Source organism: Niastella sp. OAS944 (assembly GCA_024809215.1).
Classification (GTDB): domain Bacteria; phylum Bacteroidota; class Bacteroidia; order Chitinophagales; family Chitinophagaceae; genus Niastella.
Genome location: JANUBW010000002.1, coordinates 634,388 through 692,058, shown reverse-complemented (window position 1 = coordinate 692,058; position 57,671 = coordinate 634,388). Strand labels below are relative to the sequence as shown.

The 57,671-nt window shown below is 43.6% G+C and carries 43 protein-coding genes (2 of these 43 running past the window's edge); 23 read left to right on the top strand and 20 right to left on the bottom strand.

The window, feature by feature from the left end; translation table 11 throughout:
- The 9 genes from GGD38_RS13400 to GGD38_RS13360 form a co-directional block, all read left to right on the top strand.
- On the top strand, positions 1 to 1,434 hold the 3' portion of the coding sequence (locus GGD38_RS13400) for a S41 family peptidase (protein WP_375300329.1). 810 nt of this gene lie to the left of the window's left edge; 1,434 of the gene's 2,244 nt are visible here — the last part of the coding sequence; its start codon lies beyond the left edge, outside the window; the stop codon is at positions 1,432 to 1,434.
- Positions 1,435 to 1,678: 244 nt separating this feature from the next.
- Positions 1,679 to 2,275 carry an RNA polymerase sigma-70 factor gene (locus tag GGD38_RS13395; protein WP_375300330.1) on the top strand — a complete coding sequence of 199 codons (597 nt, stop codon included), beginning with the start codon at positions 1,679 to 1,681 and terminating at the stop codon, positions 2,273 to 2,275.
- Between the two features lie 88 nt (positions 2,276 to 2,363).
- Positions 2,364 to 3,635, top strand: coding sequence for a FecR family protein (locus GGD38_RS13390; protein WP_375300331.1), 1,272 nt, complete (start codon positions 2,364 to 2,366; stop codon positions 3,633 to 3,635).
- A 199-nt stretch (positions 3,636 to 3,834) separates the two neighbouring features.
- Complete coding sequence (locus GGD38_RS13385) at positions 3,835 to 7,356, top strand: SusC/RagA family TonB-linked outer membrane protein (RefSeq protein ID WP_375300332.1); 3,522 nt, start codon at positions 3,835 to 3,837, stop codon at positions 7,354 to 7,356.
- Between the two features lie 11 nt (positions 7,357 to 7,367).
- A complete protein-coding gene (locus GGD38_RS13380; RefSeq protein ID WP_375300333.1) occupies positions 7,368 to 8,885 on the top strand; it encodes a RagB/SusD family nutrient uptake outer membrane protein in 1,518 nt (505 codons plus the stop codon).
- A gap of 11 nt (positions 8,886 to 8,896) precedes the next feature.
- Positions 8,897 to 9,724, top strand: coding sequence for a DUF4843 domain-containing protein (locus GGD38_RS13375; protein ID WP_375300334.1), 828 nt, complete (start codon positions 8,897 to 8,899; stop codon positions 9,722 to 9,724).
- Positions 9,725 to 9,745: 21 nt separating this feature from the next.
- Positions 9,746 to 11,224, top strand: a complete 1,479-nt coding sequence (locus GGD38_RS13370; RefSeq protein ID WP_375300335.1) for a PKD-like family lipoprotein — start codon at positions 9,746 to 9,748, stop codon at positions 11,222 to 11,224.
- Positions 11,225 to 11,277: 53 nt separating this feature from the next.
- Positions 11,278 to 12,147, top strand: coding sequence for a peroxiredoxin family protein (locus GGD38_RS13365; RefSeq protein ID WP_375300336.1), 870 nt, complete (start codon positions 11,278 to 11,280; stop codon positions 12,145 to 12,147).
- Between the two features lie 8 nt (positions 12,148 to 12,155).
- Positions 12,156 to 14,681 (top strand): zinc-dependent metalloprotease, encoded by a 2,526-nt coding sequence (locus tag GGD38_RS13360; RefSeq protein ID WP_375300337.1) that lies wholly within the window; start codon positions 12,156 to 12,158, stop codon positions 14,679 to 14,681.
- A 254-nt stretch (positions 14,682 to 14,935) separates the two neighbouring features.
- Here GGD38_RS13360 and GGD38_RS13355 read toward each other — a convergent pair whose 3' ends face one another.
- A complete protein-coding gene (locus GGD38_RS13355) occupies positions 14,936 to 15,718 on the bottom strand; it encodes a carboxypeptidase-like regulatory domain-containing protein (RefSeq protein ID WP_375300338.1) in 783 nt (260 codons plus the stop codon).
- A 208-nt stretch (positions 15,719 to 15,926) separates the two neighbouring features.
- Between GGD38_RS13355 and GGD38_RS13350 the strand changes: the two genes are divergently transcribed.
- Both GGD38_RS13350 and GGD38_RS13345 read left to right on the top strand, forming a co-directional pair.
- Positions 15,927 to 16,691 carry a hypothetical protein gene (locus tag GGD38_RS13350; RefSeq protein ID WP_375300339.1) on the top strand — a complete coding sequence of 255 codons (765 nt, stop codon included), beginning with the start codon at positions 15,927 to 15,929 and terminating at the stop codon, positions 16,689 to 16,691.
- A 94-nt stretch (positions 16,692 to 16,785) separates the two neighbouring features.
- Complete coding sequence (locus tag GGD38_RS13345) at positions 16,786 to 18,246, top strand: glycoside hydrolase family 130 protein (protein ID WP_375300340.1); 1,461 nt, start codon at positions 16,786 to 16,788, stop codon at positions 18,244 to 18,246.
- 8 nt (positions 18,247 to 18,254) lie between these two features.
- Here the strand turns inward: GGD38_RS13345 and GGD38_RS13340 are convergent, their stop codons facing one another.
- The 3 genes from GGD38_RS13340 to GGD38_RS13330 are packed head-to-tail and all read right to left on the bottom strand — an operon-like array spanning position 18,255 to position 21,575.
- Positions 18,255 to 19,274, bottom strand: coding sequence for a glycosyltransferase family 4 protein (locus GGD38_RS13340; protein ID WP_375300341.1), 1,020 nt, complete (start codon positions 19,272 to 19,274; stop codon positions 18,255 to 18,257).
- Position 19,275: 1 nt separating this feature from the next.
- Positions 19,276 to 20,355 (bottom strand): glycosyltransferase, encoded by a 1,080-nt coding sequence (locus GGD38_RS13335; protein WP_375300342.1) that lies wholly within the window; start codon positions 20,353 to 20,355, stop codon positions 19,276 to 19,278.
- Between the two features lie 17 nt (positions 20,356 to 20,372).
- Positions 20,373 to 21,575 carry a glycosyltransferase gene (locus GGD38_RS13330; protein WP_375300343.1) on the bottom strand — a complete coding sequence of 401 codons (1,203 nt, stop codon included), beginning with the start codon at positions 21,573 to 21,575 and terminating at the stop codon, positions 20,373 to 20,375.
- A gap of 375 nt (positions 21,576 to 21,950) precedes the next feature.
- Between GGD38_RS13330 and GGD38_RS13325 the strand changes: the two genes are divergently transcribed.
- On the top strand, positions 21,951 to 22,199 hold the full coding sequence (locus GGD38_RS13325) for an RNA recognition motif domain-containing protein (RefSeq protein WP_375300344.1): 249 nt from the start codon (positions 21,951 to 21,953) through the stop codon (positions 22,197 to 22,199).
- A 59-nt stretch (positions 22,200 to 22,258) separates the two neighbouring features.
- Here GGD38_RS13325 and GGD38_RS13320 read toward each other — a convergent pair whose 3' ends face one another.
- A complete protein-coding gene (locus GGD38_RS13320) occupies positions 22,259 to 23,320 on the bottom strand; it encodes an AI-2E family transporter (RefSeq protein ID WP_375300345.1) in 1,062 nt (353 codons plus the stop codon).
- Positions 23,321 to 23,427: 107 nt separating this feature from the next.
- Between GGD38_RS13320 and GGD38_RS13315 the strand changes: the two genes are divergently transcribed.
- A complete protein-coding gene (locus tag GGD38_RS13315) occupies positions 23,428 to 24,261 on the top strand; it encodes an alpha/beta hydrolase (RefSeq protein WP_375300346.1) in 834 nt (277 codons plus the stop codon).
- A gap of 1 nt (position 24,262) precedes the next feature.
- Here the strand turns inward: GGD38_RS13315 and GGD38_RS13310 are convergent, their stop codons facing one another.
- Entirely contained in the window at positions 24,263 to 24,826 is a 564-nt protein-coding gene (locus GGD38_RS13310) for a putative glycolipid-binding domain-containing protein (protein WP_375300347.1), read from the bottom strand.
- 178 nt (positions 24,827 to 25,004) lie between these two features.
- On the opposite strand from GGD38_RS13310, the gene GGD38_RS13305 reads away from it, so the two are divergent.
- The 3 genes from GGD38_RS13305 (at position 25,005) to GGD38_RS13295 (ending at position 29,071) form a co-directional block, all read left to right on the top strand.
- Positions 25,005 to 27,401 (top strand): ABC transporter permease, encoded by a 2,397-nt coding sequence (locus GGD38_RS13305; protein WP_375300348.1) that lies wholly within the window; start codon positions 25,005 to 25,007, stop codon positions 27,399 to 27,401.
- A gap of 41 nt (positions 27,402 to 27,442) precedes the next feature.
- A complete protein-coding gene (locus tag GGD38_RS13300; protein WP_375300349.1) occupies positions 27,443 to 28,333 on the top strand; it encodes a hypothetical protein in 891 nt (296 codons plus the stop codon).
- A 123-nt stretch (positions 28,334 to 28,456) separates the two neighbouring features.
- A complete protein-coding gene (locus GGD38_RS13295) occupies positions 28,457 to 29,071 on the top strand; it encodes a hypothetical protein (RefSeq protein ID WP_375300350.1) in 615 nt (204 codons plus the stop codon).
- A gap of 685 nt (positions 29,072 to 29,756) precedes the next feature.
- On the opposite strand, the gene GGD38_RS13290 is transcribed toward GGD38_RS13295, so the two are convergent.
- A complete protein-coding gene (locus GGD38_RS13290; protein ID WP_375300351.1) occupies positions 29,757 to 30,641 on the bottom strand; it encodes a diacylglycerol/lipid kinase family protein in 885 nt (294 codons plus the stop codon).
- Between the two features lie 26 nt (positions 30,642 to 30,667).
- Here GGD38_RS13290 and GGD38_RS13285 point away from each other — a divergent pair, with 26 nt between their 5' ends.
- Positions 30,668 to 31,624 carry an App1 family protein gene (locus tag GGD38_RS13285; RefSeq protein ID WP_375300352.1) on the top strand — a complete coding sequence of 319 codons (957 nt, stop codon included), beginning with the start codon at positions 30,668 to 30,670 and terminating at the stop codon, positions 31,622 to 31,624.
- 6 nt (positions 31,625 to 31,630) lie between these two features.
- On the opposite strand, the gene GGD38_RS13280 is transcribed toward GGD38_RS13285, so the two are convergent.
- The gene (locus tag GGD38_RS13280; protein ID WP_375300353.1) at positions 31,631 to 32,935 is read right to left on the bottom strand and encodes a RagB/SusD family nutrient uptake outer membrane protein; all 1,305 of its coding nucleotides are present in this window, start codon (positions 32,933 to 32,935) and stop codon (positions 31,631 to 31,633) included.
- A 136-nt stretch (positions 32,936 to 33,071) separates the two neighbouring features.
- Positions 33,072 to 36,023, bottom strand: a complete 2,952-nt coding sequence (locus tag GGD38_RS13275; protein WP_375300354.1) for a SusC/RagA family TonB-linked outer membrane protein — start codon at positions 36,021 to 36,023, stop codon at positions 33,072 to 33,074.
- 341 nt (positions 36,024 to 36,364) lie between these two features.
- Between GGD38_RS13275 and GGD38_RS13270 the strand changes: the two genes are divergently transcribed.
- From GGD38_RS13270 to GGD38_RS13260, 3 genes are all read left to right on the top strand, one after another.
- Positions 36,365 to 40,576 carry a tetratricopeptide repeat protein gene (locus tag GGD38_RS13270; RefSeq protein WP_375300355.1) on the top strand — a complete coding sequence of 1,404 codons (4,212 nt, stop codon included), beginning with the start codon at positions 36,365 to 36,367 and terminating at the stop codon, positions 40,574 to 40,576.
- A gap of 156 nt (positions 40,577 to 40,732) precedes the next feature.
- Positions 40,733 to 41,473 carry a glycoside hydrolase family 11 protein gene (locus tag GGD38_RS13265; RefSeq protein ID WP_375300356.1) on the top strand — a complete coding sequence of 247 codons (741 nt, stop codon included), beginning with the start codon at positions 40,733 to 40,735 and terminating at the stop codon, positions 41,471 to 41,473.
- A gap of 195 nt (positions 41,474 to 41,668) precedes the next feature.
- On the top strand, positions 41,669 to 42,490 hold the full coding sequence (locus tag GGD38_RS13260) for a formylglycine-generating enzyme family protein (protein WP_375300357.1): 822 nt from the start codon (positions 41,669 to 41,671) through the stop codon (positions 42,488 to 42,490).
- On the opposite strand, the gene GGD38_RS13255 is transcribed toward GGD38_RS13260, so the two are convergent.
- The 5 genes from GGD38_RS13255 to GGD38_RS13235 form a co-directional block, all read right to left on the bottom strand.
- On the bottom strand, positions 42,491 to 43,870 hold the full coding sequence (locus GGD38_RS13255) for an STN domain-containing protein (RefSeq protein ID WP_375300358.1): 1,380 nt from the start codon (positions 43,868 to 43,870) through the stop codon (positions 42,491 to 42,493).
- The gene (locus GGD38_RS13250; RefSeq protein WP_375300359.1) at positions 43,857 to 44,420 is read right to left on the bottom strand and encodes a DUF4974 domain-containing protein; all 564 of its coding nucleotides are present in this window, start codon (positions 44,418 to 44,420) and stop codon (positions 43,857 to 43,859) included. Before GGD38_RS13250 ends, GGD38_RS13255 begins: the two co-directional genes overlap by 14 nt.
- A complete protein-coding gene (locus GGD38_RS13245) occupies positions 44,413 to 44,946 on the bottom strand; it encodes an RNA polymerase sigma factor (protein ID WP_375300360.1) in 534 nt (177 codons plus the stop codon). Before GGD38_RS13245 ends, GGD38_RS13250 begins: the two co-directional genes overlap by 8 nt.
- 80 nt (positions 44,947 to 45,026) lie before the next feature.
- Positions 45,027 to 45,842 carry a hypothetical protein gene (locus tag GGD38_RS13240; protein ID WP_375300361.1) on the bottom strand — a complete coding sequence of 272 codons (816 nt, stop codon included), beginning with the start codon at positions 45,840 to 45,842 and terminating at the stop codon, positions 45,027 to 45,029.
- Positions 45,843 to 45,997: 155 nt separating this feature from the next.
- Positions 45,998 to 47,845 carry a hypothetical protein gene (locus GGD38_RS13235; protein ID WP_375300362.1) on the bottom strand — a complete coding sequence of 616 codons (1,848 nt, stop codon included), beginning with the start codon at positions 47,843 to 47,845 and terminating at the stop codon, positions 45,998 to 46,000.
- 277 nt (positions 47,846 to 48,122) lie between these two features.
- Here GGD38_RS13235 and GGD38_RS13230 point away from each other — a divergent pair, with 277 nt between their 5' ends.
- Positions 48,123 to 48,575, top strand: coding sequence for a hypothetical protein (locus tag GGD38_RS13230; protein WP_375300363.1), 453 nt, complete (start codon positions 48,123 to 48,125; stop codon positions 48,573 to 48,575).
- A 44-nt stretch (positions 48,576 to 48,619) separates the two neighbouring features.
- Here the strand turns inward: GGD38_RS13230 and GGD38_RS13225 are convergent, their stop codons facing one another.
- The gene (locus tag GGD38_RS13225; RefSeq protein ID WP_375300364.1) at positions 48,620 to 49,606 is read right to left on the bottom strand and encodes a hypothetical protein; all 987 of its coding nucleotides are present in this window, start codon (positions 49,604 to 49,606) and stop codon (positions 48,620 to 48,622) included.
- A 169-nt stretch (positions 49,607 to 49,775) separates the two neighbouring features.
- Positions 49,776 to 50,060 (bottom strand): hypothetical protein, encoded by a 285-nt coding sequence (locus tag GGD38_RS13220; protein WP_375300365.1) that lies wholly within the window; start codon positions 50,058 to 50,060, stop codon positions 49,776 to 49,778.
- A gap of 328 nt (positions 50,061 to 50,388) precedes the next feature.
- Between GGD38_RS13220 and GGD38_RS13215 the strand changes: the two genes are divergently transcribed.
- Positions 50,389 to 51,231, top strand: coding sequence for a class I SAM-dependent methyltransferase (locus tag GGD38_RS13215; RefSeq protein WP_375300366.1), 843 nt, complete (start codon positions 50,389 to 50,391; stop codon positions 51,229 to 51,231).
- A 144-nt stretch (positions 51,232 to 51,375) separates the two neighbouring features.
- On the opposite strand, the gene GGD38_RS13210 is transcribed toward GGD38_RS13215, so the two are convergent.
- The 4 genes from GGD38_RS13210 to GGD38_RS13195 form a co-directional block, all read right to left on the bottom strand.
- Positions 51,376 to 51,945 carry a hypothetical protein gene (locus GGD38_RS13210; protein WP_375303831.1) on the bottom strand — a complete coding sequence of 190 codons (570 nt, stop codon included), beginning with the start codon at positions 51,943 to 51,945 and terminating at the stop codon, positions 51,376 to 51,378.
- Positions 51,946 to 52,066: 121 nt separating this feature from the next.
- Positions 52,067 to 52,204: a hypothetical protein gene (locus GGD38_RS13205; RefSeq protein ID WP_375300368.1), complete on the bottom strand. Its 138-nt coding sequence runs from the start codon at positions 52,202 to 52,204 to the stop codon at positions 52,067 to 52,069.
- Positions 52,205 to 52,295: 91 nt separating this feature from the next.
- Positions 52,296 to 53,402, bottom strand: a complete 1,107-nt coding sequence (locus GGD38_RS13200) for a glycoside hydrolase family 130 protein (RefSeq protein ID WP_375300369.1) — start codon at positions 53,400 to 53,402, stop codon at positions 52,296 to 52,298.
- A gap of 148 nt (positions 53,403 to 53,550) precedes the next feature.
- The gene (locus GGD38_RS13195; RefSeq protein ID WP_375300370.1) at positions 53,551 to 55,671 is read right to left on the bottom strand and encodes a hypothetical protein; all 2,121 of its coding nucleotides are present in this window, start codon (positions 55,669 to 55,671) and stop codon (positions 53,551 to 53,553) included.
- A gap of 773 nt (positions 55,672 to 56,444) precedes the next feature.
- Here GGD38_RS13195 and GGD38_RS13190 point away from each other — a divergent pair.
- Positions 56,445 to 57,671, top strand: the 5' portion of a protein-coding gene (locus tag GGD38_RS13190) for a hypothetical protein (protein ID WP_375300371.1). 975 nt of this gene lie beyond the right edge of the window; the window shows 1,227 of its 2,202 coding nt (coding positions 1-1,227); its start codon is at positions 56,445 to 56,447; its stop codon lies off the right edge, out of view.

Genomic DNA, 57,671 nt, shown 5'->3' with positions numbered 1-57,671 from the left:
CTCCTTGCCTGGATAAATCAACTGGGCGCCACAGATACAGTTACACAAAAACAAAAAGAAACGGCTGAGGCAAAGATAGTTCCCGATCTGAAATGGATGGAGGATGGTAAAACATTAGGCCAACAGTTATCGGCGCGTTTAACAGGTTTGCAAAACCTGCAACGTGAAGGCCCGGCCTATTACATAGGTATGGTAGACAATATAGGTAATCCCGAATTTAAAAATGAAAAAGCCTATAATCCTATACGCTACCCCGACGCCGGTTTTCGATTACTGGCATTATACCGTTACTGGAATATCATTCAGTATTTCTTTCCTTATAAACACCTTATAGAAGAAGATTGGAAAAAGGTATTGGCTGAATTTATTCCAGCCTTTGTAAATGCATCTAATGAGCAGGAATATGCCCTGGCGCTTTTGTCACTGATAACAAGAGTGAACGATACCCATGCCAATATCTATGGCTCTTCGCCGGCCCTGGAAAAATTTAAGGGCATCTATTATGCGCCTGTTCAGGTAGCATTTATTGAAAACAAAGCGGTGGTAACCCGTTACCTGATGGAGGTGGAAGGGCGCTCAACAGGTTTGGAAAAGGGCGATATAATTACCGCTGTAAATGGCGTAAGCGTGGAAGATCTTATTAAATCACGGCTGGCCATAACACCCGCTTCCAATTATGCTACCAAATTAAGGAACATAGCCAATGACCTGTTAAGAGGGGCCGACAGTACAATGAGCCTTACGTACCAACGTGGAAAAGCAACCGGCACCGTTAAGATAAGCTGCTACCCGCGGCAACAGGTGCATGCTAATTATGAAATAAAAGATACCTGTTTCAAATACGTAACACCCGATATCGCTTATATGTATTTGGGCACTATTAAGAAAAATTATTTCGCTAATGTGATGCCCGGCTTTTTAAAAACAAAAGGTCTTATCATTGATCTTCGTTGCTACCCATCAGATTGGGTGGTGTTTATACTGGGCGGTTACCTTATGCCTACAACCACTCCATTTGTTAATTTTACCACCGGCAGTATGGCCAACCCGGGTTATTTTTATTTCAACACAAATTTAAATATAAGTGAAAAAGAGAACCCCGATTATTATAAAGGAAAAGTGGTGATACTGGTAAATGAACAAACCCAAAGCCAGGCAGAGTATTCAGCTATGGCATACAGGGCGGCGCCGGGGGCTAAAGTAATAGGCAGCACCACAGCCGGTGCCGATGGTAATATTTCGTGGTTTAGTTTACCCGGCGGCATTTCAACCTGCATCAGTGGTATTGGTGTTTATTATCCCGATAAGCGCGAAACGCAACGAGTGGGCATAGTGCCGGATATAACCGTTCATCCAACTATTAAAGGATTTACCGCCGGGCGCGATGAAGTGCTGGAAAAAGCGATCGAGATTATAAATAAGAGTTCCAAATAAAAATATCAATTTGAAATATAAACGGCTGATCATATTTAGTGTGGTCTTTTTTCAAATTAGCGTACGGCCATTATAAAACTGTAGGTGATCTTGTTTTACATAAAGACTATGAAGACACAACCGGTCATATTCTTTGGATCACTAAAAATGATTTTCCCCTTTAATAGTATAAAGTGAACTCAACTCTTTTTATTTTTAACCTTCTTAGTTGGTAAGAAGGGTATGCGTAATTTATAGTAAAGAGTTGGAAAATAGAGCATTACATAGTGATAAGCTGATCTTTGAGCGTATAGCCCAGGGCGATGCGCAGGCATTTGCAGCGTTTTACGAAGCATATGCCGTTAAACTGGCTGTGTATGTTGCCCGTTTTTTGGGCTCCGAATTATGGGCTGAAGAAATTGTGCAGGATACATTTTTAAAACTGTGGTCAATACGCGAAACAGTAGGGGAGATAGATAATCCGCCGGCCTTTGTTTATCGCATGATCGCTAACCGCGCCAAAGACCATCTCAAACGCCGCGAACACGAAATTAAGTTGCAGCAATACATGGTGCAAAACTTTCAGCAGGCCAATACCAATACCACACAAGATCAGTTGGATTATGAGCACGGTGAAAAATTGGTTCGCCAGGCCATTCAACAATTACCTGCACAACGGGCCCTGATCTACAAAATGCGCCACGAACAGGGGCTCAGCTATGAAGAGATCGCTGCCGAACTTAACATCAGCAAGCACACCGTGCGCAATATGCTAAACCTGGCGCTAAACGACATCAGGTCATATTTAGCAGACCACGGCGACTTTACCGGCGTGCTTGTTCTTCTCCTTTTCTTAAAATAATTTTTAAATAATTATTAAATCGTTTGGTACTTCCCTTTCTGCCAATCGTCATTAAAGGCGAATGGGTGTACCCACGCTCATTTTAACTATGGCTGCAAATAGTGAACATATAATTAGTTTACTGGAGAAGTATTCTGCCAAACAGGCTACAAAGGCTGAAATTGATCAGTTGTTTACCCTGTTGCGTTCGGGCAATTACGATGAAAGTATTGTATCATATATAGAGGACCAGTTAAAAACTTTTGAGCCCGATAATGCGGATGATATTGCCTTTTGGCAAAACAGGCTGCAGGGTGGCGCGCAAAGGATCACCGGCACAGTTACCGAATTACATGTTGAGCCGCGCCCCGCACACCGCGTGCACTTCCTGCGTAAATGGGGCTGGGCCGCTGCAGCTGTTGTTATTGGGCTTAGTATTGGCGTTTATTTCTGGAAAGCAAATATTAAAGAACCTGCGCCACCCACTGTTGCCGTAAATTCAACCGTTGTACCCTATGGTAAAAACGGGGCGGTGCTTGCGCTGTCCGATGGAAAATTTGTAGATCTTGATAGTCTTCAAAATGGTTTCGTTGCTGATCAAAGCGGTACCCACGTATCATTAAAAGACGGCGCATTGGCATATGACGCATCAGGTGCAGTTAACGGCAAAATTATTTATAACAGTGTTTATACACCTTATGGCCGTCAGTGCCAGATAACGTTGCCCGATGATACCAAAGTTTGGCTGAACGCCGGCAGCACAATACATTTCCCTACTGCATTCGTAGGCAAAGAACGTGTGATAAGCATACGGGGCGAGGCATATTTTGAAGTGGCAAAAAATGCCGCCATGCCATTTATTGTTACAATGGAACTTCCTCAAACCGCTGAAGGCGGCTGGCCCCGGCTTGCCCGCATAGAAGTATTGGGAACCCATTTCAATGTAAACAGTTATGGTATAGATGTGGAAACAACCTTGCTGGAAGGCTCATTGAAAGTAGTGAATGATGGATTCTATATTTATGAAGATTACAGGAAAAAAGATTATAAAAGGAAGCAGGATTCTGTAATACTTAAACCTGGTGAGCAATCTATTTCAGACGGTGTTACCAAATTAAAAGTTGACCATGCAGCCGATATAGATAAAGTGATGGCCTGGAAAAACGGGTTGTTCGTTTTTGACGGGGCTTCGTTCAACGACATTATCAATGAACTGGAGCGCTGGTATGATGTGCAAATTGTTTTTGAGAAAGGAGCGCCCAAAATTGAATTTGAAGGTAAACTTACCCGCGATGTTCCCTTAATCGATTTGTTGCGCATGTTTGAAAAATCAGATATACATTTTCGTAGAGAAGACAAGAAGCTAATTGTGATGCCATAGAGACCACTGAAAACCTTTCACACACACTAATCAATTGTAACGAAGCTTGTAATAGCCGTGCATACGTGCTATAACAAATAAATAATGGACATACCTGAAAAAACAAACCGGAAGTGTTTGCACCACCTCCGGCGATGTTCGGGTTGATCCAAATGAGTGTCTATTATCATTATTTAACAACCAAAACAGTTCACAATTTATGCAAAAAACTGCTGATTGTGGCCTGTCCTGCCCGGTTGCCTTTACAGGTAAACCGGCTTATGCCCCTTTGCCGGTGCATAAGCGAACAGGACGCCGCAACATCGCCAAAATTCTGCTGGTTATGAAATTGACCATGATTCTACTAACTGCGGCTTTGGTTCAGGTACATGCAGCCGGTCTGGCCCAAAGCGTAACAATGTCGGGGAAAGGCCTTAGCCTGAAACAGGTTTTCTCAACCATTGAAAAACAAACCGGCTATGTGGTGTTTAGCAAAAAAGGCACCCTGGCCGATATGAAGCCGGTTTCTTTTACCGTAAAGGAAATGCCCTTGCGCGATTTTCTGAACGCGGTGTTAAAAGACCAGCCGATTGAATATGTAATAAGCGGCAAAACCATTATGCTCACCCGCAAAGCGGGTACGCCCGCAGTAACGGTGCGCGAAGAGCCTGCGGCGCCGGTTGAAGAAGTGCAACGGCTGCCCATTACCGGGCAAATAACCGATAGTGCCGGTAACCCCCTGGCAGGCGCCACCATCGGTATTAAAGGAAGATCGGGTATGGCAACCACCGATGCCAATGGCCGGTTCAAACTGCTGGCCGAGCCCGGCGATGTGCTGGTTATAAGTTATGTAGGTTTTGCTACTACCACCTTTAAAGTAAAAAATGATACAGAAAATATTGTGCTCCCGCTGGTACGCGCCGCGGCCGTACAGGACGATGTTGTAATAACAGGGATCTTCAATAAACCCAAAGAAAGTTATACGGGCGCTACCCGTGTTATTACCGAAAAGGAGATCAAACAATTTCAGGGCCGTAACATTTTTGTTACGATTGGTAATATAGATCCCGCTTTTAATATAGTAACCAATAACAGCATCGGCTCCGATCCCAACCGGGTGCCTGAAATACAATTGCGCGGTACCCGCAACCTGCCCAACATAGATCAGTTTCAGAGTTACGGCCGGGAAGAACAAGTGCTGCGCGATCAGCAGTACCAGTATCAGGCGGCTACATTGAATGCCCCATTGATCATTATGGATGGTTTTCCCATTACCATGCAACGCATGATGGACCTTAACCTGAACGAGATCCAGAACATCACTTTGTTAAAAGACGGTTCTGCTACTGCGTTATATGGTTCACAGGGCGCCAACGGCGTTATTGTAATAACTACCAAACTGCCACAGGCTGGCAGGCTCAGTTTAAGTTACAGAGGAAGTGCCAACGTAAGCCTTCCCGACCTGAGCAGTTATCACCTGCTGAATGCAAAAGATAAACTGGAACTGGAAAGACTGTCTGGTTTTTACCAGAACCCAACCAAAACGGCGGCCGATAACCTTAAAATGGAAAAGTACTATAACGAGGTATTGAGCCTGGTTGATGCCGGTTTGAATGTTGATTGGTTACACAAACCCTTGCGTACCCAGGTCGATCAAAACCATTCACTTCGCCTCGAAGGCGGTGATGCCTCTTTCCGTTATGCACTGGAAGGACAGTACAACCACATCAACGGGGTAATGAAAGGCAGTGGGCGCGAAACAGTGAACGGTACTTCTACCATTTCTTACCGGTTAAATAAACTGAACTTTTCTAATAGCCTGCGCATCGGAAGCACCAAAAGCAACGAATCTCCCTGGGGCACATTTGGTGATTATGCAAAGCTGAATCCTTACTGGAGCCCATATGATGCCAACGGCAACATCGTGCAAACCTTTAAGCCATTTCTTAGTGAATATTGGGTACAGTCAGGAAAAGGACAGACCGCCATTGCAAATCCGATGTTCGATGCTACGTTGAACACCTTTAATAAATCGGCCTATACCAATATCTTCGAGAGCTTCCAGGTGGAGTATCGCCCGGTAAGCCATCTTACGCTGAATGGCGGTTTCAGCATTACCAGCAACCAGAGCACGGGTGATAATTTTAAACCGGCTTCGCATTCAAAGTTCTCGCAATCGGGTCTTGAATTTGCACGCAGAGGAAGTTATACTTATAGCACGGGAAAAGCCTTCAGCTATATTGGCCGTTTTTCTGCCAACTATTACAACCTGTTTGCCGGCGTTCATGGTGTAACGGTAGGTGTAAGCAGCGAGCTTACTGAAACAAGAACAACCAACTACTTTATAACCGCAGAAGGCTTCCCCGATGAAACGGTTGACTTTTTTGGCCGGGCGCTGCAATATCAACAGGGCGCTGGCCCCACCGGTTCCGAATCAAAAAGCCGTCGCCTGGGTTTGGTTGGTACTGCAAACTATGTGTATGATGACCGCTACTTTGCCGACGTTACCTACCGTGTTGATGGCGCTTCACAGTTTGGAAGTGCTAAACGCTTTGCGCCATTTTATTCCATTGGCGCGGGTTGGAACCTGCACAAGGAAAAATTCCTGAGAGACCTTCCTTACCTCGATCGCCTGCGTTTGCGTGGTTCATTTGGGGTAACCGGTAACCAGTCGTTCTCGGCGTACCAGTCGCTGTCAACCTATGCCTATATCATTAACGACCGCTATAAGAACTGGATTGGCGCTACCCAAACTACGCTGGGTAACCGCAATTTGCAATGGCAGCAAACCGATAAAAAAGATATTGGTCTTGAAACGCAGTTGTTCAATGACCGCATTTACATTCAGGCTGATTATTACCAGGAATATACGTCCAACCTGCTTTCTTCCATTGACCTGCCTTATTCAAACGGTTTTACCGATGTGGTAGATAACATTGGCAAGCTGGAGCAACGCGGTTGGGAAGTAACGGCCCGGGTAACCATTCTGCGTAATGATCGCAACCGTTTTTTGTGGTCGGTTACCGGAAATATAGCCCATAACCAGGATAAAATTGTGAAGCTGTCAGAAGCCCTGAAAGCAGCCAACGATAAAATTGCGTTGCAAACCGATTACACTACCAATTTGCCAAACAAGATCATTCGTGTAGGTGAATCGCAGAACACCATTTATGCGGTTCCTTCATTAGGCATTGACCCCAGTACCGGTAAAGAGGTTTACCTGAACCGCTTTAGGGATGTAACATACAATTGGAGCCCTGCCGACCGTATTAATGTAGGTGTGTCGCAACCTAAATATCGTGGTAATTTCAGTACGCTGCTGCGTTATGGCGGTTTTACATTCAACGCTTCTTTTGGTTACCGTTTTGGCGGACAGATCTACAACCAGACACTGATAGATAAAGTTGAAAATGCCGACAGATGGTACAATGTAGATGAACGCGTGTTCACCGACCGTTGGAAAAAGCCTGGTGATAAAGCTGCATTCCGTGGGTTGAACGAATTGTCGAAGATCAATGCCTCAAGCCGTTATGTGCAGGATGAGAATACACTCTTTTGCCAGAACATAAACCTGTCGTACGATATTACCAACCGCAACCTGCTGAGAAGAATGCACATGAAAGCGTTGAATGTTGCTGTCAATTCAGGTGAGGTATTTTATTTGTCAACCGTACGCCAGGAGCGTGGACTCGACTATCCGTTCACCCGGCAATTAGGTTTCTTTCTGTATGCAACCTTTTAATTGAAATGAACATGAATAAAATAACAACCACTATATTAATATCAGGCGTGTTGGCTTTAACCAGCTGTAAAAAATGGCTCGATGTACAGCCTGAAGGCGTATCAACTAAAGATGAGCTTTTTAAGACCCAGAAAGGTTTTCGCGATGCGCTTACCGGCGCTTATCTCGATATGAAAAGCGGCGATGCATATGGCGGCGCCATGACGTGGAGCTCCATTGAATATCTGGCGCGTAACTGGGATATTATAAATACGTTCAATGCCGAAGCCGTTGGATTGTTCAATGCGAACTATACCGATGCCGGTGGCCGGCCTGCGCTCGACAAGATATATGCCAAAGAGTATAAGATCATTGCCGATGTAAATAGCATTCTTGAGAATATAGATAACAAAAAAAGTATTTTCCAGGATAATAATTATGCACTCATAAAAGGAGAAGCGCTTACCATACGGGCATTTGCGCATTTCGACATTCTGCGTTTATTTGGCCCCATGCCCGATAAACCTTCGGCCGATCCCATACTGCCGTATGTAACACAGGTATCTAATGAGATCGTAGCCCTTTCAACATACGATGATTTTGCAAAACAGGTACTGGCCGATCTTGATGAAGCCGAATTGTTATTGAAAGATGTTGATCCTATTACGCAGTATTCACTGGCCGAACTCAATATCAGTAAAAATGCAATTACGGTTCAACCGCTGGTAACTGACGATTATTATAATTATCGCCAGGTACGAATGAACTATAATGCGGTGTTGGCGCTTAAGGCGCGGGTTTATAACTGGCTGGTGCCAAGGGGTGAGGCCAACCGGCAGAATGCCATTAAATATGCGCAAATGGTCATTGATGCCAAAGACCGCAAGGGCAATGCTACCTACAGGCTGGCGACATCTGCGGATGTTGCAATGACAGATTATTCGTTCACACCTGAGCATATTGCTGCGGTCAGCTACAATAATTTAAACCTTTCGTATGAAAGCATTTTTGGTGAAACCGGACAACTGGGGCGCCAGGATTTTGCTGTAACAGATAATTTTTATTACCTCAATAACCTGTTCCCGGTAGTTGAAAGAACAACCGATATACGATGGGTGGGTATGTGGTCGTATAAAACCACTACGGGTCAAATCAACTTTGTTAAATACAAAAAGTATTTGCAAAAGGATAAAGACCAGGAGCCTAATAACCAGGTGCCATTGCTTCGCCTGAGCGAAATGTACCTGATATTAACCGAAACGGCGCTTACAAAAACGGATGCAGAGAACTATTACCGTTTTTATTGTAGTAAGAAAGGCATTCCGTTTACCGCCGGTTTTAGTACAGCCGGCTGGGAAGCCGACCGCAGAAATAAAATGATCAGGGAATATGTGCGTGAGTTTTATGCCGAAGGACAAACCTTCTTCACCTACAAACGCTACAATGTAACCTCGCTGCCTGCTGCCTGGTGCGCTGCCGGCTATACGGGTTCAACCACCAGGTACCTAATGCCCAAACCCGATCGTGAAATCAATTACCATAACAAGTAGGGAGAAAAATCATGAAAAAATACAGCGTCATTATAGTTATACTGCTGGCCATTGCTACAGGCTGTAAAAAAGCAGATTACCAGATGTACAACGAAGGTGCCCGCATACAGGTGGCCGATACAACTACCCTAGGTTACACGTTCATTTATAAAGACTTTGCTGTAACCAGGGATACCGTATATGTTCAAATGAATACCATTGGCGGTATTACTGATTACGACAGAGCGATCACCATTGAGCAAATACCGGAATATGATATAATCTATACGCGTGATCCGGCTACCAATAAGGTCATCGATTCAACCATAAAGGAAAAACCATTTAAAGCGGTTGCAGGTACGCATTATATTCCATTTACTGATGCGGCCGTACAAAGTATGATGGTTGTAAAGAAGGACAGCGCCGTTGGTAAATTACCCATTATTCTGCTGAGGGATACCAGCCTGAGATCAAACTCATACCGTTTGCGTATAAAGCTTGTGGCCAATGATGCATTCGGTCTTGGGGAAGTAAAGACGCTTGAAAGGACCATTGTGTTCTCAGACCAGTTAGAGCGGTTTGAATCCTGGAAAACCGACCAAACATCATCGCCGGCATTTCAGGCGTTTGGAAAATACAGTACCGGTAAACACCAGTTTATGATAGATGTACTGAAAGTAAAGATAGATGAAGAATGGTATAAGGCTATAGTAGCGGCAGCTGCCATTTCGCACTATAAAAACCTGTTGCGCGATGAGCTGGCGGCCTTTAATGCCAACCCCGCGAACATAGCTTCAGGCAAATCGCCGGTACGCGAAACCAGCGACCCCACAAGCCCTATCATCACCTTTCCTAATTAATCATTAAGCAGCATTACAACAATGAAGAAACTATATATACTGGCAGCCGGCTTATTGGCTTTACTGGCCGCCGCCTGTAATAAAGACGATAGTACCGCGGCCGGCCCCATTAAGACATTTAAGGTGACCGGGTTGCAGGATACTGTTACTGTATTTACGTATCGCGATTTTTTAAAGATCAACCCGGTTGTAGATAATGAAAATGATTTCGATTATTACTGGACGCTTTTTTCTAGCAGTAATACAGCCGGCCAGGGTTTGGTAAAACCCGATACGTTGGGCCGCACCAAAGACCTGAACTATGAGGTGAAAAAGGATCCCGGTACGTATATCCTGGTGTTCAATGCAAAAAATAAAAGCACCGCTATCATAAATCAGGTAAACACTACCGTGAATATAACCACCCTCACCATGAATGGATGGTATATAGTGAAAGACAATGCCGGTAAAACTGATATGGACTTCTTTCACAGTACGGGACGTATGAATAGTTGGATCGCTCTTTTTAATGGGGGCAAAAGCCTGGTTGGAGATTATGTGAGTGCAACCTTTGCACCCACTTTCAGACCTACAGTTACTTCACAGATCAATTATCCGGTACTTGTGCTGGCGTCAAAAAATGATGTAGGCATTTATCGTGTCGATAATGGAGCCATGGTAATGAACTTTGATAACATGTTCTTTACAAAACCAGCTGTGCGCAAACCGCAGGCGGTGTTTCAACCGGCATCTACCAACCAAATAGGCCTCATTAATGATGGCAAGGCCTATAATATGGTAAAAGGAGCACTGTTTGCCAATTTGCCATTAACTTATAACGGTATCAATTACACCAACATTTCACCCATTACTTCCAGTGTGGCGCAGGACCTTTGTTTTGACCTAACCCGCAAAAGCGTCTTTTGCTATAGCGGAACTTATTATACGGAATTAAAGGCCGCAAATGGCGGTAACAAACTGCAGAATGTGAACGGCAATCTGCAATGGATGGCCGGTTTTACCGGTAGCCGAAGTGTAGGTTTGTTGTTATTCCGAAATCCGCTCGATACCGGATACCTGTACAAAATAAATGGGCAATATGGGCCCGTGGCTGTAGGAAGCGGACCATTGATCATGAATGCCGATACCCTGCGGCCGCAACATGGCTTAATGAATGCAAGTAAGATCTGTGGTAATTACGATTCAGACTTTATTTACTATGTGGTAGGCGATAAGGTATATAAAACGGATATCGCAACCGCAACAGAAGTAGAGATGTTTCAACTGCCTGCGGGTGAAACGGTAACTGCTATACAGCATATCAAATATCCGGCAGTTACGGCTTCTGCTATAAACTACATCGCCATTGCCACCTATAATGCGGGTCGCTATAAAGTGTACCTGCAAACCATCAACACAACGGGTGACCTTTCAGCATTAACGCAACCCGGTTTCGAAGGCGAAGGGCGCGTGTCCGCTGTTATCTATATGGAAAAAGGGGACGGTTCGCGCATTTACTAAAACACCATATCATCCCGGTTTAGACCGGGATGATATTTCTAAACAAAAACTACATGAAATTTTTTCTTCTTGCAATTACCTGTACGCTGGTAACCGGCCGTTTGCCTGCGCAAAGCGAACAAACAGATTCTACCGTATTAAAAAAACAACAAGCTGAATTAAAAGAAACGCTTGCCGATGATGATAAACGAATTGAGGAACGGTTAAAACTTTATTACGATGCACAGGCAAAAAAGGTAAAATACGATACCCTTGGGCTTGCACAGTTTCGCTACGACGTGCAAAACCTGAAGACGCAACGCCGCATGCATGAAGTGGAATTTATAAAAAAGCACCCTGATTATATCGTTAGCGTTGAAGCGTTGAAAGATGCTATTGGTCATTTGCCAGATGATATTCGCCCGTACAATAAACTGTTTAACGAACTGAAAAAAGAAGTGCGCAAAAGTAAAGAAGGGATGGCGTTAAAGAAAACGATAGATGGTTTTATGGCCGTACGCATTGGTGCCGAAGCGCCCTTGTTTCAACAAGCCGACACCTCGGGAAAAATGATCAGCCTGAAAGATCTGCGTGGTAAATATGTGCTCATCGATTTTTGGGCAAGCTGGTGTGGCCCCTGCCGTGAAGAGAACCCTAATGTTGTAAAAGCATATGAGCAATTCAGGGATAAAAACTTTACCGTATTAGGCGTATCGCTTGATAAAGCTGAAAAGCGCGATGCCTGGGTGAAAGCAATAAAAGACGATGGCCTGGCATGGTACCATGTTTCAGATTTAAAGTTCTGGAGCAATGAAGTGGCGAAGCTGTATAGCGTTCGTTCCGTACCGCAAAACTTCCTTATAAACCCCGGTGGAAAGATAGTGGCCGCTAATTTAAGAGGGGAGGCGTTGCAACAAAAATTACAAGAATTGATCCTTCATTAATAAAAAATATGTATAAATCGAAAGTTGTTCCCATCTTGTTTTTGATGGGGCTGCCCATGTTTTGCCTTGCACAAAAGAAAGGTAAACCTGTACCACCGGCAGCGGTAAAAGATAGTATCCCCAAAGTTGATTCAGTAAAGAGTACTTCGCCCAACCAGTTAAAGAAGTATGAAGAGGTAATAACAAAAAAAGCAATTACCAGGAGTGGTATGTTCAGGGTGCACCAGATCGATGAAACGTATTTCTTTGAAATACCCGATAGCTTGCTGAATCGCGATATGCTGTCGGTGAACCGTATTTCAAAAGCGCCTGCCGGTTTGCGGCCACAGGTAAATGTATACGCCGGCGATGAAATTGCCGAGAACGTGATCCGCTTTGAAAAAGGTCCCTTTAACCGCATCTTTATGAAGCGGATGATCTTTCGCGAAAAAAGTAACGACAGTAGCGGGAATGGTATGTACCGGTCGTTGGTGAATTCAAACCTTGATCCCATAGTAGCCAGCTTCCCTGTGAAAGCCAACGGTAAAGACGGTTCATACGTTATTGACGTAACGGCTTTTATCCAAAGCGAGAATGAGATCTTCTATTTTGGCCCTGAAGCAAAACGTGGCCTGTCACTGGGCACAGTACAAAACGACAAGTCATATGTCGTGAGCATGAATGCATTTCCGCTCAATGTTGAAATAAAGACCATTCGTACTTATATGCCTGCAGCGGCTGGTTCAACCTTGCCTATCACCTATGAGATCAACAGCTCTATGGTGCTGCTGCCTAAAGTGCCAATGCAACCCCGGTATGCCGATGCACGCGTAGGGTTCTTTTCCCGTGGTGTTGTTGATTTTGATGCCGAACCGCAACGCGTTGCAAACAAATATTATGTAACCCGCTGGCGCCTGGAACCCAAACCCGAAGACCGCGAACGGTATCTGCATGGCGAACTGGTAGAGCCACAAACCCCCATCATCTATTATATTGATCCTGCCACGCCAAAGAAATGGGTGCCTTACCTCATAGCAGGCGTAAACGACTGGCAAAAAGCTTTTGAGCAGGCGGGTTTTAAAAATGCTATTAAAGCATTGCCCGCACCGGAGAACGACAGTACCTGGAGTATTGACGATGCGCGGCATAATGTGATCGTATATAAACCTTCGGCCGTTGCCAATGCCAGCGGACCGCATGTTCATGATCCGCGCAGCGGTGAGATCATAGAAACACATATCAACTGGTACCATAACATTATGGCGCTTGTGCACGACTGGTATATGATACAGGCGGGGGCCATAGATCCCAAAGCACGCAAAATGAAATTCGATGATGAATTGATGGGGCAGTTAATCCGTTTTGTTTCATCGCACGAAGTAGGGCATACACTTGGGTTGATGCACAATTTTATTTCCAGTTCCACCATACCGGTTGAAAAACTGCGCGATAAGAAATATGTAGAAGAGCATGGCCATACCCCTTCCATTATGGATTATGCGCGCTTTAACTATGTAGCACAGCCCGAAGACAATATTACTGACAAGGGTATTTTTCCGCGTATAGGCGCTTACGATAAATGGGCCATTCAGTGGGGCTACCGCTGGTTGCCGCAATTCAACAATGCCGAAGCCGAAACGCCCTACCTGAACAAACTGATCATCGACAGCCTCAATAACAATAAGCAATTGTACTTTGGCTATGAAATGGACGCTTATGACCCGCGTTCACAAAGCGAAGACCTGGGCGACGATGCAACCGTGGCCAGTATGTACGGCATGAAGAACCTCAAACGTATTCTGCCAAAATTACCCGAATGGACACGCGAGCCCAACGAAGGGTACGAGAACCTGCGTGGCATGACTGAACATTTGTTTCGCCAGTATATGTTGTATAACATGCATGTGCTGAAAAGTATTGGCGGCCGTTATGTAACCCCAAAAAGCGTAGAGCAGGGTGGACCCGTTTTTGAACCTGTTCCTTTAAAAAAGCAAAAAGCTGCCATGAAGTTCCTCGACGTAAATCTCTGGAACGCACCCGAATGGCTTTTAAGTGATACTACCTGGAAGGTAACGGGTATGACAGCCGATATATTTATAAGCGTGGCGCAAAGTAATGCGTTGTCGCGGTTATTGGGTTCGGCTACGCTCACTAATTTTATCAACGATGAACTCAAGTATAAAGGTCAGAAGGTATATACGTGCCCGGCATTTCTCAACGACCTGAAGAAAAGCATTTGGAGTGAACTGTATACCGGTAAAGCCATTGATATAAACCGCCGTAACCTGCAAAGAACATATGTTGATCTTTCGTTCAATGCATTCAAAGCGGTAGGTGAAATAGTTGGCCGCAATACCGGCAACGGCACACAGATCTATATTAACCCCGACCCCACAAGAAACGATGTGCAGGGCCTGATGCGTGCACACCTGCGTTCGTTACGCGGCGATATCATTAAAGCCATTCCCCTGCAAAAAGGGCTTGCCAAAGATCATTTGGAAGACCTGGTTGCGCGGATTGATAAGACGTTGAGGAATGGGATGGAGGTTAAGTAGTTGACGAACAAATTGACGAGTTGACGAGGTTTTACTCTGTGCGGCACTCTAATTAATGGCTTACGCTGTATTTATTTCACGTTTGCCGTTTCACGTTTCACGATAAGCGAGGCCAGAAACTTCGGAACCATTGCCGATTGCCGATTCACGATTGCCGAAGACGAGTCTCAAAGTTCGGAAACCCTTTCACGTTTTACGTTAAGTATAGCCAGGAGAATGTCGGCGCAGGCTGCCATCGAAAGATGGTGGCCTTTTTATTTACTAAACTCAAGCCACATTCTTATAGGGCCGCCATTGGTAGGTGAGCCTTCCATCGTAAAATCAAGCATTTTCGAAGTGCCGAATGTATCATTAGATCCCTGGCTGTTATCGCGGACCTTTAATGCTTGTCCCAGGTAAGTTGCCGATACTTTGTATTTGCCAATAGGAATATCGTAGATGTAAGAATAGTTGGGCGGGCCGGCATGAGCGGTAACTGTTTTTCCGGTAGAACCATCGATAAGCGCACCCTGCGGTTCAAAGGTAAATATCACATTACCCTGTGCAGCCAGATCACCGGCAGGGAAGGGCAGGTTCGATGAACTTGCATATATGGTTACAAGCCCGCCATAATAATCATCGGATACCGATGAGCCGGGTACGGCGCCGGTAAGTTTCCATTTAAAGTTACAGGTTACTGCATCTTCACTGGTAAAACTTTGCGGGTGATCGGGTTCAAAACTTACCAGGTATTTTTTGTTATTGTAGGTTACCAACGTTCTGGCATAGGCCCGTAATGAATTAATTGACGGAATTTTTATTTTATACTTTCCATTGGCATCACTGGTTGTTTGAGATCCGGAGTTAAAGAAAACATCACTGCTGATATACACCTGCGCACCGGCAACAGGCTGTCCCTGCGTATTGGTAACCTGACCAATTACATAACCTTTGGCACTGTCATTCTCTTTTGTATCTTTTGTTTTATCTTTTTCACATGAGATACACCCTGCGCCCAGTAAGGCGGAGAGGAGAGAGAAGCTGATTATCTTTTTCATGATTTAATGTTAATTCACTGCAAGGTATGTAGAGGCGCATCGTTTTAAAATGCTTCCTTTTATGAACCGCCATTCCATAAGTGCGAATTGCCATTTGTTGCGTTTTAACGGTATTTTAGCACTGGGAGCATCGAAATCCTTCGGACATTTACGTTACCTAACCGGGCCTGAGCTGTAGTCTTCAACTCATCTTTATAAAAAACGTTTTATGGATATTCATCCTGCTCAGCAACGGAGGTTTCCGGCAGTGGCCATGGTAGTGGCGTTGCTTGCGCTATGTATTTACCCCGGTCAGTATTTGCTCACCAAACAGTTTCCACAAATAGCCGGACTGGCACAATTCAAACCAGGATTGGTATTTCTTGAAATTCCTGTAGAGTTACCATTTGTAATTGACCTGGTATTAACACCGGCTTTGTTCCTGGTGCTTTACCCGGTGGTGATGTTGTTGTATCCGGGTTGTTCGGGTATTGGGTTTCGTTTAAAGGCGGCTGCTACCGGACTGTTTGCTTTGTTGTGTTGCCTGCTTATCGGCGGGCTCATTTATTATTTAGCGCAAGGCTATCTGACTCCGGAGGTGCGCACAGGCATCAACTCCATGGGTATTACGGCAGATATCCATCTTGCGTATCCAGGTTATGAAACCATTCCCCTGCGTGGAAGCATGCTGTTATTCCTTTGTTTTGTAATTGGTAGTATCATCTGCATTCGAAAATTAAGAAGGGAGCCGCCAACACAACTGACCCGCGAACAACGGATGACTCCGTACCAGCGGATGTTGCAGGAGCGCAAAATGAATGGCAAACAGTGGTTTCGGGAAGAAAGGGAAGTGGCGTACCATACGCATACAAGAAATGACTTTCCGCTGGAGCCAGAGCTTGTACAACAGGACCACCATAGCTGCTCCTATTATTGTTACAGCGAGCCTGTAAGCATCTTCAAACCCGAGGCGATGCATTATATGCCGAGATAGAGAATATTCCTGATAAACACTGTTAATCCTGCATTTCTTACGCATATCATGGGCTAATTAAGCTACCTTCACTGATTATCAATAACTCCCATTTATGAAATTAGAGGTAAGAAGAGCCAATGTGCGTTTGAATCCCGATGTTAGAAAAGTTATTCCCCGGTTTTTTAATACCGGCGAGGAGCGTGGGAGGGCTTTGATCAACAGGGTATTGTTATTGCCTGCTGATGAAGTAAATGAGGTACTCCTTCATGTTCAGGATGAATTTAGTAAACGCTACAGTAATATTAAAGTTATTTTTGAGAAGCATTTTGATTTAATAAAACATTTGCTGCCGGAGAAGGAACTGTTGGAATTATCAATAGAAAAAAAGCTGCTAATAGGTTCCTATTTTACCATGGAATATTCATTGGAGCATGCTGCTTTGTTCAACCCCTCCATTGTAGAAGATCCCGACCAGTCGGGTGCGGGCGAGGGGGAGAAAAATGTGATCATCAGCTTCAGGGCAACGGGCGAAGGGCATATTTCATCGCTGATATTCAAAAGGGCGAAACTCAGTAAAAATGCCGACATACAATTTGAGCCTGCTGGAAAATATATGAACGAAGGACGGGTTTCACAAAAAAAACGGAACGATAAGGAAGCATTTAGGGAATTACTTTCTCAGACCATATTGCCTAAAGACGTTCGCGCCGATATTTTAAACCGCTTAGGTGATACTTTTTCATATAAGCAAATTGAGACGGTATTAAAAACTTCTCTGCATGCCCTTCCGGCCGGTATGGCCAGGAACAAACTCAGGTACGATATCCTCAGCATGGTAAATACTACCTACGAACTACATTTTCAATCTGATTCTCTCCTGTCTGAAAGAGTTATTTTTCCTGTGACCTTTACCGAAAAGAACGGTATCGAGGATGCCCGCTTTATAAAATTTACCCGTGAAGATGGCTCTTCTACCTATATGGCCACCTATACAGCATATGATGGTTCCTTCATATTACCTCATCTGATAGAAACAAAAGATTTTTTGCATTTTAAAATGTCTGCGCTTCATGGAAGGGCGGCAATCAATAAAAACTTTGCTTTATTTCCCCGGAAGATCAATGGACAGTACGCCATGATCTCACGAATTGATGGCGTGAATAATTACATCATGTTTTCAGACGATCTGTATTTATGGGAAACGGCTATTTTATTACAACAGCCAATGTACCCATGGGAATTTGTTCAGATCGGCAACGCCGGTTCGCCTATTGAAACGGAAAAAGGCTGGCTGATAATTACTCATGGAGTAGGGCCCATGCGTAAATATTGTCTTGGCGCCAGCCTGTTCGATTTGAATGACCCTTCCAAAGAATTGGGCCGTTTGAAATATCCACTGTTGATGCCTGAAGAAGAGGAGCGGCATGGTTATGTGCCCAACGTTGTATACTCCTGTGGCACCATCATTCACAACGATAAATTGTTTATTCCTTATGCGGTTTCCGATTATGCTACTTCGTTTGCCACTGTTTCTTTAAAAGCATTGCTCGATGAAATAGTGAATGCAGGTTGAGCAACTGTTTATAGACCACCCAGGTTACGCGCTACCTTTTTGTACAACTGAATATAATGTGCAGCCATTACACTACTGCTGAATTTATCGATAGCATGTGCACGGCACGCCTCACGGCTTATACGTTTAATATGACGTGTAGCCAGCACTGCTTCTGCTGTATTTTGAACTAAATAACCGGTTTCGCGGTTCTTTATCAATTCATTCATAGAACCCCGGTTAAACGCAATTACCGGGGTGCCGCACATCATTGCTTCGGCCACGCTTAGCCCGAAGGGCTCTTCAAAGTTTATGGGATGCAGCAGGGCCTTTGCGTTGCCCAGTAATTGATTCCGTTGCGCAGGTCCCACATTACCCATATAAACAACCGATGTATTGTTCAGGTATGGAATCACTTTTTCCTGGAAATACACCTCGTCCTGTATCAGTCCGCAAATGATCAATCGCATATTTGACTGAATAGCTATCTGAATTGCTTCGTGGGTACCCTTGTGCGGATGTATGCGGCCGAAGTACAATAAATAATCTCCGCTGCCTGAACCAAATTCAAAATCCTTTTCGTTTATACCGTTATAAACTGTGTCGAGATATTGCAGCGCCGGATGCCTGTCGCTATGGCTTATTGAAACATAAAAAGTATTGTCATTGTATTTTTTATATACCGGAATAATTTGTTCAGAAGAAAATCCATGGATGGTAGTAATTACCGGGCACCTGATCAGTTTTGAGTAGGTAAGGGGAAGGAAATCAAAATGATTGTGTATTACGTCAAATGTAGATGCCTGTTCCATTAAATTGGAGATGTGAAGGCATTCCCACACTTTAGCATCTGCCGGAAGTTCTCCTAACGGCTTTTTACATACTGATTGCAACTTTGCCCGGGTTACAGAGTCGCCGGTGGCAAACAATGTGACGTCTATGCCGTTTTTTACCAATTCCTCTGTTAACACCGAAGCAACCTGTTCCCATGGGCCATAATTCACAGGTGGCGTTCGCCATGTAATAGGCGCAAGCATTGCTATTTTCATATTATAATGTTGAGGCTACCACTTCATGCGATATCCAGTAAGCCAGGGTGCTTTCGGCGCCCTGGTTCAGGTTGATGCCTTCGCTGTGTAAGCCATCTGCACAGCCGCCGGTTTCAAAATCATATAAGGAAAGCCCTATGTCGTTATCGCCCAGGAACCATTGGTAACTCTTGTACATCCGAGTGAGGTAAAGCGTTTCTCCGGTTATTCTATAGGCTTGTTGATAATAAAGTACCATTGCCAGTACATCCACGCCTTGTTGATCGAACCGGGCTACAGGGCCGTCTTTCTTATGCCACCCATCATTGCCGACGGGCCGTAAAGTATCATCGTATAATACTTTTGATTCAAGAAAGTTCATCGATTCAAGCGCAATGTTCATATATTCCTCGTTCTGCGAAACCTCATAAGCATGTAATAATGCAAGTGGTAACAGCGCGTTGTCGTAAGTGAGAATAGGTTCATACCAGTGCCAGTCATCGCTTCTGTTATCCTTGTACATCTGAACCATTTTGTCAGCCATTTCATCCATTATGTGCGTTTTTTTGTCATCGGGGAAATGGAATTTAATATACTGGCAAATTCCAATTATAGTAGTGGCAATGCCCCGAATGGAAGTAATTGTCTTTACCTGGGGTAAAGCTTTTGAAAAGATCTCCTGGCCAGTTCTTGCCAATGCATGGGTGGGACTTTCATTGATCAAATAACCAAGCGCCATGATGGTTCTGCCAAAAGAATCATCGGAGCCCCGGTCTTCAGAAGTATCTCTGCTATAACTTAAAAAATTCCTGAAGTGGCCTTCTTCTGTTTGCATATAGTGTATAAAGCCCAGGTAAACAGGAAGCAAATTATATGCTGAATGGTCTTTAGGTTTGCTTTTGCATGCCCAAACAGCCCATAATAAAGCCCGCGCATTGTCATCGATACAATAGCCTTCTTTCCTGTTAGGGATATCGAATAAAGCATGTTGAATAATACCGGTGCTGTCGGTTAGCGCTTTTATGTGTTTTAGGTTCAGGGCTGGCATTTGCGCGCTGGTGAATTCTACAGGATGAGCTGAAAGAATGATATCTGCTTCCATAAGTTTTATATTAGTAATTAGTTTGTAAGTTGTTTTTGTGTTGCCGAAGTAAAAAACGGCCGGTTTAATATTTTTTCAAATAGCTCGGTGTGTTTGATAGCTACTTTTTTCCAAACAGTATCACGGGTTTTCATAAAGGCATAATGTCCCATTTGTATCCTTGTTTGCTTGTGCTGTAACAGGTAGATGGCGTTTTCGGCCAGTTCATGTTCTTTGCCATTTTCAATGATAATACCGGTTTTGTCATCCAGCATTTCTTTTGCCAGCACAAATGAATTGGAAATTATTGCGCAACCTGCACTCATGGCATAAAGGAAGGTTCCGCTTACAGCCTGATTGGGGTCTTTAGACGTGAAAAGGTAAATATCTGTTAAAGCAAGATACTCCATCAGCATCTTGGTGGGAACATATTCGTTGACGAGCCGCACGTTGTTTTGAAGGTTATTGTCATCAATCAACTGCTGAAGATAGTTGCGGTATTTTTCACCTTCTTCCTGTAACAGGTTCGGATGTGTGAGGCCTAATACTATATACACAGCTTCGGGAAAAGCGGCGCTGATCTCTTTCATGGCTAAGATTCCCTTTTCGATTCCCTTGTTAGGGCTTAATAAACCGAAGGTGGTAAGCACAAGGTTATTTTGCAATTGGTATGTAAGCTTCAGCTTTTCGCGGCTTATGCTGCTGATTGTATGGGTACCATGCGGTATAATCGTTATCTTTTCTGCATCTATAAAATAATCTTCTTTCAATAGCCTGGCAGAGTTGGCGGTCATTACAATTATCTTATCGGCTAACATGCCAATTGATTGAACCAGTTTCAATCTGTTGGCATCGGGTAATGGCAGTACAGTATGAAAGCGGATAATAAATGGTTTATCGAGCATAGTGAGAAAGCCCAGTATGAACGATCCGTTTTCGCCGCCATACAAACCAAATTCATGTTCGATGCAAACAAGATCGATCGTGTTATCCTCGTTTATTTTGTTTGCAGTTTCAATGCAAGAGTCAAGTTTATGACCGTTCATTGTCATTGACACCGGAGATTTATAAGGTGTTGCGTTTACATTTTTATCCAAAGCGCATACGTTGATAGCTATATTACCTTTTAGCTCCGGAGTTATGGCATGTATGAGGTCTTGTGTAAAACTGGCTATTCCGCATTTTACGGGGGGGAAGGTGCTTATAAAGAGTATTTTAAATCGTAGATCTGATTTTATCATGTTGATGATTTTTTAATAAATAATAATGATAGGCTGTAAATGTTAATTACCCCCATGTATGTATTGTCAATAGTTAAACTTGCAAGTAGTGAGGTTAAAACTGTTGCATGTTGCTTACAAACCGGAGTGAGCGAAGGTGAATGAACTATGAAATGACTTCTGTAAAGCAATTAAAGGTAGTCTATTTGTTTCATAACAACTATTATATTGTTGCTGGCTGAATAATATTAGGGATTACCAATAAATTAATAGTATCTTTAGTTGTAATAAATTTGAGATTCTTAGCACTTTGTAATTGATCGATCTCTCATTCCTTTCTTTCCTTTACCTCCTGCTTTTTTCCTCAGGTTAACTTTCATATATAAATTCATAAAAATGAACATTTTTGTATCTAATTTAAGCTTCAATACACAAGACGAAGACTTAAGAAAGCATTTCTCTCAATATGGAGCAGTGGCTTCTGTTAAAGTGATAGTAGACAGGGTCACTAACCGCAGCAGAGGATTTGGTTTTGTTACAATGGATGATACAAATGAGGCGGAAACAGCTATACGCGAATTAAACGGTGTTATGCTCGACGATCGTTCAATAAAGGTCAATGAAGCCAGACATAAAGATAGATAACGATACTGTTTTTTTAGTTATAAAAAGGGCCGGGATCTCTATCCTGGCCCTGAATAAATTCAACGCTTCTTCTTCTTCCGCTCATCGCCCAACAGAATCCCCCAGGGTTTTAAATTTTCCACCCGGTCAAAAATGGCTTTTAGGATGGCCATAACGGGAATGCTTAGGAACATGCCTGAGATACCGGCCAGTGCGCCGCCAACAAATACGCCTACAATGCTTGCCAGTGCGTTGATCTGTACCTTCGGAGCCACTATATATGGCGTAATAAAATTGTTATCTATAAATTGAACTATGGTAAGCACCGCGGCTGTCCAAAGCACTGCGGATAAATTGTCGGTGGTGGTAAGGGTTATGGCGAGGCAAACCACGGTGGCTATCAACATACCGATATACGGAATGATGTTGAGTACAGCCGCCAATACCGCCAAAAAGATCGCATACTGAATTCCCACAATTAAAAAGCCAACAGCGTTTAGTACCGTAACGAGCAGCATTTCTATAAGCAAACCGGTCAGGTATGCTCTTACAATCGAATGCGATTCCTCCAATATTTCTTCTACTTTGTTACGCTCTACTGCCGGAAAAACCATTATTAGGAATTTATGGATCAGTCTGCGGTAAAATAGAATAAGAAAAGTATAGATCGGTAGCAGGATCATCGTCATCAAACTGCCGGCAAGTCCAACCATTGCTGTTCCCATACTGCCTGGTCCTGAGCTTTGCACATTCTCCTTTGCATTCTCTACTACCTGGTTCTGTTGTTGTTTTGAAATGTTGAATGTTGAGTCGATCCAGCTTTGCAGGGATATCCAGTGGTGTTGTAGTTTTTCCTTGATGGCCGGCAGGTCTTCCATAAAATTGGCTATCTGGGCAGAAAGGAAATATACGATGCCGCTAACAAAAATAATAGCTACCAGTATGGCCAGTATGCTGGCTACAATATCAGGGATACCCTTTCTTACCAGCCATTTTACCATTGGTAATAAAAGCATGGCCAGCATTACGGCAAAGCCTATAGGTATAAGTATGCCCTGACCTACATATACTATCAAAGCCAGCAGGCAAAGGATGAATAAATTGGTGGCCAACCGGGTGCTGAAGTTAGAGGTCTTATCCATGTAAACATCAAATTCAAAAACCCGACCACCACAGCCATGGGTAATATGTTCTACAGCGGTATCAAAAGAAAAGTTTTATATTGGTGCCTTTAAAGCGGTTTTGCAATATGAAAGGTGTAATAATATTCTTCCTTTTCCTTCAGGTATCATTGCTGCAGGCACAACAAACCTATGTTACGGAGAAAGACATTGCCTACTATCCTGAATCTGTTTCAAAAAATGACGCATACATAAGTTCCCAATGCAAGCTGGACCTTTACTATCCCAAAGGCGCGAAAGACTTTGCTACCATTGTATGGTTCCATGGCGGTGGCATAACCGGTGGCCACAAAGAAATTCCTGCTGCCCTTATGGAGAAAGGGTATGCTGTAATAGGTGTGGGCTATCGTTTGTCGCCCAGGGTTAAAGCGCCGGCCTATATCGAAGATGCGGCAGCGGCAGTGGCCTGGGTTTACCAGCATATTCAAAGCTATGGCGGTAGTACCCGTCTTGTTTTCGTATCGGGCCATTCCGCAGGCGCCTACTTGGGCATGATGATCACGCTTGACAAAAAATATTTAAGCAAATACAGTATCGATCCTGACTCAATTGCCGCTCTGGTCCCTTTCAGCGGCCAGGCCATTACCCACTTTACCATTCGCAGTGAAAGGGGTATTAAGGGCACACAACCCATTATTGATGAATATGCACCCTTGTATCATGTTCGCAAAGATGCGCCGCCCATGTTGCTGATAACCGGCGATCGCGATAAGGAACTGCTGGGGCGTTATGAAGAGAATGCCTATTTGTGGCGTATGATGAAACTGGCGGGGCATACAAAAACAAGGTTATATGAACTCGATGGGTTCGACCATGGTGGTATGGCGCAGCCGGCTTTTCCGCTGTTGCTTAAAGAAGTGGCTGATGTTAAGAAGGAAATTTTGAAAGAGAAGCAGAAGTAATTCACCCCGTAACAGCAGCCGTTCTTACAAATAGCCCGGGATAATCAATAACCAGTCCTGAGTCGTCAACCTTAATGGTTGCTTCAAAATCATTCGGAATGTTCTCGTAATGATATTCATTGTTTGAAAGGCGGGTATATTTCTGACTAACTGGTTTTATTACCTGGTTCAAAATATCGCAATAAATAACCTGTATTTCCTGCGATTGACCCTGCTGAAGTTGCAGCCTGCGGATGGGCAGGGTATTGGTAAAAGGGGTAACGGCAATGTCAACATCTATACAGTTCCTGAATTGAGCTGCTTCTTTACCATTATATATCCAGTTCCCTTTTTCATCTCCTTCCAGTTTTATTGTTTGCGGTTTGTTGTTCACCTGGCTGGTCAATTCCAGTAAAACAGTTTGCCAACGGGCGTTTGTTCTTATCTGGTATTCCACTTTGTACAGTTTGCCTTCATAACTTCCGATAATGGTAGAGGTAATTTCTGCGCTATTCTCGTGCTCGTTTACCTGGCAGTTCTCCAGGGAATAATATGCTCGTCCTGTCCAAAGTATGTTTGTTTGCATGGTTTGCGAATTTTAAGGGAACGAAATGCAAATTATCAGCCAGGGGTATTTGTAATACATTCGTACAGTTTCGTATCGAAAGCGAACACCTTGCTTACGCTGCTATATTTAATTATATGAAAATCATTATGCTGGCACTTGGCATTCTATTTAATTGCAAATGAAAAAGCAATAAATTATGATCAGTAATTATTTAAGAACGGCTTTAAGATCGTTTAAGAGTAATAAAGGCGTAAGTGCTATCAATATTATTGGCCTTTCGGCTGGTATTGCCGCCTGTATACTGATCGTAATCTATGTAAAGGACGAATTGGGTTACGACCGCTATAATGTAAATGCCAACCGAATTTACCGCATCACAGAAAACGTAAGTTTGAATGGTCATGAAGGGTCATATGCCGGAACGGAGAAACCATTGAAGCAGGCAATTCAGGATGTACATGGAATTGAAAAGATCACCCGTCTGGTGCCGGTATCGACCCTTTTCCTGTCGCCCAAAAAGTTTTTTGTAAAGAAAGGGAATGAGGTCATTGAGGAAAACAAGATAGTGTATGCTGAGTCTGATCTTTTTGATGTGTTCACACTGCCGGTGATAGATGGTAATGCGGCCGGTTCTTTAACTGATCCCTATACCGCTGTTATAACCGAAAGTACTGCCCGTAAATATTTCAACCGCAGTAATGTAGTTGGCGAAAGTTTTACAATAAATGATTCGGGTTTGTACAGGATCACGGCAGTGATCAAAGACATTCCAGCCCAATCGCATTTTAATTATGATTTCTTTTTATCCTATTCGTCTGTTCCCGAAAGCCAGATAAATGGCTGGGGTTATAGTGGGATTCATAATTATGTGCTGGTTAAACCTGCGGTCAGTATTTCAACTTTGGAGAAGGAGATACAAACAATTGCCATAGCGCATTATCCGCCGATCATTACTTCTGGCGGCAATTATCTTAAAGTGAATTTAACGCCGTTGCTCGATATTCACCTTCGCTCAAAAAGCCAGTATGAAATAGATAAAGGCGGTAGTATTCAGTTTGTGTATATTTTCTCGGTAATTGCATTTTTCATTTTACTGATCGCCTGTATCAACTTTATTAATCTTTCAACGGCCCGTTCGGCCAACCGCGCAAAGGAAGTAGGCGTGCGAAAAGTTATTGGTTCTTCGAGAAGTAATCTAATTGGTCAATTTCTTACCGAATCGGTATTGATCACATTTATTTCAACCATTTTAGCCATCGTGATAGTACAGCTGATGTTGCCGTATTTTAACCAGGTGGCCGATAAACAGCTTTCAATAACAGGCCCCTCGTTTTTTTCATCGTTGGCCGTTTTATTATCGGTAGTATTGCTGGTGGGCGTACTGGCTGGTATTTATCCTGCTTTGTATTTATCGGGTTTTAAGCCTATTGTTGTTTTGAAAGGCCGGCTGGCTGCGGGTTTTAAAAGAAGTTTCCTGCGCAGTTCATTGGTGATATTCCAATTCTCTGTTTCCATTTTTCTTATTATAAGTACGTTGGTAGTATACAACCAGCTCTCGTACATGCACAGTAGAGATATTGGCTTTAACAAAAGCCAGATGCTGGTTATTAAGAACACCGGCCGGCTTGGTAATGGCATTGATAATTTTAAGCAGGAATTAAAACAAATGCCGGGTGTTGATGGTGTTACCATTTCGGGGTTTTCGCCCACGGGCCGGGAAAGAAATATAACCGGTTTGTTCCCGCAATTGCCTATTGATATAAAGCAGGATGTGCTGGCTGAATTTTGGAAGGTTGATGAAGACTATATAAAAACTATGAGCATGCAACTGGCCGGTGGCCGCAACTTTTCAAATAACCTGGCGTCCGATTCTTCGGCAATTATCGTCAATGAGGCATTTGTAAAAAAGATGGGTTTTAAAGACCCGTTGAATAAAACCATCTATAGAAATAGTTTTGGCGTACAGCCATACCATATAGTTGGGGTGGTAAAAGATTTTAACTTTAGTTCGTTGCGGCAGAATGTAGAACCGCTGGTATTGGTGAATGAACGCGATAATGGCGCCGTAACGGTGCATGTAAGCAGTGCCAACCTGCCTGTGCTAATGGGCCAGATAGAAAGTAAATGGAAACAACTGGCCGGCAATTTTCAGTTCACGTACTCCTTTATGGACGAAGATTTTGAGGCCATTTACCGGGCGGAGCAACGGATGAAGCAAATATTTGTTTCGTTTAGTGTGCTGGCAATCGTAATAGCCTGTCTTGGTCTGTTTGGATTAACCGCTTATGCTGCCGAACAACGAAATAAAGAGATCGCTATCCGTAAAGTTATTGGCGCCGGTACGGCAAGTATAATAAATCTGATATCGGCCGATTTTATAAAGCTGGTTGGTATTTCAATATTGATTGCTTCACCGCTGGGCTGGTTTGCCATGAATAAGTGGTTGCAGGATTTCGCTTACCGCACTAATATAGGTGCTTCCGTATTTTTGCTTGCTGGTATTCTGGCACTGGTAATCGCAGCTATTACTATCAGCTTTCAAACGATAAAAGCAGCATTGGCCAACCCCGTAAAAAGTTTGCGCGCAGAGTAGGGGGCTTGCAGGGTATATGTGCATGAATTATCTTAGCATTTATGAAGCAAATGATCCCTGCACTTATTACAATTTTTTTAGTTTCATGTGGCAATGTGAAAAAAGAAAAGCCACATCCGCTTCCGGATAATGATTCAACGGCTGTGCAAACTGATAGTCAAAGACTGCAAGGGATTTGGCGAAAACGTGAAGAAAACGAACGGGCTGACAGCATTAGAATGGCCGGCGTATTGCAAAAGGCATTGGATTCGGCCTATAGAAATATACAGTCTCCTACATTTAAAAAGAGTTTTACTTTAGTGCCTGATGGCTTATATCCTGTAGAAATAAAGCTGGCGTACAATAATTTTTTTTCAAAAGATTTGAAACATCTTATTGTTCATATGTCGCAGCCTTCAAATGAACATGTGGAGGTGCCTGGTGAGTATATAAATATTTATGTAAAGCATAACAGTGGCTTTAAACAGGTGCTTGTTCACAAAGAGTGGTCAAATACGTATACTAACGATACGTTGCAGGACGTAAATGGCGATGGCTTACAGGATGTTGTTATAAATGGGTATGGAAGTAACGGCTGCTGTTTAAAGGCTTTTGCCGAAGTTTATTTGTATTTGCCGCAAACCGGAACGTTTTCTGAAATGTTCGATTTTATAAACCCAACTTTTTCGGGGAAAGAAAAAGTGGTAAGAGGGGTAGCGTATGGACATTTGGGTGAAACAGAAATGTATAAATACAAATGGAATGGAACTGGTTTAGACACGCTCGAATATATTTCCTTTGAAAAGGATGAGAAAGATAAAAGGACGGGAAAGATTATAAGAAGTATCGTGCAGAATAATAATAAAGAAGCTACAATTAAACAACGGCTGAACCAGGTCCCTGCCGAATACCGTCACATCTATGGTTATAATTGGTTCTTAGGAATACTTTGATATTAATATGTTATGAAATTCATTTTCGGAGATAGAGGCGGTGGCTGCGATTTAACATTCCATCTACTTTTCATTTTTTATATTAGGGGTAACCAGACGTAGGATAACCCATAATACACAGTCGTGAAAAAAGCGCTGTTCATACTCCTTTGCTTACTTCCCGTCCTGGGTTATTGCCACGATACCACCTTCTTAAAAGTTCATTTTCTCTACGGATCGAAACCACAGAAAAAATACAAAGACACCGAATCAAAATGCTTTGGCGGCATGTTGGGCGGTCATGTGGGCATTGAAGGCGACAGTGAAAAGATCGTAAACTTTTTGCCCAGCGGTCAGTTTCACTGGTTTGCCAAAAAAAGCGACCGCCACAGTTTGTATGCGGTGCATTCTATCAGTAATTTCTATGCGATCCTGGGTAGTGACCCTAAAGACGTAAAATACGCGATTGTTTACGTGCCGGTCACCGAACAGCAAAAGCAAAAGTTCGACAGTATTTCGGCAGCCTATCTGCAGCAAACCCCATACGATTATGCGCTCCTGGGAATGCGATGCGGCGCTGCCGTTTATGAGATCCTGGCACAGTTGAACGTATTTACTGAATACAGCATTAAAAAGACAAGCACAAAAATATTCTATCCCAAAAAACTCAGAAAACGTTTGCTACACATGGCAGAAAGGAACGGCTGGACTGTAATTTACCAGGAAGGAACGAGTAGAAGGAAGTGGGAGAAGGATTAACACCCCCGATCGCTGTATTATGATCGTTGTTTGCCTGCGATGACTCGTTGTTTGTTGTATTAACCAATTTGTTCGCCTGCTTTTACTTATAAGTAGCTTGCAATGACGTAATGTTTGCGTGCAACGGATCATTGCTGGCGTGCAACGGACGTTGCTACCCTGGAGTGACCATTGCAAGCTGCAACACGATCGTTGTTTGCCTGCTACGACCTTTTGCCAGCCTGCTACGGATCATTGTTCGCTGATTTTTCATTGAGTGCAGCCTGCAATGCCTCACAGCTCACCTGCAATGAACAAAAAACAACTGAAGTTTTATTGTTGCAAGCTGGCATCGGTTCGTTGCAAGTGAGCAATGAGTCATTTCATGCCAGCAATGATTCATTGTTATCCTGCAATGACCATTGCAGCCCAACAATGGACCATTGTAAGCTTGCAACGATTAAATGCAAGCTGAAATTGACCGTTGAGCCAACAGCAACGTTCAAATAACAGTTGCAACGATTGAAAAAACACCCTGGCATAAGATAATACCTGCCTCCAAAGAGGTAATTGCAGCCTGCAATTATATAATAACATGCAAGCAACGATCGTGTTGCAACTAGCAACGATCATGTTGCAACCAGCAACGGTCATTGCAAGCAGATAATAATGAAATGTCGCTTTTAGCAAAACGATTTTGGCCAATTTATTCTGATGCAGGAACTATCATTTGCAGTACCCCTGGTAAACATGCTGCTTTCAACGAATAGATTTTCCCTAAATACTCCCCATCTACCTGAAAATGTACATGGTGCTTCGATCGCATTTCTACGCCGGATGTAGTAAAGAGCTCTGTTTTACGGGGATCAAAATCTTTGTGGGTGATCATCATTTTTACGATCTCGCTAAACGAGATCTTTTTTATAACAATGATCTCAAAAAGCCCGTCATCGAGTTTCCCATTTGGGTTTATCACCGCTCCGGTGCCATATTTGGTAGCATTGGCAATCACTACCATGGCTGCTTTGCGTTTTATGGTTTTTTTATCGCCGGCAATAGTAACTTCCATATGCCGGTGGCGGAACAAAACGCGTAGCGCAGCTTTAATATAACTCCACATGCCCCGTTTGTTAAACGTTTCAAAGGTTTTTACCACAAAAGCATTAAAGCCGATATCGCTTAAATGAATACACAGTTCTTTGTTGATGCTAATAAGGTCTATTTTATTTATATGTCCCTGGGTAATGATGTCCAGCGCTTTTTCTGCATCGGTGGGTATGCCTAATTCTTTTGCCATTCCATTGGCCGAACCCGCAGGTAATAACCCAAGCGGCAGCCCGCTGTTCATTATGCTTTCTGTAACCAGCTTTAATGTGCCGTCGCCGCCCACAGCAATTACCCGGTTGGGTGTATGCTTTTTTATTTGTTCCTGTATCTGCTCCCGCGTGCATGGGTTTGATAAATGATAAATGACAATGGTGTAAGGTTTGTTGTTAAAATATTGCAGAATGGTTTGTTCCCAGTCGGTGTTATTGTTGCCTGCGGCTGAGTTTATAAAAAACAATAATTTCAGGTGAGGGTTGGTATGCATATTTTATATAAACATCCTTTAAGCCCATGATAATAAAAGTATACCAGGGGTATGGGCATACACACGATCTCATCATTTATGCTCATGTACTGAAACGGCAACCTGCCGCCAATACCCATTATTCCAATAATATACTGGTGAATATATTTTATTTGCTACGGCTGTTTTTTGTGAAACCTTTTCCCCAAACCCGGGTACGGCTAACGTTCGGTAACCAACAACAGGAGGGTGTTACCGACAATGAAGGATTTATAAGATTTGAATGGAGCTCGCCGGTGGAACTGCCTTATGGCTGGCATCCCGTTACCATAGAAGCCTTAAACAAATGGGGCACCGCAATAGCCAGCGGCACGGGCAGGTTGTATGTGCCGCATAGCACCCAGTATGTTTTTGTTTCTGATATTGATGATACGGTATTGGTTTCGCATACGGCCACTACGTTCAAACGCATCCGGGCGCTGTTGAAGAACCCCCGTTCGCGCCGCCAGTTTCAACATATGTCGGAATATTATCAGGCGCTGGTGTACGCTCACACCGATGCCAACACGCCCAATCCATTCTTTTATGTATCGAGCAGTGAGTGGAACCTGTACGATTACCTTACAGAATTCTTTAGTTATAACCGTTTGCCCGAAGGCATTTTTTTGTTGAGTGAGTTGAAGAGAATATGGGAACTGTTCAGGAGCGGACAAACAAAACATGCCGGCAAACAGGTGCGTATAGAGCGGCTGCTCAATGTTTTTCCCAAACAACAATTTATATTAATAGGCGATAATTCGCAGCAGGACCCCGCCATTTATACCGCCATTGCGCAAAAATACCCGCAACGCATTTTTGCTATTTACATTCGCAATGTTCGTACAGAGAAAGCCGCTATTGCCAGCGAACTATTACAGAAAGCCGAACAGCAAGGTGTTCATACCTTGCTGTTCAACCATACTGCCGAAGCAAAAGCCCATTCTGAAAGGGTAGGGCTTATTTAACATTCTTTACTGTTCTGTTGCCGGACGCGGGAATTGCTTCCACACATCATCGCCGGCCCTGTCGATGGGTAGCTCACTTAATTTGTCATAGCGGCGCATATCGATCCAGCGTTGGCCTTCGCCAAACAATGAGTATCGCCGTTGTTTTAAGATCTCATTTATAATAGCGGTTTGAGTTATGGAACCGGCATATGGTGGTAGCGAAGCTGCTGTGCGAATTCTATTGATGGCCACAATGGCATCGGGGATACTGTTTGTTTGTACCTTAGCTTCTGCGTAGATCAGGATCAATTCTTCGTTACGAATAATAGGTATAGAGGCCACGTTGGTTTTATATACCCAAAAGTCATAGTCGCTCGTTAAACCATCCTGCGTACCGGCAGCGGTGCGTTTGCTTGCTTTGCTCAAACGTGTATCGCCGGCTTCTGCATCTGTTATAAAACCGGGTTGCACCAATCGGGCCTCAGCCGGTGGTGTATCCTGCGGAAAAAATACAGGGTTCAAGAGGTCGCCGCCCTGGGTTGAAAAAAGATAATACACCCCATTGGTAAGACTGCCATTTAAATCGAAAAATGATTCGTTGAGGGCCGTTAAGGCCAGCGTCCAGTCCTTACGGTAAACTGCTACCCTGGCTGCCAGCGCCCGGTTGAATTTTAAAAATTCAAGCGCCTTTTTACTGTAAAGAACGGTAGAGAAGGGGAACTCAACATCATTACCCTTCAGGTCGAGATAGGCTTCGTTCAGTAAATTCTGAATGGCATTCAACGATTCATCTTTTGAAAGAAAGGGCCCTAATTTATCGGGGTCATCTACATCGATCCTGATGCCGTTCTCATATTGCTGATTGAACACCATCAGCAATTCATGCGCCTTTACGGTTTTGGCATACGCAATACTGGCTTTTCTTTGTCCGTCGGTGATAGTGGCCTTGGTATTTTGCAATGCAGTAATAAGGATATTAAGGTTCTTCACTACACGATACCTTGCATTGAATGGGTTGGTGGTATAAAAGGTATTGTTATCGAGTGTAGCGCTTCCTTTGCCCAACAGGTCGCCGGTAAGGCGGGGATCAGAAGTGGAGAACCGGTAATATTCCCGGCCTATAACACTTACACCATCGTAATAATTGTTCAGGTTGTTTCTCATGCCCGCTTCTGCACCCACTACCATGTTTTGTAATTCGCCAATTGATGCGTTTTGCACAATACCATTGGTACTGGGGTTATTGGGATCGAGGATGGGGTCAACCTTACAGCCCGTATAACCTAACGTTAGTAGTAATAGTAACCGGTATAATTTATATTGATTCATAATAATTAATTTGATAATTAGCTAATTTGATAATGTGATAATGCTGCCATTTTGGAGTTCCCGACAATTCTCGGCATGCCGCTCCGGGAAGTGTATTTCATTATCGAATTTTCGAATTATCACATTATCACATTAATTAAAACGTGGCCGAAATATTAAAGTAATAGCTTTTGGCCGATGGGAACGGCGTAACTTCCACATTGCTTGAAATAGCGTCTGTACCAAAGTTCGATACCTCGGGGTCATAGCTGGGATAATCGAACACATTGATGAGGTTCCTGCCCGAAAAACCAACCTTAATGCGGGCAATATCTTTGAACCACTTGCCGGGCAATGTATAGCTTATGCCAATTTCACGTACACGGAAGTAAGAGGCATCCTGTACAAACGGACGTGCCGTAGCGCCAAATACTTTTAAGCGATAAGGGCCATTTGCCAACTGGCCGCTGGGGTCCACACCCTTTTTATCATAATCAAACGACGTTGCAGAAAGATCACTCAACAAGGTGGTGAGGTTTATGTTGTCGCCACCTTTTTTCCAATGCATCAGTACCGAAAGCTCAAAATTTTTCCAGGTAACATTATTGCCAAAAGCAAGATTGAAGTCTGGTTCTGCATTGCCAAATACGGCCAGTTTACTGGTGGGGTCAACCTTATCGGTTGAATCGCCAACACCAACCAGTTGGGTAGCGCTTTTACCTCTTTCAATACGATACGTTCCAAGAGATGCGCCAAATGCGCCTACGTTAAAGGCTGGCACATCGAGCCGGGTAACTTTCGATTTGTTCTTCCACCAGTTAAACTGCATATTCCATCGCCACTCTTTGGTGATCACCGGCACTACATTAAGCCCTATTTCAACGCCTTTATTCTGTATAGCGGCCACGTTCTTCCAGTCGTTTGTAAAACCTGAAGAACCGGTAGTTACCACTTTTAAGATCAGGTCTTCCACATCTTTTTTATACCAGGTTAATTCAAGGTTCACGCGATTGTTCAGGATGCCGGCATCGAACCCAAGTTCCAGTTCTTTTTGCCGCTCTGGCTTCAGGTTGGCCGAGCCACGGGTTAAGTCTACTATAGAACCGGTAGTTCCGTTAAAGTTGATGGGCACCAGGGAAGTATAAACAGCGCCAAAGGGAGCAAAGTTGCCCGATTCGCCATAAGCGCCACGTATTTTCAGTAAACTGAATGGCTTTATTTCAACAAACGGAAGAATGTTAAAGGCTAACGAAGCTTTGGGGTAATAGTATAATTTATCGGCATCCCCGTTGCGGCTCGATTTATCGCCCCTTATACCAACGGTTGCAATGATCTTGTCCTGCCAGTTGATCTCCTCCTGGGCAAAGAAGCCTTTGTCCCTCGAGAAAGTTTTGGTTTGATCTGCCTGTAATGCGCCGGCCTGGTCAATATTAGTTTGTGTGCCTATTAATTGGGTTGCTGTATTTACAACCGTATTCAGATCTACCTTAAATGTATTTAAACCTGCCTGGGTAGTGAACGACAGTTCGTCGCTTGGTTTAAAATCATACACCGCCAATGCAGAGAGGTTTGTATTGTTGGCAACAGTGGTACCGTAGATCAATGCGCCATTGGTGCCATTGCCGGCTTTTTGGAATTGCAGGATGGCGGGGAATATGGCAGTTGTTTTAAGCGTGTAATTATCAATACCGCCCAGTGCGATCAAATTAAGATTGTGTTTGTCGCTTTTTATGATCTTGAATGTTGCCTTTCCGCCGAGTAAGATGCGATTTACTTTTTCATTATTCGTCATCAGATCGCGGGTTTGAATAAAATTAGATGGCACCAATGGGTTATTGGGATAGTTGCCATTGGCATCGGGATATAAATTTATCCACGAAGGCGTTGATACATAGGCTACGCCTAAGGTAGTGCTGGTATTGTCATTGTTAAAGTAGCCGCGGTCGGCGCTCGATTCAACATAGTTAGCGTTCATTGACATATCGAGGAACTTGGTCACCTTTTGATCGAGGTTCAACCTGAACGATGATTTACGGTAACCGGTCCCTTTTACAATGCCTTCATCATCTCTATATGTTACACCGGCATAATAGGAGGTATTTTCGTTACCACCGCTTAAACTAAGCCTGGTATTGGTCAATAATCCTTTGTTGCCATACAGTTCATCTTCGTAATTGTAGGTCTTTCCGCCATTGGCATTATAAATGGCAAGCCCGCTGGCTTTATAGGCGGCCAGTACTTTTGCCGTATCCCAGCTGCGTTGTCCCAGTTTATTTAACTGCATTTGCTGGCCTATACTATGACCGATCTCAATTTTGGGTTTGCCCGATTTCCCTTTTTTAGTAGTGATGATCACCACACCGGCTGCTGCCCGCGCGCCATAGATGGCGGCAGTAGAAGCGCCTTTCAATATTTCAATGCGGTCTATATCTTCGGGGTCAAGATCGGCCACGCGGTTTGAAGGATTGTCCTGGAAATTGGTGCTACCCTGGCCCGCAGCTTTTGAAATGAAGTTGGTACCGCTTTGAATAGAGGAGTTATCATAGTAAACACCATCTACAATGAAAAGCGGCTGCGAATTACCCACCAGGGAAGTTACGCCGCGTAGTTTTATGGAAATACCGCCACCCGGTGCACCTGAGTTGGTTGAAATATTGGCGCCGGGAAATTTGCCATAAAGCGCGCCGTCGACAGTGGGCTGCGAAGTGGTTCCCACCAGTTGTTTGGCCGACACAGTGCCCACGGCATGGGCCGAGTTTGAACGTTTGGCGGAGGTGGCCAAACCGGTTACAACTATTTCTTCAAGATGGCCTACATCTTCCTGCATTTTTACTACAAGGTCCGATAAGCTGTTGGTCACCGCTATGGATTGGCTTTTGTACCCTATATATGATATTTCCAGGGTGCCGCCTTTGGGCGGGAGTGAAAGACTGAATTTTCCATTGGCATCGGAGGATGTGCCTGCGTTTGAATTTCTGATCTTGATTGATGCGCCCTGAATGGGAAGATTACCATTGTCGACAATTGTGCCCGACACGCTTACCTGTGCAAATAACCATACAGGAGCAAGCAGACAGCATAATAACAGCAATCGTTTGAAAGTTTGCATGCTGGTAGTTTTTGTTTTAATGATTAAATAAAACGAACGCTTCGTTTGTAAGTAACAGGGAGGGAAGTATGTACGTGCAGATATAATTCCTATTCAAAAAAATAGAGCCTTTACAATTTCTCTTGTAACTATGTGACTGACTGTTAACTAGGAGACAATGGTACACTAATTAGTGCTGCATAAATGTTGAAGATTGACAAGGAGCTTACCGGGCTTACAAACGGTTGACTCATATAACTGAATATTACGATGCCGGATTGCGATAATTACCTGAAAACCGCTATTTTATGATGTAATTCTTTATATTATTTTAGCCGCTCATTTGAATAAAGAATTACCCGATGAGCAATAATGATCAGCAAGGCAACCCGTTTACACCACCTGCCCATTTATTTAGTGACCCCATAGCCCTTAGCGAATACCTTGAACAGCATTTTCCCGGCGAAATGGAAGCTGTTCCCGTAACAGACGAAAATATTGCAACTATGGAAGCCGCCGCCGGTTTCCTGATGCCTGAAGATTACGTTGACCACTGGCTCGATAAAGGAAGCCCGTTCTTTGGCAAAGATGACTTTGTTTTTGCCCTGTACTGCTACAATGCCGATGGCCCAAATGGCAATAACCTCTATGGTTTTTTAACCTTCTGGCAAGCTTATAATCGCCGCTCCTTCGGCCTGCTTGATAAAGAAAAGACCTTTCTCACAAAATGCTGCTGGGTGTTAGGGATGATAGGCAGTGGCAATGAAATGCTGATCTTTGTGGCCGACCCCCTGGGCACGGTACGCGCCATTCATTTTGCTGAATCATTACGGAATATCAGTGAAGAAGCATTTGACCAGGCTGTACAAACGGTACTGGATGCTAAAAGCTCGCTGAAGGCGTTTATGAGTTCGGAAACTTACCTGACCATGGCCGAAGAACCCATTAAAACAGGGGCGGAAGACGAGGATGAATACGACGAAGACGACAGCGCGGCGGAAGAAGCAGAAACCGTTGCTTTTCTCGAAAAACATAACATAAAAGCGGTTACCTACGAGGAAATTTTGGGTGCGCTGAATGTTGAGAACCTGTTTGATTATTGGGAGGAAGATGCCGATAACGACATAGCTAATAATTACGAAAGCGAACGCGATTATTACGACAACTTCAGCGGAAGCTTTTTTTATTGCGATGGCGATCTTACCATCGATGGCGACCTTGCCATTCCACACAAACACGTTCGGTTGATAGCTGTTAAAGGTAATATGACCATCAATGGTAAAGTGAGCGAGGATAATGGTTATTATGTTACCGGTAATACCACAGTTGATTATCTGGGCCTTGGCGAATTTCAAAAAACACTGGGGCACGAAACGGTGCGTTTTGTAGCTTCTGCCTGGGGGCAGGATGATGAAATGGTTCACACCATGTCGTTCCGCAAAATTAATGCGCCCTATTTCTTCAGCTGGTTCTATGACCTCGATTGTTTTGAATTTGCACCTAGTACGCTTATCACCGTATTGTATAATTATGATAGATTAAGCACATATGAAACGGAAAATGCCATCCTCATGTGGCACGAATATGCCTATGCGTTCAACCCCAACCTGTATTACCAGGTTGAAGAATCACACTACGATGTGTTGAACCTGGGCACCCATTCTTTTTACGAAACGCTGAAGGCCGGAAAGCCCGTTTTAAGAGAAGGCGTTACGGCGGAAGCCATACAGCTTACCCGCAAAGGCATAAACCTGAACAAAGAAGGGGATACTGCGGGCGCTTACCAGTGTTTTAAAGATGCCATTGCAAAAGGCCCCGGTTATTACCTGGCATATTATTATGCAGGAAAATGTTTATTTGATAAAAACGCCTATGCCCAGGCAAAAGAATTGTATGCCAAAGGCATTCCGCTTACACCTGAAAAATTATTATATGAAATTGGTTGTTTTGAGCAGGCCGCATTGTGTGCTGTTCGCACAGGTGAATTCGACCAGGCCATTGAATGGGCAAAAGCTGCCGTGCAAAAACGCCCATCAGCCGCTTTCTGTATACGAATAATAGGCGAGGCGCTTATTTTTCAGAACAAGCCCGATGAAGCCAAACAGTACCTGGAACAGTCGGTGGAACTGCAAAGTATGTTCACCAATAACTGGCTGCTGGGACTTATTTATCATTTACAGGGCGATGAAAAAACGGCTGATCAGTTTTACCAGATCGCCGTTCAAAAAAATAGTAAAGCGCAGCCTTATGCGCAACATACCAGCCTGCACTATTTATACGGCGACCCTGTTACTGTTGACTGGGATACAAAACGTATTGCCGCCACTGTAAAAGACCAGGCATACTGGGACCAGTTCTTCACAGATATGCTGGCGAAGTATGGCCCCGATCTGTATAAAAAGACCGGTAAGTTCCCATCGGAGTGGCTGTCGGCTAAACTGGCTACTATTCCTGAGCAATACCGCACAAAGGACATGTTGCAGGCGTTGCTCGATCACAAAACCAATGGTGAATTTGATGTAGCAGGCGAGATGATCATTTTGTTTAAACCCGAACTGTATACCCAATCCATCATATTACAGGCTGTAAAACGAGAGGAACCATGCCGGTATAGCGATATTCCCGCCAAATTTCTTACTGAAGCGGTTTGGCTGGCGCATCCGAAAGGTATTGATCTGTCGCATGTACCCAAGGAGCAAATGACCTATGAGTTGTGTTTTAAAGCGGTAACCCAAAGCCAGTATAATTACAAGTATACACCAGAAGCGTTCAAAGATGAACGTATGAATATTGCGTTGATCGCAGGCGGTGCGTTGAATTCATATCCGGTAAAGGATCTTCCTTCAAAATACCATAGTACTGAATATATAAAACAGGCTATTGAGCTGAATATAGAAGTGATAAAACGTATTCCGGTGAAACTGTTTGATAAGGAAGTGTATGCTTATGCCGTTGAAAAATATGGACAACATCCTAAATGGCCGTTTATTGTTGAACAATACGACCGCGACCGCTGGCGCTGGGGCTCTTATGTTGAAATGTGGGGTGAAAACGTACAGAAGTATGGCATTGACATATTTGAGCATGTAGATATAGAACAAATCAACGAAGTCACGTATAAATATTATAAAAAACACCTGGGCCATATTCCGGCTTTTGAGGAAAGAGCCGGTGCCAAAGGCTGGAACAACCGCAGTAAAATAAAGGAAGACGACATATCGGACAAGGAATACGATTACGACACTTTCAATAAAGTATGGGCCTGTTTTTGGGATGAAGATTTTATCATAAAAGCCATTACTTCAAACGATACTAATGACTGCGAACGTATTTACGACCTGCCCAAACAATACCTTACGCAAAAGATCTGCGATGTGGCGGTAAAACGTAATTCGTACGATTTTGAATTTGTGCCGAAAGAATTTGTAACGCAGGAAATGTGCGAAAGCGCCGTAGGCCGCGACTATGGTTCGGCGCTTGAGTTTGTACCGCTGCCCATGCGTAACGAAAAAGTTTGCGGAACGGCTGTAAGTATGGATGCGGTAAACATAAAATTTGTACCGCTTGCTTTGCGAACGCCTGCATTATTAGCTGCAGTTATTACAAGAGATAAAGACCTCAGTAAATACATACTGCATGAACAGTACTCGGCGGTATATGAAATACTGACGACAAAATTCAAGAACAGGTTTACACAAGATTACCTGTTGTTGAATGCCGGACTGGGTTTGGTAATTGATAAGAAATACGAGGATGCCCGCAAAAAGCTGGCAGAAGTAGAAGGGGTGAAAGACGCCGAAGCTGCTTATATACACCAGGCTGCTTATTATATTGGCTGGAGTTATTTCCTGGAAGGAGATGCTGCCAAAGCAAAAGAATATTTCAAGAAGTCGCAGGACTATGCCAAAGCACAAAAAGTAGATGATACAAATTGGCTAACGTATGCCTATGCTACATTCCAGTTGCCACCGGTAGGCGATGTATATGAGTTCAGCCAGGGTGAATTTGATGTGCAAATGCGCCAGGTAACCTTACTGGTGCAAAACAAAGAGTATACACAGGCGATTGATGTACTGGCCCGGGCCGAGAAATTACTCACAGATGCGCAGTCAACGGAAATGAGGTTGTGGGCATACGTTTGGGATCACCAACGGTATGTGTTGTACGAAGCCGGTAAAAAAGAAGAATCGCTGGCGCTTTGTAAAAAGACCATTGCCGAGTTAAGCAAGATCACCCTGTGGGATTACCTGGAAGAGTTCAACCCCATACGTGCCGCCTTACGTGCTGCGCATAATAACCTGGCCTATCGTTGTTATGAAACCGCCACCGATCTGAAAGGGGTAGAAGAGGGGCTCAAACATATTAAGGTGACCTTTAAAACCATAGCGCCTATAGAGGACAAAAGCGTTCTCAATTATTTTTACGAAACGCAGGCCCTGCTGCTGCATAAAGCCATGGGCTTTGATGCCGCCTATGAGAAAGACTTTGAAAAGGTGGTAGCCAAAATTGGCAAACTAAAACTTCGCGAAGAAGGTTTATTAAGCGACGAATTTCTGCAATTAGGTAAATTATAATGAAAAAAATCAATGTAACAATGTTGTAAACGGTTACGGTTGTTACATTGATTCATTCTCTTTCAATTACAACTAAGCATAAACTTTATTCATGTAAACGGTTACAGTGATGGGGTTAGTTAGTTAAATTTATAGAACTAACTAATTATTGCCATCATGAAATCAAACACATTCCTCACGGAAGTGGCCAGGAAGGCTGCTTTCGGCGCAACGGCTATTCTGTTCGTTGCCAGTTCATCCATCTTTTCAGGTTGTAGTAAAAACAAAATTTCGGAACCGCTGGTTTCTGAACCAGGCGAACGTCTAACCGGTATTGTAAACGACGATGTATCCACCGAAGACCAGGGAACGGTAAACGGTTGGTTTTGGTCGCTGTACCGCGAAGGTGGTTCTGCAAGCATTACCCATGGCTCGGCGGGTAATTTTGCTATCAGCTACAGTAATGTCAACGATGTGGTAGGCGGCAAGGGCTGGGCTACCGGCGCGGCCCGTACCATTGGCTACAATGTTGGCGCCGTTAGTGGCAGCTACAATTTTGTAGGCATCTATGGTTGGACCACAAACCCGCTTATTGAGTATTATGTGGCCGAAAAAGGCTCTGTAACGGGCGGAACTTCATTGGGCACCATAAGCAGCGACGGGCATACCTATAGCGTCTATAAACAACAGCGGGTAAATGCACCGTCCATAATTGGTACCGCCACTTTCTGGCAGTATAAAGACACCTGGGGTGGTGCGCCAACCGCATCGAACCAAAAAGTGACCATGGCCAACCACATTAACAACTGGCGCAGCAAGGGCGGACAAGGTTTTGGTAGCTACAATTACCAGATCCTTGCGCTTGAGGCCTGGGGTAACAAGAGTGGTTATATTAATGCTACGGTGTGGCAGAATTGATAGTTGACAAGTTGACGGATTGACGAGTTGACGAGGCAAGACCTGTAAGGTGCATCATCGAAACTTGAACTTGCAGTGGATAGCGTTGTACCTGACAGGTCTGCTTTATAAGCTCGACCTGTCAGGACCGCTTGTACATAATGCTATTGCAAGACCCGATGGCGGACCTTACAGGTCTTTATAGAATTACACAATATGTATAGATTATTGTTTATAGTATTAATGGTTTCGGTTTGTTCATGCACTGAAAAGATGCCTGATGATTTCATATTGATAAAAGGCGGCGCTTTTCAGAATAAATATTCCGCTTATTTGGGACGGGATATATTTTTATCAGATTTTTTTATAGACCGGTACGAGGTAACGCAAAAGGATTGGGTAAAGGTGATGGGCAGCAATCCCTCTACATTTAAAGGCGACAAGTTACCGGTAGAAACGGTTAGCTGGTATGATTGTATTATATACTGTAACAAAAGAAGCCTAAAGGAAGGTTTGAAGCCCTATTTCAATATCGATAGTGTTCATAAAGATGCTAATAATACAAACCCGCTCGATACTGTAAAATGGATGGTAACGATCAATATGGATGCCGATGGGTACCGATTACCAACAGAAGCGGAATGGGAATTTGCGGCCAGCGGTGGGGTTGTGAGCAGGAATTACAAATACAGCGGTGGCAACAATTTAGACGATGTTGCCTGGTACTGGAAAAACTCCGGTGATAAATATCTTACCGGCGCATGGTCGTGGCCTACGCTGGAAAAGAACCACAATAAAACAAAACCGGTTGGCGGTATGCGCGCCAATGAATTAGGCATTTATGATATGAGTGGCAATGTACGCGAATGGTGTATGAACTGGAACGAAGATCCCAATGCAGGTAGCGGCCGCGGCAAAGTTTGGAAAGGTGGTGGCTGGATGGGCAGCGACTTCTGTTGTGAACCCGCCTTCCGCGCAAGCCTCGAAGCCAATGGCAAAGGCCCCGATCAGGGATTACGGGTTTGCCGAAGTAAATAATTACTCATCCTCATTACGTTTTATTCGCCAGCGTACAAATAACTGTACATTCAACGGGCGGCTTTTATTCAGACTTATGTCTTTGAAGGGAGCAGTAAGGGGCATCATAAATGTGGCGCCTACATCCAATGCGTTGAAATGATACGCTACCTCCAACTTACCTGTAATAAATGAAGACGCCAGGTATTTGTCGGTTTCGGCGCCTTTCTCCATACTATACAAAGTATCTTTAGCCAGTGTATCGCTCAAATTTTTAAAGGACTGTTGCCTGGCAAGCCCACGCACCCGCAGGTGATAGCCAACGCCTGCACCTATAAGCCAGTGTTCATTTATATGATAATTATACTGTAAGCTTCCATACCAGCCGCCGGTTTTAATAAGTGTGGTTGTTTTTCGGCTGTATATTGTTTTGGGTATTGAATCAGAATTGTCTATGACATGGCTGGTATCTTTACGAAACACCTTGTTGTTATAAAAATACCATTCAGCCGGCTTTACCAGTAACATAAGCTCGTGTCTGTTATTTACAGTGGTACTTAACCATATGCCTGGAATAAGCAGGTTATACGGCTCGCTGCGGGCATTGGCGCCGTTAACATAATACTTGCTGCCATTAAACGGTAGCGTTGCCTTCCATTGCAGGCCATATTGCCAGCTCCAGGTTGTTCCTACATCATCATATACCACCCGTGCAGGTGCAGTGGTTCGTGTTGTTCGTTCTTTCTTTTTAACTGTTAACGTATCTTTTTTTTGAAGGGTATCAATGATCGTGGTATCTATAAGTTTTCGGCCAAATGAAAAGTTGAACCGGCCTGAGAGCTTCTCTTTTTCTTCTTTTTCTTCTTCTTCTTTTTCTTTATTCTTAACCCGCGGCAGTATTGGTAAAAGCACTTTTATACTATCTGGTAAATGTGTGCTGTCGGTTTTTATTTTAGTTGTATCAGTTGGTGTTGTCTTAATTACAGGTACAGGTTGCAGTTGCAGTGCCGGTTTTGTAGTTGCTTTTGGTTTAGGTGGTTTGGGGGTAGCGGGTTTGGTAACAGTAGGTGGTGTTGTTTTCTGTTTTGGCGGGTTATCCTGAAAAATAACATAGCCATTACGCATGGCGTAATACAACGAGGTGTTTTTTCTTATTTGTTGCAACAGCTGGTTAATGGTATAAGCGCCTTTTTTCAGATCTATGAGCTGGGTGCCTTTTACTTTGGTTGAATTAAAGGAAAACCGAAGTTTGCTACGGCTATGAACATATTTGGTAAGCGAATCGAGCGTTATGGGTTTATTAAAATAAAATGGCGCCTCGCTTTGGGCAAAAGAATTTTCAAAAGCTGCCAGTAAGATAATGGTAAACAGCACTGAAAGACTTCTATTAATTACATCCATCTCCTGAAATTATAACCTGATTTTTAGTTTTATCGATCTCGTATTCAAAGGCGAGTGTGAAAGCAATCACATCCATTATTTCTTCCAGTGATTTATTGTCAAAGCGGGTGGTTATGGTGCAATTTTCAATTTTACTATTCTTTAATATGAATTTCACTCCATATGCTCTGCCAATATAGCTGGTCACTTTGCCGAAGGGCATAGCGCTAAATTCAAAGACCTTATGGGCAGAATCAAAATAAGCAACGGAGCCATCGGGCAGCGTATCCCGGTGAGGCGTAGCTTCAATGGTTTGCTTTACTGGTGGCGTTTCGGGTGTTTCTTTTTTGGTAGCTATCATGTAAATGACAGCTGACACAATAACCACGCTTCCGGTTGCCGCAATGATCTTGCCAAGGAGTTTTCCTTTTCCCAACCCGCTCTTGGACGCTGATGGTGCAGGTGCTTGTTGCAGCAGTTGCTTCATGTTGTGCCAGGCGTCCTCAACCGGTACATCCGGTTCGGGGTAACTGTTGCCTGCTTCGTTGATATGTAATTTTTTCTTATCCAATGTTCCTGGCGTTATTACGTTCAAAAATTACTTTCAGTTTGGTCCTGCATTCGTTCAAATGCCATTTAACGGTCCCTTCCTTCATATCTATCAAACCGGTAATTTCTTTTATAGAAAATCCCTCGAGGTAATACAAACTGCAAACGTACCTGGTATTGGCCGGTAGTTGATCGAGGTAATAATAGATATCTTTCCACTCAAGCTGTTTAAAAGGATTATTTACCGCGGCATCGCTATTGTTTTCAGTGAGTTCAAAGGTGAGTTTGTTCTTTTTATCCCTGATAAGGGTAAGGGCCGCATTTCTTACGGTTGTATAGGCCCAGTTAAAGAAATCGCCTTTGGAAGGATCGTATTGATGAATGTTGCGGAAAACTTTTAGCATACCATTGTTTACGGCGGTAATAATATCATGATTGTCGGTGAAGAAACATTTGCATAATGCAAACATGGCCGGATAAAACTGTTTGTATAGTTTCTCCTGGCTTTGTGGATCGTTCTTTTTGCAGCCCGCTATTAATTTATCCAAATTCTACTGTTTTGAACACAGGACCGTTAACAACATCAATTGAAAACAGTCCTGTGCAAATGTACCATTTAAATTAAGCCTTAATTGATGGTTTGCGGAGAAATGATCACTCCACTGGTATAAGGCCAGTTAAAGCTATACTGACCACCCGTTTTTGTAAATGAACCGGTATAAGTTATGCCGTTAAGTATCACTTTAAACACATGGGTGCCATCATGCACCGGGAACAGTGTCTTTGTTGATTTGGCCGGGCCCGACGGTGTGCTACACTGGTAAGGCACCTGCACCCCCGTATACTTGAACGTATAGTACACGCCGGTAGTATCGTTGCCGCCAACGATCACATTCGTTAAAAGCGGACTGTTAGAGCACTGATAGCTGAGTTGGGTCGTAGATCTTATCAGCAAACCAGAAATACTACCACTGTCGATCTTTACAGGGTTAATAAAAATTTGATCATTGTGCAAAGAGTAAATGCTATCCCTTCTTGGAATGGTGTCATGAGGAATAGTATCCCGGGGCGGACAATTACCATACCGGCAGGTATCGGTGATAGTAGTATCACAGTGACGTGTACTATCTGTGCACCATGAAGTGTCGGAAACATTCACCGTAATTCGGGAAACTGAGTAACCGGTATTGGCCGTTACCTGGTACGAGCCTGCTTTGGCAAACAGGATGGTAGCGGTATTGCCATTGGCGGTGATCTTTGCATTACCGGGAGATACGGCCCATTGGGCATTCGCCCCATCAACCGAAAATACAATGGGTTCGAATTTTTTGATGCCCTGGGTTTTTTCGGCGGCAACCGCAGGATCACTACTGTGTTCTTTTTGGCACGAAAGGTAGCCAACGATACTGGCAAACACTAAAATCGGAATCAGGATCTTTTTCATTATTCTTTAATTTTTTAAATAGGAATACAGTGTGATCACACCTGCGATAATATAAACTACAGGGTATTTGTAAAAGGTTGGAAACGGGGGAGATATTTTTAAAAAAAGAAAACCCTCCCGGATGGGAGGGCTGAAATAGTGTTTATCTCGCTTCCTTAATTCATATTAAAAGAATATGTAAGCTTATCATTACTCTCAATAACCAACGTAGTCACCTGTTGTTTACCAACTTTATTGGTCATTTTTTTAATACTTGCTTTAGCCGCTTCGTTGAATAAAATGGTTATATCGCCATCTTGTTTTTTTAATATGGCTTTTCCGGGTGAAACAATTTCTATTGAATCAGTTTGACCCAATAACAACGGAATATATTCTGTAAACGGCCCTGCATGGGTAATAGTAACTTCAATTGTTTTCTCCTTAAAGCTGATCGATTTTTTGCCAGCAGTTCCCAAAACATAATTCACAGTGAGAATGCCAGTTGGCAGATCATGACTACCAGGCACAGGTGTAGTAGCTTTTCCATTAATGGTAAACGAGGCATCCAGCGTATCGGCTTCATACAATTTGCCACCCTGCGGTTTGGTTCCCCAGGCCGCTTCATCGGTATCGGTTTGCGATTGTAAGAAGGAGCCGGCTTTAGGATGCCATAAAAGACCAATGCCATAGCGCTGTTGTGGTTTTAATTGCGGGCCCGAATTAAAACAGGCATAATAACCGGGTTGCCGAACAAACGTAAACACCGTTGGGTTACGGCTGTCCATTTTCTGGTGAATGAACCGGTTACTATTTATATAAGGGAGCTGCTTAATAGCGGCTTCTTTTTGTTGAGCTGATGGGTACCACTGGTAGTGTTTGCGGTGAAGAAATGCATAGGGAGAAAATGAACTGAACTCACCCTTGCCCAGTGGTTGTACATTTGGCCAGTTCTGCTCCAGGTTCTTTCGGGCATCTGCAATGGCCTTTTTCTTTTCTTCGATGTTCATGTTAAAAGCCCTTATGCCGGGTACTGCTTCGCCAAGCGGACTGGCTGTAAAATAGCTCACGGTTGTGGTGGCTTTTTGCCGCATTTCTATGGGGCGGTTAATGGTAAAGTATATGGAGCCTTTTTCTGGCACGGCGTTATAACTTATCCAGTTGTAATATCTTTTCTCTTCTTCAATAAAGTTATTCGCAAGCGGCGTATTGCGGCTATAATGATAGGCCATCCACAGGTTGCTGTGATGGGTATTGAAATTATAGCCAAAGTCGGTACCGCCTGCTTCATAAAAGAACCCGGCCGGGCTTTGAAAATCGTTGGCCGATTGTTTTATCTTTTCTTCCAGCAGCTTGCTTATTTCCGCATCAGGAAAAAGCGACAAGTAGGCAAGACCGCCCGCCCATACATTAGTGAACTGGTTCGAATAATCTTTTCCATGTTTATACAGGTCATCCATGGTAAGCACTGCCATGATAGCTTTTCTATCCGCTTCAATCGCGTTCTTCAAAACCTCAGCATCTATGGCCGGGCCGGTTTTTAACAGGCGCAGCGTTTCGCCCATAAATTTTGTACTAAAGGCGGTGGCGGGCAGGTTCCATTGTTTAGGACCATACTCACTAAAACGACCATCTGAATTTTGGCTATGAAACCAGAAAGAAAGGGCGGCTTCCAGCCGTGGCCGCAGGGCAGGAGAGTTATAGTAAATATTCCAGGGTCTGTTGGTACAATAGAACCAGGCAAGCGAAAGAATATTCTCCATAATACGGGCGTTGTAGGGCTTGTTATCTTTAACATCGCGCCATACATGAATATTGATAAAGCCTTTGTCGGGCCCGGTTTCTACTACACTATTAGCGAACGTATGAAAATGTTTAAGGTAAAAGGGGATGTCCAGCTCCTCATCGGTAAAATCGGCCGGTTTATATTTCGACAGATCTATATCCGGAACTTCAGGCCATTGCGCCTGTACTGCCTGGGTAAATATTGTAAACATAGCAATGGTTATAATGGCAATTCGTAACATGCAGACATAGTTTATATCTACAAGTTATTGTTTTTGCTAACTACTCTAAGGTAAAAAGCAAATTTTGATAAAATAGCTTAGGGAAATGCTAAATGTCGGTTAAGGCATTGATCTCAATTCCTTTTTTAGTTTATTTTGGGCTGTATGCAACCGTATGCTGCTGATAAAATTCAATAAGCAAATAATAAGTGACTTTCTTATTCCTTCGTTCAAAGTAAAAAGCGGAGATATCGTTGTTATTCAGTTTCCGAATGGACCATATTTTTATCCGCTTAAGATGGAAATGAAAGACATCTTTATAGGGAAAACTTCCCAAGACGGAGTCCACATTGCATCCTCATTTACGTATGCAGATCATATAAGGTTAACCGGATTCAGGAGCCGCCTGTTCCCCCTGACGGTAGGCGGATATCTTGAGAAGAACGCGAATAGAGAAAGCCCCCTTGCTACAAAGATCTATGAGTATAAATTTATAACACCAAAAATTAAGATAAACACTATACCAGGTAATCCAAGGCGAAAACTGGCTGTGTATGCTACTTTATCCAAGACTAATAAAATAGTTTTTGATTTGGCCGGCGTTGATCCAATGGGCGGCATGGATATTTATAAAACTGTAAAAGAAGTGGTCGATACCGATGGCGCTGCCATTTTAATTGATTGGACTGATGACTTCAAAAACGATTGTACTGTTTTTGTAAGGCCGCAATATGTTGGAAAGGTTAAATAAAAAAGCGCCCCGTTACATTGGAGCGCCTTTTTATTTCAATTTCATTATTTAGCATAATGAAAACTGTATCCCAGCCATGGCTTTTCAGGAGAACTGCAATAAACAGCATAGGCTACAGTGATCTTATCTTCTGATTCTTTTTCCGGACGAATAAACACAGCCTGGTTGCCGCTGCCGGATACCTGTACAGCGTTGAATGTATTACGGAGATTTACCAGTTGTTCGTCCTGAATGGTAAAAACGCCTTTTTCACCGGCCGCTATAATTATCTTATCGTGTGCATAAGCCATACTTGAAATGTTTAGTTCAGGGTCTTGAACTACCAGTTCAAACTGTTGACCGTCCCTGGTTTTCCAAATACGGCCACCTTCACAGGCCAGGTAGCAAAAACCATCGGGGTGTTGCAAAAGCCCGCTGGGAGCCAAGCTGCCGTGTGTAAATCTGTCGAATGCCGTGGGTTCCCACTTCGTTCCATTATAGTGATGAAGTTCGGTGGCATGATTGCCAATGGCAAACACATTGTTCACCGCAGTGCCTGCAAAATGATATATATACTTTCCCTCTTTCTCGCTGGTGGGCGTTTCCTGTTTCGTCCAGGTTGTACCATTCCATAAATACACGTGCCCTGAATATGTGCCAACAAAAATATTTACCCCGTCTGGAGACCAGATCCTAACGCCGTTTTGCACTGCATCGAGCGTGTACATTTTCCAGTTATAACCACTATTGCGAATGCGGTCATGATCGAGATTATAGCCTGATCGTATGGGGTTGTCAGGGAAATTTACATCCGCAGTTGTATAAACATTGCCAAAGGAGCTACAGGCCCATATGTCGCCAGCGGGTGATACCCATAGGTCATAGATACTATCCCCATTGTAAAATATTTTGTTCGATTTGAATTCTTCTGCTGAAAAATCGTCAAGTATCACCTGGCCGGGATTTTCAAGGCTGCCGTCATCCTGAATGATCAGCGCAATAGCACTTTTGGGGCGCGGGCCGTTAATGATCTTTAAAAGCTGAACGTGCAAAGGAGTAGAATTGAAGGTTTGCAATATTGATTGAATTACTTATCGAAGTCAATTGTAAATCCCTCCCAGGGCATTTCTGGTGAATCAGTGTAAACAGCATATGCCACAGTCATAACGTCTTCTGCTTCTGTTGAAGGGCGAATAAAAACGGCCTGTTTGCCATGTCCCGTTACCATCTCAGCTGTAAATGTATTCCTGATATCTTCAGCTTTCCATGTTTACACGTATATACACCTTTCTCACCAGCGGCTAAAATGATCTGATCGTGTGCATAGGCCATACTTGAAATATCAAGCTTTGCATCTTTTGCTACCAGGTCAAACTTCCGGCCATCGCGTGTTTTCCAAATCCGTCCGCCTTCACAGGCCAGGTATAAGTATCCATCAGGATGCTGTAACAAACCGTGAGGTGAGATACGTCCATGTTTTTCTTCATCGCTGACCGGGATTTTCAAGGCTGCCGTAATCCTCGATAATAAGCGCAAGGGCGCTTTTAGGCTGTGGACCGTTAATGATCTTTATAAGCTGCATATCCATAGGGGGCTCAATTAAAGGTTTTTAAGAAGCGCAAAGATCGCTTTTAACGGAATTGTCGCGTTTTTTATTACTTATTTTGTTGTTAACTTATCTGGGTATAATCTATTTGAGTTACCACTAAAGTGGTATTAGTTCACAAGTTGGTTATATGGTAAACTTTGTACCTTTAATCCTTTCCTGCCTTATTTAATCTTCTTAATGCTCCTCCCTAAAGACCATCTTTTTTAACTTCAAAAAACAAACAACATGAATGAATCAACAGCCATTCAGCCTGCTGTGAATCCCAACAAAGCTTTATGGGAGAAAGGCGATTTTACCTGTATTGCCGAAACTATGCGTGAAAGCGGTATTGAATTGGTCAGTAAACTCGGTATTACACCTGGTATGAATGTACTCGACCTTGGTTGTGGCGATGGCACAACAGCCTTACCTGAAGCCAGATTGGGTGCAAAGGTGCAGGGTGTAGATATTGCGCGCAACCTGGTGGCTGCTGCCAACAAACGTATACAGGAGGAAGGCCTTACCAATATTACCGTTCGGGAAGGCGATGCCACTAACCTGGAAGGAATTGAAGATGGAAGTTTTGACCTGGTAGTAAGCATCTTCGGCGCTATGTTTGCCCCCAAACCTTTTGATGTAGCCAGCGAATTGGTACGGGTTACCCGCCCCGGCGGACGAATTGTTATGGGCAACTGGATCCCAAACGATCCCACACTTGTTGCACAAATTTTGAAGATCAGCTCTGCTTATACGCCACCACCACCCGAAGGTTTTTTAAGTCCCATGTTATGGGGAGTAGAAAGCAATATAACAGAGCGGTTTGTAAAAGCAGGTATTGCTGCTGAGAATATAACATTTGAAAAAGATACATATACTTTCAATGCACCGTTTTCACCAGTTGAGTTTGTTGAAAGATTCAAAAACTTTTATGGGCCTACCATGAATGCATTTGAAGCGGCAGAAAAAAATGAAAAGGCTGCAGACCTGCAACGTGAACTGGAAGAATTATTTACCCGTGAGAATAGGAGTAAAGACCCGTACAAGACCTCTATACCGGCTACCTTTATGCGGGTGACGGTTAGGAAATAGTTGGGGTAGAAATACTATTAGAGCCTGGTCTTGGCTCAGCCGAGGCCAAGCTTTTCTATTTTTAGAATTTGAAAATTGAGAAACTTATAACTCTGCTGGAATATTCAGGCAGGGCCGATAAGGATTTGATAATTGAAATAGAAGCTATTTCCTTACCTTGGATTCGTCGTTCACTTTTATAACGAATGCGATAGACACCTCTAAAATGCCGGCGATCTTCTCAATGGAAAATTCGGTGTTTGCCAGCAGCGCCACAACAGCGTTACGGCGTGCCTCGGCAAGTCCTTCCTCCTTACCCTCCATTCTTACGTATTCGAGCGTGTCCATAATACCAGCTTTATCGGTTTCTTTAATTTGGTTATCAAATTTACGGTTTGTTTCGGGTTTTTCAAAGAGGACGTAGTTTCTCAAAAAATTAAAGATCGACCTTACCTTGGCTGGCTCGAAGCCCTTGGCAAACAATCGTCTGGCGGCTTGTATCTTCAAATTCAATAGTTCATCTTCAGATACTTTGCCCTCTTTCAACCTGATCCGCGCAACGACGATTACCTGAGCGAACGGGTTGGAGCTGTTGTCCAATTCACCATCAGAGAATTTTCTCACGCACAAGGTTGGGTACTCATAAGTAAGCCGCGTACCCCGATATTCATACGAATACCGGGCCGGCATATCGTTACCATCATGCCCGGTGAAGATAGCCAGCGCGGAAACCAAAAGGTGGTGCTTATCCCGGATTCGGTAAAAGTAGGTATACATTCTTTCCGCAAACGCGTCCCTGTCATTAGTGTCCCCCTGAACCTCAACATGCAATAATACCCATTCTTCCAGGCCGTCCCTATGGTATACCGAGGAATCGAAATCCACGCTCCATGTCATACACCTGGTCGGCATCGGAATAAATGAACCGCAGGAGGTCTGCAAACACTTCCTCCAATATAACTTTCCACAAAATGTCGCTCTTTCGATGTTTCATTCGGCCATATTTTAGTAATCAAAACGCTACAAGATCGGCTCGGAACGAACAGGAATAATTAAGTGAAAATCTTATCTGTAGAAAAATAGGTTCACCTCCCCTCACTCACCGCTACACCAACCCTGCTATCGGCACAACCATAATACAGGAACCATTTATTGTGAAAGTATACCAGCCCTTCCACAAATACAGTTCCGGCGGGGTATTGGCCGCTTTTTTCAAATGAAGCGGTGGGAACAAAAAATGGTTTGTCGAGGCGGGCAATTACTTTAGATGGGTCATTTAAATCAAATAGCACTTGTCCGGCGGCGTATGTGTTGGCGGTATAAGCTGTATCCCTTCCTTCGCGTGGTTTGTTTTTACCATTGTATAAAACCAGTATGCCTTTTTGCGTTATAATTGCCGGCGGGCCGCATTCAGTAAGGTCACTGTCGAAATAATTAGGTCTTGTGCGTACAACGGCTTTCAACTCGCCTTTTTCATTAAGCATCGGTTCCCAGTTGATGAGGTCGGTAGAGGTAGCGATGTTCATAAACCGCTCGCCCCAATACATCAGGTATTTTCCATTTAGTTTGGCTATTACCTGGCGGCCATTTACCAGCTTGGTTACTATTGACGCCGACTTACTTGCCATATCTTTAAACCGGCCTTCATAAGCCTTGTAAAATGCCGGGCCGTGTTTGGTCCAGCTGGTGAGGTCTTTTGAAGTAGCAACAGAAAGTCTTGGCACTTTTCTGTTCCATTGCGTATACAGCATTACGTAGGTGCCATCTTCTGTTACTGCTATGCGGGGATCTTCACAACCGCCCGGCCATTCAAATTCTTTCTGGTTATCATTGGCTGGAAAAAGCACGGGTGTCGATCTGCGCTTCATATGTATTCCATCTTTGCTTTCGGCGATCCCAAGCCGGGAAGTGCGTTTGCCGATTCCCATACCCGAATTATCTTCAGCACGATAAAGCACATAAATTTTATTGTTCATTATGGTTGCTGCCGGGTTAAACACATCACTGGCTTCCCATGCAACTTTGGTATTGCTCATGGGATCTGTGAAAACACTATTCGTATCGGGAGAAAGCACCGGGTTGGCATTGTTAGGGCGAAGAAAAGGACCAAGTGCCCAGTCGGGCAGCTTATCCTGTGCAAAAGTATGAATTGAACCAGCCAGTAATAGTGCCGTTGCAAGCATTCGTTTCATAAAAATTATGTTAGTTACTTTCTTTATGTATGAAAGTAAGTTAACACTATTTTGAAATTGACAATAAAAAAAAGAGTTCCGCCAGTGGCAGAACTCCCAAGAGGACTGTTGGATTTTATGATTATTTGATTAAGGTGCTATAAATAAATTACCGGTTTAACTGTAATAACTTTCCGGTCACTTTTTTATCGCCTAGATAGAGAACATAAAATAACTGGGACGATCTCATTGCCGGCAGGTTTACTTCGAACGTATTCGCGCCCGATGGTATGTAACCCCGGAAAACAGTTTTTACCTTTTGTCCAAGCGTATTGAACACTTCCAGGCTTCCGTTCCCCGCTTCGGAAGCGGTTATCAAAAATTTCACTTTGTCGGTAAAGGGATTGGGAAATGCTTTTATGTTCAGCTGCTTTAAATTAGTAGTTGTTGTCTCCACTTGCGTTTCCGGAGTTGTTGTTACTAATCTGGCTCCGGATTGTGAACAATTAGAGGCGTCGCAAAGCACACCACTTGAAATACAACCCGTACTTATTCTTCGAACCTTTATTCCTGTTACCGAGCCTGCATCGAGGTTACTGAACAATACATTAGACTGCCAGCTTGTACCATTATTAATGCTATACTCGTAGTCTGCTCCAAGCGGGCTCAGTATGGTGATACTTCCCTTGGCTGGTCCGCACAATGAGGGTTGAACGGCGCAGAATGTTGGTGCGTCCGGTACGCTCGTGCTAACGGTTACAACCACATTATCTGTACCACTACAACCAGTAGTGGTATTGGTTTTCGTTACCATATAAGTTGTGGTTGACGATGGATTGGCTGTGGGATTGCTGATACCGGCATTACTTAGCCCTGTTGTTGGCAACCATGAATACGTGAACCCGGCTTCTGATGCCACACCAATTTGCTTACCGCTTGCATTGGAACTACAGGTTTTTGTAAAGTCGTCTCCTGCATTGGCCACAATGGCTGCATTATTCACTGTGACTATTATGTTATCTGAATTATTACAACCAGTTGTAGTATTGGTTTTCGTTACCGTATAGGTAGTGGTTGCTGAGGGATTGGCTGTAGGGTTGCTGATACCTGCATCACTTAAACCTGTGGTTGGCGACCATGAGTAAGTGAAACCGGCTGCTGATGCTTCACCAATCACTTTGCCATTGGGGTTTGTAGTACAGGTTTTATCAAAATCATTTCCGGCATTGGCGATCACAACTGCATTATCTACCGTTACGGTCACCTGGGCTGTATTGCTGCAACCCGAAGCCGTATTGGTTTTGGTTACTACGTAGGTTGTAGTAGTCGATGGATTGGCCATGGGGTTACTTATACTGGCATCACTTAAACCTGTGGCTGGCGACCATGAATAAGTGAAACCGGCTACGTATGCTTCGCCAATTGCCTTGCCGTTTGCATTGGAAATACAGGTTTTGGTGAAGGCCGCACCGGCGTTGGCTGTTACAGGAGCAGCAGCTGTCACTGTTGTTGACCTTACAGATGTACAACCTGCTGCATCAGTAATTGTTACGGTATACGTTCCTGCTACTAAACCAGTAAGGTCCTGGCTGGTTGCCTGACCTGAAGGAATAACGCCGCCCGCACTGGCACCCCAGGAGTAAGTATAGGGGCTTTTCCCGCCCAGCGGGGTCATGTCGATAGTGCCAGGTACCGAGCAGGTAGCATTGGTAACACTAAAGCCGGCATCGAGGCCGGTATTGATCCGTATAGAATCGAGGGTGCCGCATTTGGGATTGATAGTAGCAGAAAGGATAGAAGAACAGGTGCTGGTTTTAGAAGCGTCTGTCCATGCCAGAAACAGATCTTTTATAGTTAATGACTGACCGCACTTATATCCAATTTGGGTGAACTGTAAAGTAGTGATAATACCGGGGTCTAAAGGACCTCCGCAGCCTGAGATTGCCCTGGTAGAAGAAAGGGTACCATTACTGTTCCTGATGACCAGGGTGCCCCAAAATGCAAAAGCAGTTCTTTTTGAACCTGTGGTGTTATTAATTGACAAATTCAACGTCCTGTATACCGAATCGCCTGTTGTACATACATTACAAGTAGTTGTACCCGGTAAAGCAGCACCCACAAGCGTAAGGTCTTTTGAGGTACAGGAACTTGCAGAAGGGAATGTAGTGGTTGTTTGTGCCGATACCTGCGATGAAAATAAACAAGCGGATATAAAAAGAATAAGCAGGCTTTTAAGACTATCCCTGGGCGATAGATTGTGCGTTTGAATAGTAAAGGGGTTGGGGTTCATGCTAAAACATTTTATTAGTTTCAGAAATCATTGTTCCAAACGTATGGATTTGAGAAGACAGAAGTGAAAATAAATAGCATGTACACCGGGGGACCTGCTTCTGTAACACGTATAGGGGTACCGTTTGTATTTAGGGCGTTTAATATTATATATCATTTATAGATCGTTTGATGCATAGAGATAGATTACCCGTTCAGCTACCCTGTGTATGAACACACGAGTGCCGTTATGAATTAAAGGTTGAAAAATCAATAAGAATTACTGCAGAAGAGAAAAAGGGAAAAGATGGGGATATTGGCTACCTTTTACGGTTCTGCCCATAATAAAGCACGGAGCTGGTGAGATACTGAAATACTATAGAAAATCGCAGAAGTTTTCAGTGGTCGTTATCAAATTGTAGATTGAAGATATAATAAATTATTACATGTATTCAATGTTTTTTTCAACTATCCGGAGTTTATTACCCATTTCCATTTATTCTTGACCCTGGTCAAATGGCGAATAGGGTAGGTGTATGATGGTGATCAGTAAATAATATGACGATTAATATGAAAGCAATGCAGGATGGTGAATTTCTGTATTGATAAGTGTATTCAGTTATTTATACTACTGTTGAAGGACGTACTGTTTTTGTTTTTGGAATGTTTTCTACCTACGGGAATCCAATTCCATTATGCCAATTTTTCCCACCATTGATTTTCAACTCCTTTTGCAAATGGCATGGCGATTGGCTTTATGTATACGACTCACTCATAACCCCAAATCGCTCCCTTATGAAACAAATCTACTTTATAGCATTGATGATGGTCATGCATTTCACAACGTTCGCTCAACTTAATAATGGTGGCTTAAACGCATCTTTTGGTGTAGATGCCGACACAAAGGCCGGTTATCTTAAATATGGTACCACAACCGGTGCTGTTACCAGTGATGACTGGTTTTCTTCCGCCACGGCTTCTGGTAAAAATGTGATCGATACTTCAAATGCTACTTATTACAGGTCATTACTACAGGCAGGTAACAATATCAGTTTTTCAAAAAGAATGTCTACTCCATATTATACTACTGTAAATGGCAAACTATGGATGGACGCATTATATTCCAGGGATTTTATTGTAAATGCAGTGTCTACCGATACCACCACCTTTAGCGGCGGTAAAAAGAACGGAGATGATCCTGCAAGCTGGGGCGGTGTGGCTTCTTCTATTCCCGACAAAACCGACCTGGTTGACGCATTTGCTCATATGCGTCGTAATGGAAGTAATTTAAATGATTCCTTGTGGATCTTTACAGGTGTTTCTACTGTAGGCGTTGTAGGCTCAAGGTACTTCGATATTGAATTGTACAAGAACAAGGTTAATTATAATAATACAACCGGAAGTTTTAATACTGCCGGCCCCGATGCAGGCCATGTGCAATGGAAATTCGATGCTTCGGGAAACATTACGCAAACAGGCGACCTTATCATTGCCGTAAGTTATACCTCTGGTGTGCCATCAGTTGAAGTACGTATTTGGGTAAGCAAAACCACTTATAATTCAGTAACGCCCTCATTGTTTGGTTTTGGTAGCAGCTTTGATGGAAGTACCAATGCATTTGGTTATGCATCTATACTTTCAAAAACAGGCACCACTGCTTTCGGTAGCGGTATTGCCAATCTTTCTGCAACACCGGCTGCTGATACTACTTACGCAACACCCTGGGGTTCTCATGGTTTATCGGGCGGCCTGCAATGGGAATCGCAGTACCAGTCGCTACAGTTTATAGAAATTGGGTTGAACCTTACCCGCATGGGGCTCGATCCTGAAATGTATTCGATCAATGCAGGAATGTGTCAGCCGGCTTTTGCTTCTGTATTTTTTAAATCAAGATCGTCTCATTCATTTACCTCAAACCTGCAGGATTTTGTAGGCCCTTACGATTTTTTGCAACCTGCCCTTGATTATACCATCTCGGCGCCAACCCTTACCTGCAGTAATGCTTCAGGATCGATCGCCGTT

Excerpts from the sequence above, each read along its gene's own strand:
- GGD38_RS13200 (WP_375300369.1), bottom strand. The coding sequence starts at position 53,402 with ATGAAACGAATGCTTGCAACGGCACTATTACTGGCTGGTTCAATTCAT.
- GGD38_RS13345 (WP_375300340.1), top strand. The coding sequence starts at position 16,786 with ATGAAATTAGAGGTAAGAAGAGCCAATGTGCGTTTGAATCCCGATGTT.
- GGD38_RS13380 (WP_375300333.1), top strand. The coding sequence starts at position 7,368 with ATGAATAAAATAACAACCACTATATTAATATCAGGCGTGTTGGCTTTA.
- GGD38_RS13205 (WP_375300368.1), bottom strand. The coding sequence starts at position 52,204 with ATGAAACATCGAAAGAGCGACATTTTGTGGAAAGTTATATTGGAGGAA.
- GGD38_RS13385 (WP_375300332.1), top strand. The coding sequence starts at position 3,835 with ATGCAAAAAACTGCTGATTGTGGCCTGTCCTGCCCGGTTGCCTTTACA.
- GGD38_RS13280 (WP_375300353.1), bottom strand. The coding sequence starts at position 32,935 with ATGAATCAATATAAATTATACCGGTTACTATTACTACTAACGTTAGGT.
- GGD38_RS13375 (WP_375300334.1), top strand. The coding sequence starts at position 8,897 with ATGAAAAAATACAGCGTCATTATAGTTATACTGCTGGCCATTGCTACA.
- GGD38_RS13195 (WP_375300370.1), bottom strand. The coding sequence starts at position 55,671 with ATGAACCCCAACCCCTTTACTATTCAAACGCACAATCTATCGCCCAGG.
- GGD38_RS13235 (WP_375300362.1), bottom strand. The coding sequence starts at position 47,845 with ATGTTACGAATTGCCATTATAACCATTGCTATGTTTACAATATTTACC.
- GGD38_RS13340 (WP_375300341.1), bottom strand. The coding sequence starts at position 19,274 with ATGAAAATAGCAATGCTTGCGCCTATTACATGGCGAACGCCACCTGTG.
- GGD38_RS13230 (WP_375300363.1), top strand. The coding sequence starts at position 48,123 with ATGGAAATGAAAGACATCTTTATAGGGAAAACTTCCCAAGACGGAGTC.
- GGD38_RS13370 (WP_375300335.1), top strand. The coding sequence starts at position 9,746 with ATGAAGAAACTATATATACTGGCAGCCGGCTTATTGGCTTTACTGGCC.
- GGD38_RS13270 (WP_375300355.1), top strand. The coding sequence starts at position 36,365 with ATGAGCAATAATGATCAGCAAGGCAACCCGTTTACACCACCTGCCCAT.
- GGD38_RS13350 (WP_375300339.1), top strand. The coding sequence starts at position 15,927 with ATGGATATTCATCCTGCTCAGCAACGGAGGTTTCCGGCAGTGGCCATG.
- GGD38_RS13290 (WP_375300351.1), bottom strand. The coding sequence starts at position 30,641 with ATGCATACCAACCCTCACCTGAAATTATTGTTTTTTATAAACTCAGCC.
- GGD38_RS13310 (WP_375300347.1), bottom strand. The coding sequence starts at position 24,826 with ATGCAAACAAACATACTTTGGACAGGACGAGCATATTATTCCCTGGAG.
- GGD38_RS13355 (WP_375300338.1), bottom strand. The coding sequence starts at position 15,718 with ATGAAAAAGATAATCAGCTTCTCTCTCCTCTCCGCCTTACTGGGCGCA.
- GGD38_RS13275 (WP_375300354.1), bottom strand. The coding sequence starts at position 36,023 with ATGCAAACTTTCAAACGATTGCTGTTATTATGCTGTCTGCTTGCTCCT.
- GGD38_RS13305 (WP_375300348.1), top strand. The coding sequence starts at position 25,005 with ATGATCAGTAATTATTTAAGAACGGCTTTAAGATCGTTTAAGAGTAAT.
- GGD38_RS13335 (WP_375300342.1), bottom strand. The coding sequence starts at position 20,355 with ATGGAAGCAGATATCATTCTTTCAGCTCATCCTGTAGAATTCACCAGC.
- GGD38_RS13255 (WP_375300358.1), bottom strand. The coding sequence starts at position 43,870 with ATGGATGTAATTAATAGAAGTCTTTCAGTGCTGTTTACCATTATCTTA.
- GGD38_RS13260 (WP_375300357.1), top strand. The coding sequence starts at position 41,669 with ATGTATAGATTATTGTTTATAGTATTAATGGTTTCGGTTTGTTCATGC.
- GGD38_RS13390 (WP_375300331.1), top strand. The coding sequence starts at position 2,364 with ATGGCTGCAAATAGTGAACATATAATTAGTTTACTGGAGAAGTATTCT.
- GGD38_RS13330 (WP_375300343.1), bottom strand. The coding sequence starts at position 21,575 with ATGATAAAATCAGATCTACGATTTAAAATACTCTTTATAAGCACCTTC.
- GGD38_RS13365 (WP_375300336.1), top strand. The coding sequence starts at position 11,278 with ATGAAATTTTTTCTTCTTGCAATTACCTGTACGCTGGTAACCGGCCGT.
- GGD38_RS13300 (WP_375300349.1), top strand. The coding sequence starts at position 27,443 with ATGAAGCAAATGATCCCTGCACTTATTACAATTTTTTTAGTTTCATGT.
- GGD38_RS13320 (WP_375300345.1), bottom strand. The coding sequence starts at position 23,320 with ATGGATAAGACCTCTAACTTCAGCACCCGGTTGGCCACCAATTTATTC.
- GGD38_RS13325 (WP_375300344.1), top strand. The coding sequence starts at position 21,951 with ATGAACATTTTTGTATCTAATTTAAGCTTCAATACACAAGACGAAGAC.
- GGD38_RS13315 (WP_375300346.1), top strand. The coding sequence starts at position 23,428 with ATGAAAGGTGTAATAATATTCTTCCTTTTCCTTCAGGTATCATTGCTG.
- GGD38_RS13360 (WP_375300337.1), top strand. The coding sequence starts at position 12,156 with ATGTATAAATCGAAAGTTGTTCCCATCTTGTTTTTGATGGGGCTGCCC.
- GGD38_RS13215 (WP_375300366.1), top strand. The coding sequence starts at position 50,389 with ATGAATGAATCAACAGCCATTCAGCCTGCTGTGAATCCCAACAAAGCT.
- GGD38_RS13240 (WP_375300361.1), bottom strand. The coding sequence starts at position 45,842 with ATGAAAAAGATCCTGATTCCGATTTTAGTGTTTGCCAGTATCGTTGGC.
- GGD38_RS13265 (WP_375300356.1), top strand. The coding sequence starts at position 40,733 with ATGAAATCAAACACATTCCTCACGGAAGTGGCCAGGAAGGCTGCTTTC.
- GGD38_RS13285 (WP_375300352.1), top strand. The coding sequence starts at position 30,668 with ATGATAATAAAAGTATACCAGGGGTATGGGCATACACACGATCTCATC.